This window comes from Bradyrhizobium arachidis (genome assembly GCF_024758505.1).
Lineage (GTDB): Bacteria > Pseudomonadota > Alphaproteobacteria > Rhizobiales > Xanthobacteraceae > Bradyrhizobium > Bradyrhizobium manausense_C.
Map to the genome: position 1 here is coordinate 7952833 of NZ_CP077970.1, position 55858 is coordinate 8008690.

A 55858-nucleotide genomic window follows, 5' to 3' on the forward strand; every position below is an offset into this window, starting at 1 on the left:
CTGCGGATGCTGCGTGACAACAAGGACGAAGCCTTCGACCTGTTGCGATCGGCGCTGACCTCGCCGCATTTCGAAACCGTCGACGTCGAGCGCATCCGCTCGCAGGTGATCGCGGGGCTTCGGCGCGACACCACCAACCCGACCTCGCTTGCGAGCCGCAAATTCCTCGAGGTCGCCTTCGGCGATCATCCCTATGGCCGTCCGACCAACGGCACGCTGGAGAGCGTGCCCACCATCACGGTGCCCGACCTGAAGGAATATGTCCGCCGCGTGCTGGCCAGGGACACGCTGAAGATCGCCGTCGTCGGCGACGTCGATCCGGCGACGCTCGGCAAGCTGCTCGACCAGACCTTTGGCAGCCTTCCCGCCAAGGCCAGCCTCAGTGCGGTGCCCGATGTCGAGTCGGCCAAACCGCCGCAGCGTGCGTTCGTGCCGCTCGACGTGCCGCAGACTGTCATCACCTTCGGCGGCCCCGGCGTGAAGCGCAGCGATCCGAATTTCATGGCGGCCTATGTCGTCAATCACATCCTGGGTGGTGGCGGTTTGTCGTCGCGGCTCTATCGCGAAGTGCGCGAGAAGCGGGGCCTGGCCTATTCGGTGTTCGAGTCGCTGCTCTGGATGGAGCATTCGGCGCTGTTCATCGGCAACACCGGCACCCGTGCCGATCGCGCCGGCGAGACGCTCGATGCGGTGGAGAAGGAAGTTCGCCGCATCGCCGAGGAAGGCCCGACGCAGAAGGAGCTCGACGAGGCCAAGTCCTACCTCAAGGGCTCGCAGATGCTGGCGCTCGACACCTCCTCCAAGCTCGCGCAGGCGCTGCTGCAATATCAGCAGGACAAGCTGCCGATCGACTATATCGAGAAGCGCAACGCCATCGTTGATGCCGTGACGCTCGACGACGCCAAGCAGGCTGCCAAGCGGCTGTGGGGCCAGGGCCTGCTCACCGTCGTGGTCGGCCGCACCCCGCAGGCCGCGGCGCAGCCGGCCGCAGCGCCGGCGCCGAAGTCGAACTGACGTCGTCTCGTCATGGCCGGGCTTGTCCCGGCCATCCACGTCTTCCATGATGCGCGTGGATGCCCGGATTCGACCGAGGCATGATTGATGGTGCCACCATGCTGCGGATCTCCCGCGACCTCGTGATCGACGAAGACGACATCGAGATCGGCTTTGTCCGCGCCTCCGGCCCGGGCGGGCAGAACGTCAACAAGGTCGCAACCTCTGCCCAACTGCGCTTCGACACGCGCAAGCTGACCCTGCCGGAAGACGCTGCCTTGCGGCTTGCACGGCTCGCCGGCCAGCGCATGACCAAGGACAGCGTCATCGTCATCCAGGCACAGCGTTTCCGCACCCAGGAGCGCAATCGCCAGGACGCTATCGACCGTCTGCTCGAAATGCTTCGCGAAGCCATGGTGCGGCCGACGCCGCGCCGTGCGACACGGCCGACCTTCGCCTCCAAGCAGCGCCGGCTCGACGGCAAGAAGCGCCGAAGCGACGTCAAGGCCGGGCGTGGCGGCCGCGGCTTCGACGACTGAAATTGCAGCTTCGTTGGGTTCAGGGTCGTGGAGGAGAACCTCCGGCCGCGGCGCGACCGGAGGGTGCTATCGCGCTTTAGTAGCGCTTGCCGGTCGCGGTGCTGCCCGAAGCGGGTTCGTCCACCGCTCCCTTGCGTGCAGCGCTGCCGGTCGTGCCGACAGCACCCTTCGTGCTCTTGGTCGGCTTCATGCCCGCCTTTTCACCAGCGGCGCCCGGCTGCGCGTTCATCTCTTCGTCGTCGCCTGAGACGCTGCCCGGCAGGCTCTTGCTTTGCACGCCGCCGCGCGACTTGGTGTCGGACGGAACGCCTTGCGCGAGGACAGGTCCCGCGAGCAGGGCCGAGAGGGCGCATGCAACCACTGAGGTCTTCACCAGCTTCATCCATTTCTCCTGGATTTTTTCGCGATGAGCGGTTCGACGTCACCGTTCGCCTGCACAGATCCGACTCATCGCGTAGATTGCGCGAACGGCGCAACCGCGATGCAATCCGCTTCCTGTGGTCATCGTTTAGGGATTTCGCGGCGGTTTAGCGGAATTGTCCATCTCATATGCGGCGGCGGGGAACATGCAGCCAGCATAGATCTAGATTTGGTATGTGGGCAGCTCGGACTTACCCCATGCATTTGCGACCCGGCGCGGTTAAACTGGGAACTCTCATCGAGTGAGCCCATGCCCGTCCGTCAGCTACCTGAGCAAGTCGTCAACCGCATCGCCGCCGGCGAGGTGGTCGAGCGCCCGGCGAGCGTGGTCAAGGAGCTCGTCGAGAACGCGATCGATGCCGGCGCGAGCCGGATCGACGTCTTCACCGACGGCGGCGGCCGGCGGCGAATCGGCATCACCGACGACGGCAGCGGCATGACGGCGAAAGACCTGGCGCTTGCGGTCGAACGCCATGCCACCTCCAAACTCGACGACGAGGATCTCCTGCAAATCCGCACGCTGGGGTTCCGCGGCGAGGCGCTGCCCTCGATCGGATCGGTGGCGCGGCTTGCCATCACCACGCGTCATGCAAGCGAGCCGCATGCCTGGGCGCTCACGGTCGAAGGCGGCCAGAAATCCGAGATCATGCCGGCGGCGCTTGCCCACGGTACGCGCGTCGAGGTCAACGATCTCTTCTACGCGACGCCCGCACGGCTGAAGTTTTTGAAGACCGATCGCACCGAAGCCGAGGCGATCCGCGAAGTGGTGCGGCGGCTCGCGATGGCGCGGCCCGACATCGCCTTCACGCTCGCGGGCGAGGAGCGCGCGCCGGTCACCTGGGCCGCGGCATTGCCGGGCGCGGCCGGACGGCTGACGCGGCTCGGCGACATCCTCGGCGCCGAGTTTCGCAGCCACGCCATCGAGGTGCATTCCGAGCGCGACGGCGTCGTGGTCGCCGGCTATGCCGCAGCCCCCGCGCTGACCAAGGCGAACGCGCTCGGCCAGTATCTGTTCGTCAACGGCCGCCCCGTGCGCGACAAGCTGATTTTGGGAGCGGTGCGAGCGGCCTATTCCGACTATCTGCCGCGCGACCGTCATCCGGTGCTGGCACTGTTCGTCACGCTCGATCCGCGCGAAGTCGACGCCAATGTGCATCCGGCGAAAACCGAGGTGCGCTTCCGCAACGCCGGCCTGGTGCGCGCTTTGATCGTGCACGGGCTGAAGGAGGCGCTGGCGCGCGAGGGACGCCGCACGGCGGCCAACAGCGGCAGCGCTGCGATCTCGTCGTTCCGGCCGGCCTTCACGCCGCGCCCCGGCAATTGGGACTGGCGCAGCTCGCCGGCATTTCCGTCGGCACCGCTGCCGGAATTCGACGGCGCGGCGGCGCCTGACTTCGCGGAGCGGGCGCAGGCGACGTTCGACGTCGGCGCGCCGACCGCGGATGTGCGCTTCGAGGCGCAGCCGGTCGGCGACCTCGTCGATCGTCCGCTCGGTGCGGCACGCACGCAGATCCACGAGACCTATATCGTGTCACAGACCCGCGACGGTCTGATCATCGTCGACCAGCACGCCGCGCATGAGCGCATCGTCTACGAGCGGCTGAAGGCCTCGCTCGCCAGGAACGGCGTGCAGCGGCAGATCTTGCTGATCCCCGAGATCGTCGAGATGGACGAAGCGACCGTCGAGCGGCTGCTGGCGCGAAGCGACGAACTCGCCTCCTTCGGACTTGCGATCGAATCCTTTGGCCCCGGCGCGGTCGCGGTGCGCGAAACACCGTCGCTGCTCGGCAAGACCAACGCCGGCGGCTTGCTCCGCGATCTCGCCGAACACATGGCCGAATGGGACGAGGCGCTGCCGCTGGAGCGTCGCCTGATGCATGTCGCCGCCACCATGGCCTGCCACGGCTCGGTGCGCGCCGGCCGCCGGCTCAAGCCGGAGGAGATGAACGCGCTGCTCCGCGAGATGGAGGAGACGCCGAATTCCGGCCAGTGCAACCACGGCCGGCCGACCTATGTCGAGCTGAAGCTGGCGGATGTCGAGAAGCTGTTCGGGCGGCGTTAGGTCTCGGTGTCGTAGCAACCATTAAATGGCGGCTGTGCTTTACGCCGTTTAGTCGTCGGCGTCTTCATGATGACGCCGTGCTCGCGTCCGTCAAGGCGTGGCCTGGCGGCAGATCGCGTGAAGTTGGGGCAAACGACGGCCATCCTTGACGGACGCTGCGCGCGACGTCGTGAGGGGCCGTAGGTCGGGACGAAGAAACGCGTCCCGGTCGAACTAAGAAACAGAGAATGATCCCGCCGGCGGTTCGCCGCACCATGGCGTGCCGCGAGCTACCACCGTGTTGGCGAAGATGAGCATCTTCCTGGCGCAGGCAACGAGCGCGCGCTTGTGTTCCTTTCCGGCTGCGGTCAGCCTCCGGTAGAGCTGGATGAGCTGCGGATTCCATCGAAACGATGCAGCCAGTGAAGCGGTATAAAGAGCGCGACGCAGCCGCTTTCGTCCGCCCTCGATATGCCGAACACCGACCTGGTCGCCGCTGTCGTCGTCATAGGGCGCAAGGCCGGCGAGAGCGACAGCTTGCTCCCGCGTGATCCGGCCGATCTCAGGCAGACGCACCAGGATGGCAACGGCGGTCGGCAGCCCGATGCCGGCGACGCTGTTGATCAGCGCGAGCCTCCTGGCAAGGTCGGGATGCTTGCAGATCGAGGCGACCAGAGCCTTGAGTGCGGCCTTCTCACGTTGCTCCAGGCGAGCGATATCCTCGTGCCAGAGCTGGTTAATCCTCACATTGCGGCAGCTCTCGATCCTGTTCTTGAGGCGCGCGATATCCTCGCCGATCTGATCGATCATGGTCAGTTGCTCGGCGAACGGCAGCAACCGAGGATCGGGAGCGGCATGGATCTTCCGCACCGCTGCGGTGCAGGCTGCGATAAGAGCGGCATCGATCTTATCGTTCTTGGCCCGCTGCAAGTGGAATTTGGCATAAGCCCGGACCTGGGCCGGCTGGAACACCACAACCACAAACCGCTTGCGCCGCAGTTCGGCGACGACCGGCTGTTCGTAACCGCCGCTCGCCTCGATGCCAATGCGTTTGACGCGATGCTGTCGCAGCCACGCCGACAAAGCCTCGTGACCTTCCGACGTGTTCTCCACCTGCAGCGGCTCGCGGCGGCCTTCGATCGCCACATCAAGCTTCCGTTTGCCGGTATCGATACCGGCACAGATCGTGATATGCTTGACCATCTTCGTCGATCCCTCCCTTGTTATGCGAACCTAAAGTTCGTTCAACCATTCGGGTCCCGATGAAGTGCCGGTCGCGATCTCGCTACGTCAGACAGCCCTCAAGGCTTCGATGGGTACCGATCCGATCGAACGGCGGCCCAGCTCGGGCGGCCACCCGGGCTGGGCCATTCCTCACGGAACGGCTCAATATAAGCGATCGGGCTAATACAAGGGTGGGTTAGCCGAAGGCGTAACCCACCGCTTCTGTCTCTGCGGAGAGTAAAGAGGTGGGTTACGCCGCGCGGACTGCGCTTCGCGCAGCCGCGGGGCTAACCCACCCTACGAAAGCTTCAAGAACACAAACTCCGTGTCGTCATAAGCGCGCCGCTCCAGCTCCTCGAAGCCATCAGGCGCCGCGAACTGCGCGGCCTTGGCCTCCTCGACCACGAGCAACGCGCCCGGCGTGAGCCAGCCGCCGTCGCGCAAAGAGACCAGCGCCTTCTCCGCAAAACCCTTGCCATAGGGCGGATCGAGGAACACCAGCGAGAACGGCTCGACGGGATGCGCGGGGCCGAGATCGGTGGCGTCGCGGCGGTACACCTTGGTCACGCCGCCGAGGCCGAGCGACTCGACATTGTTGCGCAAGAGAGCGCGGGCCTCCGCACCGTTGTCGACGAACAACGTGAACTTCGCGCCGCGCGACGACGCCTCGATGCCGAGCGCGCCGGTGCCGGCGAAGAGATCGAGCACGCGCGCGTCGGTGATCGGATCGTCGTAGGCATGCGCCAGGATGTTGAACACGGACTCGCGCAGGCGATCCGCCGTAGGGCGGATGTCGCGCGAGGACGGCGAGGCCAGATTGCGCCCCTTCAATCGGCCGCCGACGACGCGCATGCTACTCGTCGTCCCGCGGCGTGATATCGCGCTTGCCGTGATAGCCGCGCTTGGGGCGGCGCGGCGGACCGTAGCCATTGGCCTCGAGCTCGTTGCGCTCGCGCGCCTCGTCGCTGCCGGTGCGCTGCACCAGCACGCGGCGACCCTTGCGATCGGCGATCACGGCGCGCTTGGACTTACTCTCGCGCGGTGCGTCGGCATCGCTTGATTTCGAGGGGACGTCGAACTGCGCGCCCGACTTCTCGATCACCTTGTCGCCGAGCTGATCGCGCAGCACGCGCGACTTGATCTCCTCGACCTGGCCTTCCGGCACCTCGCCGAGCTGGAACGGGCCGTAGGACACGCGGATCAGCCGGTTCACCTCGAGCCCGAGATGGGCGCAGACGTTGCGCACCTCGCGGTTCTTGCCTTCGCGGATCGCGAACACCAGCCAGACGTTGGCGCCCTGGTCGCGCTCCAGCGTCGCCTCGATCGGACCGTACTTCACGCCCTCGACCTCGATGCCGTTCTTCAGCTCGTCGAGCTGCGCCTGCGTGACGTCGCCATGGGCGCGGACGCGGTAGCGGCGCAGCCAGCCGGTGTCGGGCAGTTCGAGCGTACGCGCCAGGCCGCCGTCGTTGGTGAGCAGCAACAGGCCTTCGGTGTTGAAGTCGAGCCGGCCGACCGAGATCAGCCGCGGCAGGCCTTCGGGCAGATTGTCGAACACGGTCGGACGCCCCTCGGGGTCGTCATGCGTCGTCATCAGGCCGCGCGGCTTGTGATAGAGGAACAGCCGCGTGCGCTCGCGCTCCGGCAACGGCTTGCCGTCAACCAGAACGACGTCGTTCTTGGTGATGTCGAGCGCCGGCGAGTTGATGACGCGGCCGTTGACGGTGACACGGCCCTCCGTGACCATCGCCTCGGCATCGCGCCGCGAGGCCAGGCCTGCACGCGCCAGCACCTTTGCGATACGCTCGCCCGCTTTCTTCGGCTTCGGCGTTTCGTCGCGGCGGGGCCGTCCGTCGAAATCGCGGTCGCGCTCGCGATAGGCGCCGCGGCCGCCAAAGGCCGGGCGCTTCTCGAAGATCCTGCTGTCGTCCTCATTGTCGCGGCGCGGACGATCGGCGAAGCGGCCTTCGCTGCGCGGATGCTCGTGCCAGTCGCTGCGGCCTTCGGAGCGCCGCGGCCGATCGAATTTTTGACGGTCACCGCCGCGCCCGCCACGTTCACCATCATTGTCGCGACGCGGCCGGTCGAATTTGGGCCGATCGCGGAACGGACGATCGCCGGATGCGCGATCGTCGCGCGAGCGAGAAAAGCGCGGACGGTCCTCGCCGCCGCGATCATCGCGGGGCCGCGCGTCGCGCCGTTGCCAGGGCTTCTCGTCGCCGCGGTCCCTGCCCTCGAACTCACGCCTCGGCTTGCGATCGCCAAAGTCGCGGCGCGGACCGCGATCGTCGCGATCGCGCGAGAATTTGCGGTCGTCGCCGAACTTCCGGTCGGAGCGTTCACCGCGCGGCGTATAGGGCCGCTTCTCGCCATCCCGCGAGGGCCGCTTGTCGCCGAACTTCTTGTCGCCGAAGCGGCTGGCGGGACGCGACTCGTCGCGATCCCTGCGCGGCGGACGATCATCACGTCCATAGGACGGGCGATCGCCGCGCGGCTTGAAGGAGCGCTTCTCGCCGTCACGTGACGAACGATCGGCAAAGGACCGCTCCGCACGCGGCCTGTCGTCGCGATTGAAATTCGGACGGTCGCCGCGCGGCTTGAACGGCCGGTCGCCGCGATCCTCGCGCGGGCGGTCGTCCCGCTTGAACCGCGGCCGGTCGCCAGCGTCGCGCTTGCGATCGCTGAAGTCGCGGCGCGGCGCGTCGCCGTCCTCGCGGCGGCGGAACGGACGGCTGTCGCGGTCGCCGCGCGGCGAGCGCGCGTCACCCTCACCCTTGCCCACAAAGCCGCGCTTGGCGAATTTCTTCTCCGGGCCACGCGCTTTGCCAGACCGTCCCTTGGATGCCCCCTTGGGCGGGCCGCGCCGGCCGCGCGAGGAATCGTTGTCTTTGTCGTTGTCGCGGGGCATTAGAAAATCTCACTTCGGGCCGGCCAAAAGGGCATTGTGCGCGCTCGTTTCGAGCCGCATGCTCAGGCAAAACCGGTATCTACTCTTGCTGAAGGCGCAGCTACTAGCAGGTTTCTGGGGATGATACGAGGCAAGACTGCCCCCTCTTTCATGGATTTGGCGCTCAAAACGGCCGAAAACGCCGGAAAATCGGGCGAAGTTCCCATCGGATGCGTGGTTGTCCGGGATTACGAGGTCATCGCCACGGCCGCCAACCGGACCCTGACCGACCACGACCCGACCGCCCATGCCGAGGTCCTCGCGCTCCGCGAGGCCGCCAAAAAGATCGGCAGCGAGCGCCTGGTGGACTGCGACCTCTACGTGACCCTTGAGCCCTGCACCATGTGCGCGGGCGCGATCTCCTTTGCAAGGGTGCGGCGCCTCTATTACGGCGCGGCCGACCCCAAAGGCGGCGCAGTGGAATCCGGCGTGCGCTTCTTTGCCTCCCCAACCTGCCATCACGCGCCGGAGGTTTATTCCGCGGTCGGCGAGAGCGAGGCGGCAAGGCTGCTGCGGGAGTTTTTCCGGGAGCGACGGTAGGGGCGTGTCGTCAAGGGCCCCGGGGGACAGGCCGCTCTTGCGGGCGCATCGATTCGATTACAGTGGCTTCGGAGTGAACTGGTTGGAGGCTTCCTCAGTTCGCAGGGAAGGCCGGGAGACGGCAACATCCTTCGGGAGCTTGTCCTGCTTCTTCGACCAGGAGACATAACGCGCCACGGCGGTCATGATTGCGATTCCTGCCGCGCTTACGATGATCTGGATCAGCAAGGCATCCCTGCTCAGGATCAGCACGATATAGCCGATGAAAGACAGGAAGATGCCGACGCAAAACACCGCCAGCGATTGCTGTCCGCACTTGATCGCCGGAGAAAATACCCGCGACTGCAGGCCGGGCCAGTCCTTCGGTATGAACCGGACCACGAGGTAGACGATCACGAGAAAATGCAGGAAACGATACGGCGCGAGATTGGACTTGTCGTTCGGATTGAACGCGTCGAACAGCCATCTCGGAAACAGATCTCCGAACTCGGAGAACCGGCCGGCCATGGTCATCAAGAGAGCAAACAACAGGTAAGCGATAGCGACGTAGAGCACTACGGGCGATCCGATGATTGCAGACCGGGGGCCCCTGATTCCGCCGAGGGCACACCATGCGCCAAACGCAAACAGAGCTTGCCAGGCGAACGGGTTAAAATACCAGACCCCCGCAGGATAAGCCGGCAGATTCCATCCGAATTGACGAGCCGCGACGTAGAGCACGAGAGACGCAATCATCGTCAGGTCCGGCTTGCGCAACATCATCCACAAGACCGGCGGGAACAGCGCCATCAGCACGATATAGAGCGGCAACACGTCGAGGTTCAGCGGCTTGAACCTCAGCAATAAACCCTGCCACAGTAGCTGGAACGGATTTTCGATGAGACCCGCGACATTAAACTGGTGGATGATCGTGGTGCTGTCGAATCGGTCAGCAACAAATCCGATCGTGGCCAGGTAGACGACGAACAGCACGATGTGGGCCACGTAGAGCTGCCAAACCCGCTTGAACAGCCGCGTGGCACCGACGACGAAACCGTGGTTCACCATCCATTTCGCGTAGACGAACGCAGCGGTATAGCCGGAAATGAAAACGAACAGATCAGCTCCATCGCTGAAGCCGTAATTCCTGGTCGTGATCCAGCTCACGACATTGCCCGGCATGTGGTTCAGGAAAATCATCCAGTTCGCCAGTCCGCGAAGCAGATCGAGACGGAGGTCTCGACCTTTGCCGGGAAGGGTTGCCTGAATTTCCATGGGGTCCGTTGCGTGTCTGGTCTACAGCCGCGTCGCGGCGCGTTCTGGAACGGCCAGAAGCAATCATCCGTGGAATCTCGCCGGTCGAGCCGGACGGGTGAGTTGATCTATCTCAAACTCCCACTCTTTTTCCGGGCGTGAGTATGATCGTCACTCATCGGGAGGCAGGGACATGCGTGACTTTCGCAGTGTGATTGCGGCTGCGGTTTTGGCGCTCGCGGCGTGGATGGCGCTGGTCAATCCGTCGCAAGCGGACACTGGCACCGTGCGTGTTGTGTTCGGCACGGCGGGCCTTGTCGTGGGCATCGGTGGCGGTAAGGGCACGCTCACACTCCACGGAAAGACGTATCCATTCGTGGTCTCGGGCGCGAGTTTCGGCGCGACGCTGACGCAAACGATCAGCGAGTTGAATGGACAAGCCAGGAACTTGCGCAGTCCCGATGATCTGGCTGGCGACTATGTTGCGATCGGAGCCGGCGGTGCCCTCGTGGGAGGGGCTGGCGTCGCTCGGTTGCGAAACGCGAAGGGCGTTGTCCTGGTGGTTCGCGGCCCCAAGTTGGGTGCGGGGCTCTCGGTCAACGTAGCTCGCGTCACCATTACCATGATGTGACTGCGTCTGGGCGGCCGGGGTCAAGCCGAGAAAAACTCGCGCAGCGCCTTCGCGGTCACCTCCGGATTCTCCTCCGTCAGGAAATGCCCCGAGTCCACCGCCATGCCCCCAACGTTGGTGGCCCATTGCTTCCAGGTATCAAGCGGCGTGGCTGCGGCTTGCGCCACGCCTGCCCCGCCCCACAGCGCCAGCATTGGAATCGTGATCTTCTTCCCGGCTTCGAAATCCGCCTTGTCGAGCTCGTAGTCGACATAAGCCCCGGCGCGATAGTCCTCGCACATTGCATGGATGCGCGCGGGATCGCGGAACGGGGCGATGTAGTGTTCGAGCGCGCGCTTGTCGATGGCATCCAGCGTCTTCGACTTGGTCTGGCTCGCCATCTTGAAGCGCAGGAAGAACTCGCCATTGCTCGCGATCAGCGTCTCCGGCAGCGGATGGGACTGCGCCAAAAACGTCCAGTGATAGATCTTCAGAGCATAGGCCCGGTTCATCCGCTCCCAGTAATCATAGGTCGGCAAAATATCGAGCACCGCGAGGCGTGACAGCCGGCCGGGATGATCGAGCGCCAGGCGATAGGACACGCGCCCGCCGCGGTCGTGCCCCGCGAGCGCGAAATGGACATGGCCGAGTTGCTCCATGGCTTCCACCATGGCCTTGGCCATCGCGCGCTTGCTGTAGGGCAGATGCTGCGCGTCGCTCTCGGGCATGTCGGACCAGCCATAGCCCGGCAGGTCGGCGATGATCAGCGTGAACTTGTCCGCAAGCTGCGGTGCCACGCGATGCCACATCACATGTGTCTCGGAGAAGCCGTGTAGCAGGAGAAGCGGCGGGCCCTTGCCGCCGACGCGCGCAAAAATGCGGCCGGAGGAGGTGTTGATCCATTCAGAGGCGAAGCCCGGGTAGAGGTCGACGAGATCGGACATGACACCCATCCTCTCAACTGTCATTCCGGGGCGCGCGTTAGCGCGAACCCGGAATCTCGATGTAGGGAAACGCCAGCGCCAGACAACCTCGAGGTTCCGGATCGGCGCTTTGCGCCGTCCGGAACGACAATCAGCGTCCGGCCTTCTCCGCCTCCACCGCCTGCCAGCCGATGTCGCGGCGGCAGAAACCGTCGGGCCAGTTGATGCGATCGACGGCCTGATAGGCGCGCGACTGGGCTTCGGTCACGGTCTTCCCGAGCGCACAGACATTGAGCACGCGGCCACCATTGGCGAGGATCGTACCTTCCCTGGCGATGGTGCCGGCATGGAAGATCTCGGCGCCCTCGACCTTGGCCGCTTCATCGAGCCCCTCGATGAGGGTGCCCCGCTCGTAGTCACCGGGATAGCCCTTGGCCGCCATGACGACGGTGAGCGCGGACTCCGGATACCAGCGCAGGTCAAAATGCTGCAACTCCCCGTCGCAGGCGGCGAGCAGCGCCGGTACGATGTCCGACATCATACGCATCATCAGCACCTGGCACTCGGGATCGCCGAAGCGGACGTTGAATTCGAACAGCTTTGGGCCCTGCGTCGTCAGCATGATGCCGGCATAGAGAATGCCGCGGAACGGCGTGCCGCGCTGCTTCATGCCGGCGACCGTCGGCAGGATGATCTTTGCCATGATCGCGTCGTGGATCGCCGGCGTCACCAGCGGCGTTGGCGAATAGGCCCCCATGCCGCCGGTGTTCGGGCCGACGTCATGGTCGAACACGCGCTTGTGGTCCTGCGCGGAGGCGAGCGGGATAGCAGTCTCGCCGTCGCAAAGCGCGAAGAAGCTGATCTCGCGTCCCGGCAAGAATTCCTCGATCACGACCTCGGCGCCGGCTTCGCCAAAGGCGCCGTCGAACATCATGGCGATGGCGTCCTCCGCCTCGCGCATGGTCTTTGCAACCACCACGCCCTTGCCGGCGGCAAGGCCATCGGCCTTGACCACGATCGGCGCGCCCTGGGTGTGGATATAGGCAAGCGCGTCCTTGGCATTGGTGAAGCGCTTGTAGGCGCCCGTCGGAATGCCGAACTCGGTGCACACCGCTTTGGTAAAGCCCTTGGAGCTTTCGAGCCGGGCCGCCGCCTTGTTCGGGCCGAACGCCTTGATGCCGGCGGCTGAGAGATCGTCGACGATCCCGGCGGCGAGCGGCGTCTCGGGGCCGACCACCACGAGCTCGACCGCATTCTTTTTGCAGAAGTCGATCACGGCAGCATGGTCGGCGATGTCGAGCGCCACGCATTCGGCCTCGCGCGCCATGCCGGCATTGCCGGGCGCGCACCAGAATTTGGTCACCAGAGGGGACGCCCCGATCTTCCACGCGAGAGCATGTTCGCGGCCGCCGGAACCGAGCAGGAGAATGTGCATAAGAGGCTCGAAATGAGGAGGTGTTGGACGCGTCGGTCGCACGAATCCGGGCGCGTCTCAAGGGGGGGCTGATCCCCAATCCTCGGTCATTCCGGACGGCGCGCCCTCGCGCCGATCCGGAATCTCGACATTGTTTGACTCGCGGCTCGAGATTCCGGGTTCTCGGCTTCGCCGAGCCCCGGAATGACGGGAAAACTACGTCTGCTTCCCCGCAATGATCTCCTGCAACGTCGCGACATGCCTTGCAAAGGCGCCGCGGCCGGTCGCGGTGGCGGTCACCGTGGTCTGCGGCTTCTTGCCGACAAAAGCCTTCTCCACCGAGACGTAGCCGGCCTTCGCCAACGTCTCGATATGGGCGCCCAAATTACCGTCGGTGGCGCCGGTCAGTTTCTTCAGCCTTGAAAACTCCAGCCCGGCGGCCACGGGCAGCGCGTTCAGCGCCGCCATGATCTTGAGCCGCAGCGGCTGGTGGATGATGTCGTCGAGCTCGGCCATCGCGCTAGATCCGCCGCATCCAGAGGCCGCCGAGGATCAGGCCGCCGCCATTGACGAAGGCCATCCAGAGCGGAAAGGCCTCGCCGATATAGAAGAAGCCGATCAGTGTCAGCGCGGAGATGCCGAGCCCGATCGCGACGAAGGCATAGCCGAACCAGAGCCCCGCCATCGTGTAGAACAGCATGAAATAGATCGGCCAGAACGTGCCCAACTGACGCGGACCGAAATGGGCGATGACATCGGTGCAGAGGTAGCCGAAGGCAAAGAACAGCACGAACATCAGGATCATCCTGATGCCGATGCCGGCACCCTTGGGGTGACTCGGCGGATTGAAGACGCGGAGCGCAACCAGACCGCCGACGCCCAGGATATCTACGGCGGGCCAGGCGTAGACGGCATAGATCGGCCAGAGCCAGGTCACGAGATTGGCGGCGAACACCAGGACGCCCCACCAGACGGCGCCGATGCTCGCGAGCTCATAGAGCTGCGATTGCTTTACGCGCCGGACGATATCGTCGATATCGGCCAGCGCCTCGGTGGCCTGCTTGCTGTCGATCATGACTGCCCTGCCCCGCGCGTTGCCACGTCCTCGGCGATCACGGAGATCGCCTTCGGGTTGGTGACGATGCCCATGTGGTTGATGCCGTCGATCAGCTTGACGTCAACAGACGGTTTGATGGCCTGCACGGCCTCGGCATATTTGGCGGATATCATCATCTCGTCCTCGGCGGCGCCGAAGATCGTGATCGGACGCGTCGCGTTGGGGAAGTCGAGGCGATAGCCGCGCGTCGCAAAGTTGCGCATCAGGCGATCGGAATAGGTGGGGACGAGGATCTTTGCCGAATTCGGCGGCACCGCGAGCGCCAGCACCGGAAGCTGCGCGCAGCAGTCGATGCCGAGCTTGCGCAGCGCCGCGAGGCCCAGCAGGCGCGGGATGTCGGCATTGGCCCAGCCGCCGGAATGCAGCTGGTTGGTCGGCGCGTCATAGCCGAGATAAGGCGCGAGCAGCACCGTGCGCACGAACATATCCTGCATGATCGGGGTTGCGGCGACGCGCAGCGAGAAGCCGGCGCCGGCGGAATGGCCGATCAAAGTCAGCGGCAGATCCGGCGCGGTCCTGCGCAGGAAGGCGACGAAATCGACGAGGTCGTCCTCGAGCTGGCCGACATAGCCGATGTCGCCGCGCGTGCCGGAAGCACCGTGGCCCCGCATGTCGAGCGCCCAGGTCTCTACGCCGCGTGCGGCAATCGCATAAGTCAGTGCGTGGTTGACGGTGGCGCTGGAGCCGGACGAGCCGTGGATGAAGACCGCGCCGCGACCGGTCGCCGGCCCGTTCGGGGCATAGTGGCGGAAACCGATCCAGGTGCCGTCGCGGGCCTGGAAGCGTTCGAGCGCCGGCATGGTCGAGAAGTCGACCGCCCTCACGGAGTCGGAAACCGATTTCAGCTCAGGCGGCCGCTGCAACGGCGTTGCGATCATCGCGGCCAGGATCAGCGCCACGCCGCCGACCGCAACCAGGGCCCATTTCAGGCCGTTCAACACGCCTCGCAGCAACCGGATCGCCATGGCTCACTCTCCCTCATCCTGGAGTTTCTAGAGAACTCTATAATACAGAGTACTCTTCCAATCAACCCCCCGGATTGGCGCTTGGGAGCGAAAATCCTTAACGTCGCTCCCGACCCCAAAAAGCCGAATCGGTTGCCGATGCCTTCAGCGGAACCCCTGCTCAATACGCCCGAATTCACCGTCTCCGAGCTGTCGCTGTCCCTGAAGCGGACGGTGGAGGACACCTATGGGCATGTGCGGGTCCGCGGCGAGATCTCCGGCTTTCGCGGCGCGCACTCGTCCGGCCATTGCTACTTCGCGCTGAAGGATGAGAGCGCCAAGATCGAGGCGGTGATCTGGAAGGGCGTGCACGGCCGCATGCGCTTCAAGCCGCAGGAAGGTCTTGAGGTCATCGCCACCGGCAAGCTCACCACCTATCCCGGCTCCTCAAAATACCAGATCGTGATCGAGGCGCTGGAGCCGGCCGGCATCGGCGCGCTGATGGCGCTGATGGAGGAGCGCAAGAAGAAGCTCGCCGCCGAAGGCCTGTTCGACGAAGCGCGAAAACAGCTGCTGCCCTGGTTGCCCGAGGTGATCGGCGTGGTGACCTCGCCGACGGGTGCTGTGATCCGCGACATCCTGCATCGGCTGGAGGACCGCTTCCCCCGGCGCGTGCTGGTGTGGCCGGTCAAGGTGCAGGGCGAAGGCTCGGCCGAACAGATCGCCGGCGCCATCCGCGGCTTCAACGCGTTGCCCGAGGGCGGCAAGATTCCGCGGCCGGACGTGCTGATCGTGGCCCGCGGCGGCGGCTCGCTGGAGGACCTGTGGTCGTTCAACGAGGAGATCGTGGTCCGCGCCGCGGCCGAGAGCATGATCCCGCTGATCTCGGCGGTCGGCCACGAGACCGACATCACGCTGATCGACTTTGCCGCCGACAAGCGCGCGCCGACGCCGACGGCCGCGGCCGAGATGGCCGTGCCGGTGCGCAGCGAATTGTTCGTCGAGGTCGCCGATCTTGCGCGGCGCACGCGCGCCTATTGGCAGCGTGCCCAAGAGAGCCGCCGCAGTGAGCTGCGCGCCGCCGCGCGCGCGCTGCCGGCGGCGTCCGATCTTTTGGCGATCCCACGGCAACGGCTGGACTCCGCAGGCGCGTCGCTGCCCCGCAGCCTCAAGGCCAACACGCATGCGCATTTCCGCAGGTTTACCGCGGCCAGTGCAAAGCTGACATTGCGCGTGCTGCACGGCCAGATCGCGCAGGCCGATCATCGGCTGACGGTGTGCGGCGAGCGGCTCGGCCTGTCCGCGCGCGCGCTGCTGCATCGGCGACGCGACCGCTTTGCCGGGCTCGAAGTGCGCCTGCGCGCCTCAAAACTTTCCAATGCGCAGGCGCAGCGCAACGCGATCGCCCGCCAGCGCGAGCGCACGCACCGGCTGGCCGAGCGCGCCAACCGCGCATTGCTGACGCTGCTGCGACGGCTGGAGGCGCGCGTCGAGAACAGCGGCAAGCTGCTCTCCGCCCTGTCTTATCGCGGCGTGCTGGCACGCGGCTTTGCGCTGGTGCGCGACGAGGCCGGCCATCCCCTGCATTCGGCCGATAACGTCGGTCCCGCGGCACGGCTGGAGATCGAGTTCGCCGACGGACGCGTGGCGGCGACGACGGATGCCGATCGGCCGGAGCCGCGCCCGGCGACGCAGCCGAAGCCGGCAGCCTCGCGCGAGGCAAAGCCCGCGCCGAAGCGCGTGGCGAAGCCGGTGGATCAGGGGACGTTGTTCTAGCGAACAAACTTTGCCGATCTATCCCGTCATCCTGAGGTGCGAGCCATGCGGCGCGAAGGCGGCGCATGGGGAGCCTCGAAGGATGAACGCCCGGGCTGCAGCCGGGCCGTCGCCCTTCGAGGGCCGCTGAAGAAGCGGCTGCCTCCAGCGACAATGGCTTCGCCATTGCGCGGGGGTGACGGTGATAGAAATGCGCGCTCGCCTACCGGCAGGACAATCCCGCGTCGATCGTGGTCCAGAAGCCGCAATGTTCCACGGGAACTCCGGCGTGCGCTTCGTAGAGCAGAAGCGCGACGGTGAAGAGGATGAGCGCGGACGACAGCAGCATGAGGCGGTTTCGCATCAGACGCCGTTTAACTGATATCATGGTCGAACTATGACAGGCGGATGCTGAAACTGGCGGATCGCCCGCGCCGTAACTCGAGGCGTCGGCCATGACGACCTGTGCAGGGCGGTGGCGATGCGGGGCTGTCCGCTCAGACGTTGTTCCTCGGGCGGCCCCGCTTCGCGCGCGACTACACCGGAACCGCCCTCACCGCGCCAGCCACTCCGCGACCTGCTTTTGCGCATCCGCACGCGCCTCTGCGTCGGAGCCGAGATGGCCGCGGTCGGGCGCAGCAGTGTCGTTGCTGCTTGCGGACGCATGCAGCGGCAGGTTGGCGCGATCGAAATCATGATAGGCGCCGGGATAGACGACGATGCGCGCGAGCGCGCTGCGGCCCTGCGCGCCGTCGACCATCTGCCGGCACGCCGGCGGCGAGGAGACGTCGTCCTTGGCGCCGATCAGGACCAGCGTCGGCACCCGCGTGCTCCAGCCGAGCCCGGCCGAGATGCGGCAGTCCGGATAGAAGGCGACAGCGGCACGGAAGTCCGGCTGTGCGTCACGCGCCAGATTTTGCGGCCGCACGGCCCAGAGCACCGCGCTCGCGCCATTGGCCCAGCCGATGAGGCTGATGCGGTTGCGCGCCACCCAGGTCTGCTGCAACAGCCAGCTGCGCACCGCGACGATGTCGGCGACGCGTTCGCGCCGCGCCTTCACCCGCACCTCCTTGACGCGGCATTGCGGACCGAACTCCCGCGAGCCGTAACTGTCCGGCCAGAGCACGGCGTTGCCCGCCTTGAGCAGTTCCTCAGTCCAGTCGCGATAACGCGGCAGCACCGTCTCGGAGCGGCCGCCGAGGCCGCCGCACGCATGCAGCGCGATCACGGTCGGAAACGGGCCGTCGCCGGCGGGTTTGTAGAGTTGCGCATGCAGCGTGGTGGAGCCTGCGATAATCTCGACCGCCTGCGGCGCGGCCGGCGAAGCCGCATGCGCCGACGACATCAGCAGCGAGAGGACGAGAAGGGTTGACGGAACACGCATCGAATAGACCGGATCAGGAACGGACCGGGAGCAGCGATCCCTCGGCGCGCAGCCCTATCACGCACGAACGCCCGCAAAACATCACAAATCGGTGGGTTTAACGGGCGGACAAGCCACCCTATCTATGCTAGATCGGCAGCAACACATCAGGCCCGTGGACCGGGCGCAGCGGAGACTTCTGACCGTGCTGAACAAGTTCGGCCCCTCGGGCCATGGCGAAGCGCAGGTGCAATATCTCGACGGGGACTTCCGCGTGATCTCGCCCGGGACCTTCGTTCGCTGCGCGGTGACCGACACGCGGATTCCGCTCGACGAGCTGAAATACTGGAGCGTGGATTTGCAGGAAGCCTACGCCCATCCCGGCGCCGTGCTGCAACGGCATTTTCCCGGCGCGCCGAAACCGCAGGGCTGATCAGCGCGCGCTGAACCTTTTCTCCCGCGCCTTGTACAGGCGATCGGCGACGAAGTCGCGGAGCTTTGCGGCATCGTCGAATTCGAGCGTCACCTTGAACGGCACGACTCCTTGCACGTAGGGTAGCATCCCGTCGCCGCCATGGATTCGAGCAAGGTCCTTCTCCGTCGTCACCAGCGTTAGCCCATCGCGGCTGGCGTCTACTGACAGATCCTGGATTTCGCGCTCCGAATACGGGTGATGGTCAGCGAAAGCGCGGCTCCCGACAATCTCGACCCCGCTCGCCCGCAATGTCCTGAAGAATCGCTCGGGATCACCGATGCCGGCGAAGGCGAGGACGCGCTTGCCCGACAGTTTTTCGAGCGACTCGGCATCCGGCTTCAGGCGCGCGCGCAACACCGGCCTGTCGCGCGAAGCGATCTCACTGGCGATGCCGTCCGCGGCATGACCGTCGCCGATCACGACCAGCGCGTCGGTGCGAGAGAGCTGCCCCCTGAGCGGCGCGCGCAGGGGGCCTGCCGGAAACACCTTGCCGTTGCCAAGGCCACGCTCGCTGTCGATCACGATCAGCGAGGCATCCTTCATGACACCCGGATTCTGAAAGCCGTCGTCCATCAGGATCACGGTGGCGCCTTGCGATTTGGCGAGCGCCACGCCGTCGACGCGGTCGCGCGCGACCGCGACCGGCACGTTGCGCACCATCATCAGCGGTTCGTCGCCGACATCATCAGCGGTGTGCCGTTCGGCATCGACCATCACCGGGCCGCGTAATTTTCCGCCATAGCCGCGGCTGAGCACGACCGGCGTCTCGCCGAGCTCGCGCAGCAGATTGGTCAGCGCCAGCACGGTCGGCGTCTTGCCGGCGCCGCCGACGTGATAATTGCCGACGCAGAGCACGGGGATGCCGGCGTCGATGCCCTCGCGCAGCATGCGGCGTTCGGCGATCGCGCCATAGAGCGCGCCGAGGGGCCGTAGGAAATGCGACTTGAGCGAACGTGGCCGGTGCCAGAAGGCCGGCTCACGCATTGGCGGCTCCCATCTCGATGCGGAGCTGCAGCAGATAGGGTTCGAGCGCGGTCATGGTGCGGTCCAGCGCGCCGCCGAGCCGGTCGACCACGCCGGTCCCAGCGCGATGCATGGTCTCGCGCACGGCGGGATCGGCCAGCAACTGGCCGAGCTGCTTCACCAGCGCCTCCTGCGTCTCGGCCTGACGCGCGCCGCCGCTGCCGTCGAGCGCCTCGTAGACGTCGGTGAAATTGAAGACGTGCGGGCCGTGGATGATGGAGGCTCCGAGCTTGATCGCCTCGATCGGATTCTGGCCGCCATGCGGGATCAGCGATCCCCCCATGAAAACGATCGGCGACAGCCGGTAGAACAGGCCGAGCTCGCCCATGGTGTCGGCGACGTAGACGTCGGTGGCCACGGTCGGCAATTCATCGCGCGAGCGCAGGCCGGGCTTGAGGCCCGAGGCGGTAATCAGGCCCGCGATCGACGAGCCGCGATCGGGATGCCGCGGCACGATCACGGTGAGCAGCGACGGGAAGAAGCCGGCGAGGCTGCGATGGGCTGCGACCAGCATCTCCTCCTCGCCCGGATGGGTCGAGGCCGCAACCACGATCGGACGTCCCCGTGTCATCGCCATGAGACGCTCGAGCTTGACGGGATCGGCCGGCGGGGCGGCGACGTCGAGCTTGAGATTACCCGTGGTGACGACGTTGCGGCTGCCGAGGGCGGAAAAGCGCTCGGCGTCGGTGCGCGACTGTGCCAGGCAGATGTCGAACCGCGACAGCAGCGCCGAGATCGTGCCCTGGACCCGGCGCCAGCGCGGGAAGGAGCGCGGCGACATCCGCCCGTTGATCAGCACCATCGGCAGCCGCCGCGCGCTACCTGCGAGGATCAGGTTCGGCCACAGGTCGGATTCGATGAACAGCGCCAGCGACGGCTTCCAGTGATCGAGAAAGCGCGCGACGTAGCGCGGGGAATCGTAGGGCACGTATTGATGGATGACGTCGGGCGGAAAGCGTTTTGCGACCACCGCGGCCGAGGTCACCGTGCCCGAGGTGAGCAGGATGCGCAGATTGAGCTCGCGCAGCCGCTCGATCAGCGCGGCCGCCGCCAGCACCTCGCCGACGCTCGCGCCGTGAATCCACACCAGGGGCCCGTGCGGCCGCACGTCCTGCGAGAGGCCACGTCGCTCGCCGACCCGCGCCGGGTCTTCCTTGCCCTGCTTCAACCGCCGCTTGATCAGCGCAGGCGCCAGCGGCACGAGGCCGGAGGCCAAGTGCTGATAGACCCGCAGCGTCATCGGCAGCGAATTAGGCATAATCCGGTTCCGGGCGGCCGAGTTGGGCATAGGCGCGGCGGGTCGCTTCGTTCAGCGTCTCTTCCAGCTCCAGGCGCAGGGCCTCCATGGTGGCGGCATCCGCGTCCGGCGGGACGTTGATTTCCTTGATTCCCACCAATGCGCCTCGCCCAAATGGCAAATTGATGGTGGTGCGATCCCAGTTCTTCAGCCGGATGTAGCGACTGGTCGCCATCGCGAAAGGCATGATCGGCCGCCCCGATTCCCTTGCCAGCATGATGATGCCGAGACCCGCAACCCGCGAACGCTTCGGCACGTCGGCGGTCAGGGCGACATTATAGTCGTCCGCGAGCGCCTGCACCATTTCCCTGAAGGCCCCGACCCCGCCCTTGCGGTGGAAAGCCCCGCCGTGGTCGCCGGAGCCGCGGATGGTGCCGATGCCGAGCCGCTCCACGGCGATCGCGTTGAACTCGCCGTCGCGATGCCTGGAGATCAGGACCTTGGCCCGGTACGACTCCTTGTTCTTGATGAACGGCGTCAAAAAATGCTGGCCATGCCAGAAGGCGAAGATCGCTGGTATCCGCGGCTCGACGCGGCCGTAGATGTCGGGCGGATCGAACGTGAACTTGTTGGTCCGCCAGACCAGACGCAGCCATTCGGCCGCCAGGAAACCGACGGCACGCTGAACGAAGCTGCTTCGCAGCGTATTGCGAAGCAGTCGCTTCAACGCGCCGGCTTCGGTTCGTTGGTGGATTCTTGGCCCGGGTCGAGCAGCCGGTGAAGGTGGACGATGAAATAGCGCATCTGGGCGTTGTCGACGGTCATCTGCGCCTTGGCCTTCCAGGCCGTGTAGGCCGTGGCATAGTTCGGATACAGGCCCACGACCTCGACGTCGTCAAGGTTCTTGAACGTGTTGTGCTCGAGATCGACGAGCTCGCCGCCGATGACGAGATGGAGCAATTGTTGCTGCGGGGCACTATCTGGCATGCGTGTTTCTTTCCTAACGGGCTGCCCGGCAAGCAGGTTCGATAAGCACGATGGTTGCGGTCAGGGCAAGGGGCGCTGTCGAAAATGCGCGACAATGCTTGCATGACGATCGCGGCCAGCGGCCACCAGCACCCCGTGCGCCACTTCCCGGCGATTGTAGAGGATGGGATCTCCGGAGAGTTCGCTCATTCTACCATCCGCTTCCTGCACGATCAAATCGGCCGCCGCAAGGTCCCAGTCATGGCTGTTGCCGCCCGCAAAAGCCGCATCGAGCGCGCCGTGGGCGACCCGGCAGAGTCGCAGCGCGAGCGAACCGATTCGCGGATGCAGCTTGATGTCGCCAAGTGATGGCTCAAGTGACGGCTTTAGTCGTTCGACCAGCGGCTTCGGACCGGCAACGCGGGCGAAGTCAAGCGCGGATCCCGGCGCCGTCCGCACCGGCTTGTCGTTGAGCACCGTGCCCTGTCCGCGGGCTGCGAAAAAGAACTCACCGCTCGTCGGCGCAAACACCGCGGCGAGGACCGGCGAGGCATCTTCGACCAGCGCGACACTGACGCACCAGTCGTCATGGCCATTGAGATAGTTGCGTGTCCCGTCAATGGGATCGACCACCCATGTCAGCCGCCGCGACAGCCGCGCCGCGTGGTCGGCGCTCTCCTCCGACAGCCAGCCATAGTCCGGCGTCGCACCGCGCAGGCGCGTCTCCAGGAGGTCGTTGACGGCGATGTCGGCTTCCGAGACCGGCGAGGACGCGCCCTTGGTCCACTTCTTCAGCTCGGTGCGAAACATCGACAGCGCGAGGCTGCCGGCCTCGCGCACCGCCGCCTTCAACAAGGCGGCGTCGCGCGTCAAGATTTTCTCGTCCAAGGAGTTCGCGTCAGCGGCCGCCAAGCGTCAGCCCCTCGATGCGCACCGTCGGCGCATTGACGCCGTAGCGGAATTCGAGATCGTTGGCCGGCTGCATCGATTTGAAGATCTCGAACAGATGGCCCGCGATCGTGACCTCGCTCACGGGATAGGTCAGCTTGCCGTTCTCGATCCAGAAACCGGAAGCGCCGCGGCTGTAGTCGCCGGTGACCCCGTTGACGCCCGAGCCGATCAAATCGGTGACGTAAAAGCCCTGCTTGATGTCGGACATCAACTCCGCCGGGCTGGCGCTGCCGGCCTCGAGGTGCAGATTGTACGGCCCGGGCGAGGGCGAGGACGACACGCCGCGATGGGCGTGGCCGGTGGTCTGAAGCCCGAGCTCGCGCGCGGTCGCGCAATCCAGCAGCCACGTCGTCAGCACGCCTTCATCGATCAGCGCGACCTTCTTCACCGCGACGCCTTCGGCATCGAAGCTCTGCGAGCGCAAGCCGCGACGGCGCAAGGGATCGTCGATGATGCGGATGTTCTTGGCGAATAATTGCTGGCCGAGCTTGTCCTTCAAAAAGCTGGTCTTGCGTGCGATCGAGGCGCCGTTGATGGCGCCGACGAGATGGCCGACCAGCGAGCCCGCAACCCGCGGATCGAACAGGACGGGCACCTTGCAGGTCTCGACCTTGCGCGGATTGGAACGCGCCACCGTGCGCTCGCCGGCGGAACGGCCGACGGTCTCGGGCGACAACAGATCGGAGCCGTGCGGCGCGGAGGTGAAATCATAGTCGCGCTCCATGCCGGTGCCTTCACCGGAGATCGCGGTCGCGGAGATGCCCTGGCTCGAGCGCAGGTAGGTTCCGTGAAAACCGGTGCTCGTCACCAGCACCATGCCGCCGATGCCGGCCGAGGCCGACGCGCCACCGGACTTGGTCACGCCTTTCACGGCGAGTGCCGCAGCTTCAGCCTCGAGCGCACGGCGCTCGAGTTCCGCAGTCGCGGGAATGTTCGGGTCGAGCAGATCGAGATCGGGAAAATCGCGCGCGAGCAGCGCGGGATCGGCAAGGCCGACAAACTTGTCGTCGGGCGCGACGCGCGCCATCGCGACCGCGCGCTCCGCGAGATTCGTCACGGCATCGCCGCTGACGTCATTGGTGGACACCACCGCCTGGCGCTGGCCGACCAGCACGCGCAGGCCGACATCGTCGCCCTCGGACCGCTCGGATTCCTCGACGCGGCCGTCGCGCACCTCGACGCCTTGCGAGATGCCGCGCACCGCGACCGCATCGGCCGCATCGGCGCCGGCACGCTTGGCGGCATCGACCAGCCGCTGCGCGAGATCGGAGAGCGCGGACTGATCGAACAAATCGGCATTGGCTTTGGCGGCAAGCGCCGATGCGGGCGATGGTGAAGAGTTCACGAACGAAATCCTGTTGGGAAGGGGCGGGTTCGGGGCGACGGGGCCGGAACTACCAGATGTGCCCTATTTCCGCGGACTTCAAGCATTTTCCCTGCGTCAAAAGCTCAGATTCTCAGGGTTGGCGCAACGTCTCGTCAATCATGCGAGCCAAGGTCTTGTCAATCATGCGCGACGGTCATTGCGGGTTAACCAGCCTTTTTAAGCCAATTCCGAAGGGGGCGCGCTAGTCTCGTGCGTATCGACCGGGAACATAATCCCGGCGGGGAGACAAAGCCGTGAGGCGTCAAACAGTCAACAGCGGGATCAATCCCGCCGGGTCGAGCCGCGCACTGCGGCTCGACCCTCTTTCTCTGCCGGTCCGCTTCGACGCGCACGATCCGCGCGCCGACGGATGCACGAGGCAGATCGAGCTTCATCGCGAACGCGTCGTGCTGCGTCGTGCCGTGCGCGGCATGCAGATGGCGGTCAACGTCCGCGTCAGCGACTTCATCGGCATCGCACTGCGCGGCATCGACGAGACCCAGACGCTGGTGCTGGTGCATCGCGACCCGTCGCTCTCGGTACCGCTCGGCGTCAGCGCCGACCGCGAGGAGATCGTCAACGCCTGGGCAATGTGGAGCGAGATCTTCGCGCTGCCCCAGCTCGACGAAGCCAGGCGCGATCCCGCACCGCGCCGTCGCCGCCGCAACGCGATCCGCGACCGCCGTCCAAAATTCCTGGTGCGCCGCCGCGCCGGTGTCGCGCGCGACCTCTCCGTTCACCGCGGCGAGCGCGAGATCATCGCACGGACCTGAGGCGTGACCGGCTCGAATTGCCGCGCCGGACACAGAGCATCGAAACAACCCCATGCACAGTAGCCGGCAGCCACAGGCGCGATGCGCGGTGGATTCGCCGAACCATCTGAGACGTCGGGCAAATCGGCGACGATGACGCGATTGGCGGACTGTAGGGTGGGGCTGCCGCCGCAAGCGAAAAGGGCCGCCCCTCGGGACGGCCCTCGAGACGCGATCGCGCAGCCGCTTTATTGTCCGAACTTGTAGCTGACCCTGAGGCGCGCGACATCGGTCGTCAGATGATTGCGGACCACGCAATTGCTTGCCGGGTTGGAGGTACAAAGATTCGCGCCATTGGCGAGGGTGATGTTAGCGTCACGATCCTGATACATCGTGTGCAGGAATTCGCCGCCAACGATCCAGTTCGGGCTCAGGGCGTACTCCACACCCGCGCCGATCACGCCGCCCCAGAGTACGCCGCTGCGGTTGGCCGTAACTCCGGTGGGCGTGCCAAAGGCTGGCGACGCAAGATTGTTGAATTCGACCCCGGTTTGCTGGACGTCTGCCCAGGCAGCGCCGCCGGTCACGTAGGCCAACGCATTGTTGACGACCAGGCCGGCGCGGGCCCGGATCGTTCCGCTGACATCTGCCTTGGCTGCAACATTCATGGCGAAAATGTCATCGCCACCGAGGACGGACTCTTTGAACCCGCTGTTACCATTCACATCAGCTTCAATACCGACCAGACCTCTGCCGAACTGATAATTGTAGCCGACCTGAGCGCCGCCGGTGAAGAAGCCGCGCGTGGGCGTCGCGGTGGAGCAATAATAGCAGGGATCGTCGAAGTGCGACGCCGCCATTCCACCGCCGGCGTTGCCGCCGATGTAGAAGCCCGTCCAATTGTAGGCCGCAGCCACCGGCGCCATCGCCGGAGAAGTCGGTGCCGGGTCACCGAACTTGTAGCTGAGCCTGGCGCGAGCGACGTCGGTCGTCAGCTGGTTGCGAATGACGCAATTGGTCGCGGGGCGGCCGCCACAAGCATTGGTGCCGTTGGCAAGGACGATGTTCGCGTCACGATCTTCATAGACGGTGTGAAGGTATTCGGCGCCAATGATCCAGTTCGAGTTCAGGGCGAACTCAACACCTGCTCCGATCACGCCACCCCAGAGCGTGCCGCTGCGGTTGGCGGTGACGCCGGTCGGAGCACCGAAGGTCGCACCGAGAGGATTGTTGAAAAATTCAACCCCGGTCTGCTGGACGTTTGCCCAGGCAGCGCCGCCGGTCACGTAGACCAAGGCATTGTCGATAACGACACCGCTGCGCGCCCGGATCGTTCCGCTGACGTCCGCCTTGGTGGTGACAGTCATTGCTCTGGTCTCACCGCCTCCGAGAACGGACCCCTTGAAGTCGCCGTTGCCGTTCACGTCGGCTTCGATGCCGACCAGGCCGCTCCCGAACTGGTAATTGTAGCCGATCTGCCCACCGCCGGTGAAAAAGCCGCCCGTGGGCATTGCGGACGAGCAATAGAAGCAGGGATCATCGAAGCGGGACGAGGCCATGCCTCCGCCGGCATTGCCGCCGATGTAGAAGCCCGTCCAGCTATAGACCGAAGCCACCGCCGGAGCCTTTGCATAGCGCGGGCCGGCGCTGCCATAGGCGTCGGTCGAGACCGGGACGGGATCGCCAAATTTGTAGCTGAGCCTGACACGTGCGACGTCGGTCGTCAGTTGGTCGCGGATGACGCAATTGGCCGCGGGGCGGGATGCACCACATCCATTGGCGCCAGCAGCAGTTACAATGTTGGCGTCACGGTCCTGGTACATTGTGTGAAGATATTCGGCGCCAACAATCCAGTTGTTGGCCAAGGCGAACTCGACACCCGCTCCGATCACGCCGCCCCAGAGCACGCCACTGCGGTTGGCGGTAACTCCTGTCGGAGCACCGAAGGTCGGGCTGGCAGCCACATTATTGAATTCGATCCCGGTTTGCTTGACATCGGCCCAAGCGGCGCCGCCAGTCGCGTAAACCAAAGCGTTGTCGATAACGAGACCGGCGCGGGCCCGGATCGTTCCGCTGACATCGGCCTTGCTGGTGACAGTCATGGCTCTGCTGTCGTCGCCTCCGAGGACGGAGCCCTTGAAGTCGCTGTTGCCGTTTACGTCGGCTTCGATGCCGACCAGGCCTCTCCCGAACTGGTAGTTGTAGCCGATCTGCGCGCCGCCGGTGAAAAAGCCGCGCGTCGGTGTCGCGGATGAACAGTAGATGCAGGGATCGTCGAAGTGCGACGAAGCCATGCCGCCGCCGAGATTGCCGCCGATGTAGAAGCCCGTCCAACTGTAGATTGCCGCCGGAGCTTTTGTGTAGACCGGAGCGAGATCCGCCGCAGAGCCTGCCACCGTGGTGGCGAAAAGAGCAGCCGCGGCTGCGAGGGTGGTTCTCATGGCAAACACTTCCAATGGACGAAGCAAAATCACTTCAACGTTGGGAACGTTGATAGGGAGCTTTCGCCGCATCGACTATTGCTGCTCAGACACACTCGCCGGGATGCCAGCGGATCACAGTGCCACCTGCCGGTTTCGGACGACAGCAAGCGCCCCTACAGCAAAGAGGGGCCGACGGGTACGCATTGTTTAAGGATTGGCTAACGATAAGCAGTCGAGCGGGAGAGGAAGCGCGCACCGCGTGCGTGGCTACATCGAGCTTAATTCCATCGCGCCGCTAGAGCGTTTTCCAGCGAAGTGGACACCGGTTCGCGTTCAAGAAAACGCGTCAAAACAAGAATCTAGAGCTTCCGTTCCGATTCCATCGGAACGGAAAAGGCTCTAGCCCGCCCGCAGCACCGCGTCGGCAAGCAATCCCGCAAACAGCAGCAACCCGGCATGCTTGTTCGACTTGAACAGCCGCAGGCAGAGCGCGGGATCGTCGATCCGCAGGCGCTTGATCTGCCAGGCCAGATGCAATGCAAACGCCGCGAGCCCGAGCCAGGCCGGCCAGCGCGCATCGCTTGATGCCAGCGCCACGCCGATCAGCATCACCGCAAGCCCATAGAACATGATCAGCGCCTGATGCGTGTGCGCGCCGAACAGGCGCGCCGTGGACTTGACGCCGATCAGCGCGTCGTCCTCGGCGTCCTGATGCGCATAGATCGTGTCGTAGCCGATCACCCAGGCGATGGCGCCGGCATAGAGCACGAGCGCGGTGATATCGATCCGGCCGAAGGTGACGGCAAATCCCATCAAGGCGCCCCAGGAGAAGGCGAGCCCGAGGAAGGCCTGCGGCCACCAGGTGACGCGCTTCATGAAGGGATAGATCGCAACGATCACCAGCGAGGCGATGCCGGTCGCCACCGCGAAGCGGTTGAATTGCAGCAGCACGATCAGGCCGATCAGCGCCTGCACGACCAGAAAGGCCAGCGCCTGCTTCACGCTCACCTGCCCTGCAGGCAGCGGCCGCGAGCGCGTACGCTCGACCCTGGCGTCGAGCTCGCGATCGGTGATGTCGTTCCAGGCGCAGCCGGCGCCGCGCATGACGAAGGCGCCGATCAGGAACAGCACGATGGTGAGCGGCAGCCGGCTGACGTCATGCGCCATGCCGGCGGCGAGCGCCGCCGACCACCAGCACGGCATCAGCAAAAGCCAGGAGCCGATTGGACGATCGTAGCGTGAGATGCGCAAGTAAGGCCGCGACCATTCCGGCGCGCGGGTATCGACCCAGTTGCCGGTAGAATCGGCAACGCGGGCGCTACCAACACTCATCGGGTCAGGACGTTGCCGTTGAGCGTATCGAAGGTGCTGCCGCCCTTCTTGCCGGTATTGGCTTCAGGGGCCGACCCCGATCCGATGACCTCGCTCAGCGACGGGCCGGCAGGCCGCGCCTGCTTCATCTGCTGCGCCACGTTGCAGACCTTGGCCATCATGCCTTCGGTATTCTTGTGTCCGGCCTTGAGCTGCTCGGCGACCTGCGGCGGGATTCCGCATTTGGCGGAATTGGCCTCGACGAATTTGAGCATCTTGGTCTCAGCCTGCGAGAAATTGCCGATCAGCTTGCAGGCCTCGTCCGGCGGCGCGTGCCGGTCGCTCGCCGCCTTGATCGCCTTGCCGCGCTTCTCGGCTTCCTCGCGCAACGGCAGAAAGCCCTTCATGCACTGCTCGCCAGGGCCGGACTGGCTCGGCGGGGCCGCGCTGAAAGCACCGGCGCCGCCGATCGGAGCTGCGCCGCTGCTCGGAAAGGCAGATTGCGGCGCGCCGACCGAAGCAGATGGCGCGGCACCGTTGATCGGCGGGAACGGAGAACTGCTGGCGGGTGCTGCGGCCTGTCCGGGCAGCGGCGCGGGAAACGCGCTCTGGCCATAGGCCGCAGCAGCGCCCATGGTCACCATGGCGACAGTGATCGGAACCATCAAACGACGGATCATCAAGGCTGTTTCTCCGGCAGGGCCAACGGGCTCGGCATCTTCCCAATTGAAGCGCGACCGACCATTTCGTGTTTTTACGATTCCTGCCGGCCCTTAACAACCCGTCGAATTGGGCAAGAGCGCGGCGCTCGGACGCACGCTGGGGGCAACATTTACCCCAAAACAGCTACTTTCGGTTAAGAACGACGCAGATCAAGGATTTCAGCCGCAAGATCAACCCGGCGCAGGATCCGGGGCGGCTGGAGCCGGGTCCGGGGCGACTGGCGCCGGCAACCGCCGCGGACCGTCGCGGTCACGCTGCTGCATCTGTTGCGCCACGTTGCAGACCCTCGTTCGCATGGCCGCGGTGCTCTCGTAGAGGGCCTTCAACTGCTTGCCGACGTCCGCCGGGATTCCACATTGGGCGGTGTTGGTCTCGACATATTCGACCATGTTGAGCTGGGCCTGACCGAAACTGCGTATCAAGTCGCATGCCTCATCGGGCGGGGCGTGGCGATCACCCGCCGCCTTGATCAAGTTGCCGCGCCTTTCCGCCTCTTCGCGCAGAGTTTCAAAACTCTTCATGCACTGTTCGGCGGGCCCCGATTGGATCGGCCGGGTGGCCGAGGTCGAACCGTTGCCCAGTGGGATGGGCGAACTGACGGGCGGAGCGGAGGACTGGCCGGGCAGCGGCGCGGGAAACGCACCTTGCGCATTGGCAGCACAAGCAGCCAAGGCCATGATAGCAGCAGCGATCGGAATCATCGGGCTACGGATCATCAAGGCTGTATCTCCGGCAGGATGCACGGACTGGGCGTCTCCGCCAGCCTGTCGCGCCCTAACGCTTCATTCCGATCCTCACCAAACGATGGAATTTGGCAGGAGCGCGGCGCCGGAACATGTCATGGAACCAATTTTTACCCCGGAAAGACCCGCTTTCGGCTAAGAACGCCGCGAATTGGACTCCTCCTCCATGCCTTCCCACGATTTTCGTGCCCCCCGCCTGTTCGTCGATGCCGCGCTTGCGCCCGAGGCGCGGGTGGCGCTCGACCGCGACCAGAGCAACTATCTCGGCAACGTGCTGAGGCTCGGCGCGGGTGACCCTATCCTCGCCTTCAACGGCCGCGACGGCGAATGGCAGGCTGCGATCGACGGCCGCAAGCGACCCGACAGTCTCGTGATCCTGAAGCAGACCCGCCCGCAGGACGGCCTGATCGACCTCGCCTATGTCTTCGCACCGCTCAAGCACGCCAGGCTCGATTACATGGTCCAGAAGGCCGTGGAGATGGGCGCCTCGGTGCTGCAGCCGGTGCTGACGCGTTACACGCAGGCGAGCCGCGTCAATAGCGAGCGCATGCGCGCCAACGTGATCGAGGCGGCCGAGCAATGCGGCATTTTGAGCCTTGCGGAGGTCGCCGAGCCCCTGGCCCTGGAGCGCTACCTCGGCCAGCGCGCCGCAAGCCGCCTGCTGGTGTTCTGCGACGAAGCGGCGGACACCGACAATCCCATCGCGGCCCTGCAAGGCGCGCGCGAGGCGGCGCGCGGTATCGACGTGCTGATCGGCCCGGAGGGCGGCTTTGCCGAGGAGGAACGCGCGCTGCTGCTTCGCCAGCCGCACATCCTGCGCCTCGCGCTGGGACCGCGGATTTTGCGGGCCGACACCGCCGCCGTGGCCGCGCTGGCGCTGGTGCAGGCGGCGCTCGGCGATTGGGGCGGCCAAAACGCGTTGGCCCATCGTTAAGCCATTGGCCCAATGGAGGTCGAAACCTCCCACGGGCCATGCTAAGGGCAGCGCCAACAAGCCCTTCCCTTCCCCCGGTTCCACCGGGAAACCGGACCTCGCTATGACCGCGACTGCCACCTCAAATGCTGCCGGCTCCGCCGCCTGGGCGGATACGCTGCTGTTGTCGTTCGCGCAGGCCGGTTACGTCAGGGCCGAGCCCGCGATCCTGCAGCCGGCCGAGCCGTTCCTCGACCTCTCCGGCGAGGACATCCGCAAGAGCCTCTACCTCACGACGGACCTGACCGGCGAAGAGCTCTGCCTGCGCCCGGACCTGACCATTCCCGTCGCACGCGACTACCTCGCCTCCGGCCACGCCGGCCAGCCGGCAGGGTTCAGCTATCTCGGCCCGGTGTTTCGCTACCGCGGCGGCCGCCCGAGCGAGTTCCTTCAGGCCGGCATCGAATCCTTCGGCCGGCAGGACCGTGCCGCCGCTGACGCCGAGATGCTGGCGCTGGCGCTGGAAGCGACCTCCGCGTTCGGCGTGCGCGACGTCGAGATCCGCACCGGCGACGTGGCGCTCTTCAACGCCCTGATCGACGCGCTGGATCTCTTTCCCGTGTGGCGGCGCCGGCTGACCAAGGATTTCAACCGCAAGATCAGCCTGGAGCAGGATCTGGAGCGGCTCTCGGTCGCGACCGCCGGTACCCGCAACGAATATGAAGGCGTGCTGGCCGCGCTCGCCGGCTCCGACCGCAAGGCTGCGCTGGCGCTCGTCACCGACCTGATGTCGATCGCCGGCACCACCAATGTCGGCGGCCGCACCACCGCCGAAATCGCCGATCGCTTCCTCGAGCAATCGACGCTGAAGGGCGGCGCGCTGCCGCGCGAGGCACTCACAGTGCTGAAGCGCTTCCTCGCGATCTCAGGCAATCCGGACGATGCGGTCGCCGAGCTGCGCACGCTTGCCGCAGAGACGAAGCTCGACATCTCCGCAGCGATCGACCAGTTCGAAAGCCGCGTCGGCTTCATGGCCGCGCGCGGCATCGACGTGAAGGAGACGCGCTTCTCCACCTCGTTCGGCCGCGGGCTCGACTACTACACCGGCTTCGAATTCGAGGTGCATCACCGGGGCAATGGCGTCGAGCCGCTGGTGGCCGGCGGCCGCTATGACGGGCTGATGACGCAACTCGGCGCAGCGGCGCCGATCCCCGCGGTCGGCTTTTCGGTCTGGGTCGATGTGCTGAGGCGGATCGGCCGCAAGGTGGGAGCGTAAAGTCATGAGCGCGCCATTCGTTCTGGCCGTTCCCTCCAAGGGCCGCCTGCAGGAAAACGCCGAAGCCTTTTTCGCGCGCGCGGGCCTGACGCTGTCGAAGTCCGGCGGCGCCCGCGACTATCGCGGCACCATCGCAGGCATGGACAATGTCGAGGTCGCCTATCTCTCGGCGAGCGAGATCGCAGCGCAGCTCGCCCGCGGCATGGTGCATTTCGGCGTCACCGGCGAAGATCTGGTGCGCGAGAACATTCAGAACGCCGACAAGCGCGTCACCCTGATCGACGGGCTCGGCTTCGGCCACGCCAACGTCGTCGTCGCGGTGCCGCAGGCCTGGATCGACGTCCGCACCATGGCGGACCTCGACGACGTCACGACAGGTTTTCGCGAGCAGCATCACCGGCGGATGCGCGTTGCGACCAAGTACATCAACCTGACCCGCTCGTTCTTCTCGAGCCACGGCATCGTCGACTACCGCATCGTCGAGAGCGCCGGCGCGACCGAAGGCGCGCCTGCCGTCGGCACCGCCGAGCTGATCGTCGACATCACCACGACGGGCGCGACGCTCGCGGCCAACGGGCTGAAGGTATTGGACGACGGCGTGATGCTGCGCAGCCAGGCCAATCTGGTCGCCTCCAAGGACGCCGACTGGTCGGAGGGGCCGCGGGAAGCCGCGCGCGTCATCCTGGATCACATCGCGGCGCGGGCACGGGCCAACAAATACCGCGAGGTCCGGACCCGCTTCCGGGAATGCGATGCCGCCCTGCTCACCGAGGCCCACAGCCGGTTCGGCGTGGTCGCCCCGTTCGGGGGGCCGACCTCGTCAGGCATGCTGACGCTGCACTGCCCGCCGTCAAAGCTCTATGCGCTCGGCAGCTTCCTGCGCGATCATGGCGCCGAAACGGTCTCGGTGGTTTCGCTCGATTACGTGTTCGACCGCGAGAACCCGCTGTTCGCGAGGCTCGAGGCGTTCCTGCGGCGGTAAGCCGTAAGAATCCCTTAAAGATTCCTTGGGGCCGTTCAGCATAGCGACAGGTACGAGCAGCTACCGTATGCTGTTCAATGGATGATCTGGACCTTGAACTATGAATTTGGGCACTGACGTTTCCAGCCTGACCACGACAGCGGCGAGCGCCGCGGCGAAGGGGCTGTCGATTGTCGTTCCCGTCTACAACGAGGCGGCGGGGCTGGCCTCGCTGCACCAGCGGCTGTGCGAGCTCGCAAAGACCTTGCGGCAGCGCTACCGCCTGCCTTGCGAGGTCGTCTATGTCGACGACGGCAGCGCGGACACGACGCTTGCGATCGCCCGCGCCCTGCCCGCCGACACGATCGATGTGCAGATCGTGTCGCTGTCGCGCAATTTCGGCAAGGAGGCCGCGCTGATGGCGGGCCTCGACCACGCCAGGCGCGGTGCCGTCATGTTCATGGACGGCGACGGACAGCATCCGCCCGCCCTCGTCGAGCAGCTCGTCAAGCACTGGATCGAGGACGGCTATGACGTCGTCTATACCGCCAAGGCGCATCGCGACAACGAGTCGTTCCTGCGGCGCCAGGCCGTGCACGGCTTCTATGCCCTGATCAACTGGGGCGCACGGCAGAAGATTCCGGAGGACGCCGGCGACTTCCGCCTGCTGTCGCCGCGTGCGGTCGCCGCGCTCCGGCAGCTGCCCGAGCGCAACCGCTTTTTCAAGGGGCTGGCAAGCTGGATCGGCTTCCGCCAGATCCGCGTCGATTATGAGCCGGCCCCGCGCGCCCATGGCGTGACCACCTTCAACGCCACGCGGCTGCTCGGCCTGTCGATCGAAGGCCTGACCTCGTTCTCGGTGGCGCCGTTGCGATTCGCCAGCCTGCTCGGCGTGATCCTCGCCGGCGTCGCCTTCCTGTTCGGCCTCTCCATCCTCTGGGAGGTCTTCACGACCGGCAAGCAGGTGCCCGGCTATCCCTCGCTCGTGGTCGGTCTGATGACGATCGGCGGCGTGCAACTCATCATGATCGGTATCGTCGGCGAATATATCGGCAAGATCCTGTCCGAGCTGAAGGCGCGTCCGATCTACTTCGTCGCCGAGCACAGCGAGAAGCAGTTCGAGACCGACAAGGCCGACGACGCCTCCAGCCGGACGGCGGCCGAATGAACGCGGCGGCGGCGCCGCGGCGGATCTGGCTCTGCGCCGACGACTACGGCATCAGCCCCGGCGTCAACCGCGGCATCCGCGACCTCATCGAGCGCGGCCGCCTCAACGCCACCTCTGTCATGATGCTTGGCGCGGCGATCGACCGCGGCGAGATCGAAGCGCTCCAGGCGGCAGCGAAGCAAAGCCCGCGCTGCGCGATCGGCCTGCACGTCACGCTGACCGCGCCGTTCCGCCCCGTGACCATGCATTTCCGCCCACTCGACGGCGACATGTTCCTGAGCTTTCCAAAGCTGTTGCGCGCGTCCCTTGCACGCCGGCTCGACAACGAGATCTTTCGCGCCGAGATCGCCACCCAGCTTGCGGCCTTCGCGCGGGCATTCGGGCGCGCGCCCGATTTCGTCGACGGCCATCAGCATGCGCAGCTCTATCCGCAGGTTCGCGACGGTTTCATCGATGCCGTGCGCGAAGCCGCACCGAAGGCCTGGGTGCGCCAGGGCGGCCGCAACCTGCCCTTGGCCAGCCGGCTGGCGTCGCCGAAAGCGCTGCTGCTGGATGTCCTGAGCGCGCAGTTCCGCAAGCGCGCGGGCGCGGCCGGGCTTGCCGTCAATCCGGCCTTCGCCGGCGCCTATGACTTCACCCGCAAGGCGGATTTCGGCGAGCTGATGCGCACGTTCATCGCGGGGCTGCCGGAAGGCGGTCTCGTCATGTGCCATCCCGGCTTCGTCGACGACGTCTTGCGCGGCCTCGACCCCATGACCGACGTCCGCGAGCGCGAGCACGCCTTCCTCGCGGGCGAGGCGTTCGCGCGCCTGCTCGCGGAAAGCAACGTCACCTTGGGATGAAAAGGGTGCCGCGCAACTTGTCGCATACCGAAATTTAATCCGCGCCCCTCTGTTGACGCCACATTGGAACCTTACATCTTCGGCGCGCTTGGTTCGCGCGATGGAGAGACAAGATGACGCCGCAGGAACGCCAGCTCGTTGACGAGCTTTTCGACCGGCTTTCGAAACTGGAGAATGCACCGCGCGATCCCGACGCAGTCGCCGCCATGTCCGACGGCCTGCGCAAGGCCCCGGGCGCCGTCTACGCGCTGGTGCAGACCGTGCTGCTGCAGGACGAAGCGCTCAAGCGCGCCGATGCCCGCATCCAGGAGTTGGAGGCGGCGCATGGGCCCGGGCAAGCCCAGTCCGGCGGGTTCCTGGATTCGATGCGCGACACGCTGTTTGGTGGCGGGTCCTCGCGTGGCTCGGTCCCGAACGTGCCGCCGCGCGACAGCCGCCCGGTCTGGAACTCGGGCCAGGCGATGCAGCAGATGCAGCCGCCCGGCCAGCCCTATGGTCAGGGTTATGGCGCCCCGCCGGTCGGCGGTGGCGGCGGCTCGTTCCTGGGCACGGCGGCGGCAGCCGCGGCCGGCGTGGTCGGCGGCTCGCTGTTGCTCTCTAGTATCCGAAACATGATGGGCGGGTCGCACCAGCAGGCCTTCGGCGACACCAACGCCTTGAGCGACCGCAGCGCCAGCCCGTGGAGCGGTGACCAGTCCGGCGGTTCGCTGGCCCGCGATGCCGGCCTCAACGACGTCGGCTCCAGCCGTCGCGACGAGCCGCAACAAGACTCGCGTCAGGGCTATTTCGACCAGGCGTCGAACGATGACCAGAACGACGACGATGATGGCTTCGACAATGACGACAGCGATTTCGACGGCGGGGACGACGGCGGCAGCGACTACGCGTGACCAATTCGTCCAGTAGATGCGAAACGGCCGCCTCTTCGGCGGCCGTTTCATTTTACGTCAATAGCTCAAACGCCTTCACTGCCGCTGCACATCGCCCGCGGAACCTTTCGAGTATAGTATGACTAATGTGATCGTTGGATCGTCCAGCGCAGACGGGTCTGAGTTCATCATGAAGAGCGAAATCGCGCTTCGATACACGTGGCCGTAGACTCCCGGATTTCTAAATTCGGACATGGGTGTTCAACTGGAAGAACACGTTGCTCTTGCTACACACCCATGTGGTTGCCTCTCTAGGCTATAGTCGAGGTCTTGAAAATGAGTCCACTTCAGCAGCGCATTGCAACCTTCACCGACGTGACGACGCATCTCATCACCGAGTTGCACGAGTTGGAGGGACTTCATGAACGCGTCAGGGAGGCTGAGCTATCTGCGCGGCGATTGAAGCGCTCCGCTCGCGCACTGCATTCTCATTCATCACGCGGGCATCGCTGCTCCGTCGCCCCTCGTCTCGGCACCGTCGGCCAGCGTAGATCGTAGTGGCCGCGGTCCGCCGCAAACCGGCGGCACGCGACAAGTTCGATGCCTCACATCGCGAGCCGCTCAGCGCGCAAAGTTGACGGTTCGCATCGCGTGCTTGACGCCTCACACCCCTACGGCCGAGGTACCGTCATTGACGCGGCCGTAGAGGTCTATGACGTCCTCGTTGCGCACGCGGATGCAGCCGAAGGAGAAGTTCCGGGGGCGTCGTCCAGGCCGCCCAATGGGCGGCCGTTTTTGTATCGAGAGACCTTGCTGCGGTCAGCCGCCCCAGTTCTGGTAGGGATTGCTGTACCCGGTCGGCGCCGAGTACGGGACCGGGCGAGGAACATAGGCATAACCTTCAGCCGCACGCGGCGTGAGCTGGGGAGCGAAGTTCTGGGCGGCAGGGGCGACGTGCCGCCGATGTTGCACCGTCCCCGCACTGGCCGAGGCGGTTAGGGCAACGAGAATACCCAAAGCCAAGATCGTACGCATTCGCATTGCTCCAAGTTGAGTTGCCATGCGTAGCTAGGCCTCGGCCCTCACCACACCAATCTACCGCTCCTTCACGATTGCTCACATCCGCGGCATCACCGACGCCCGCGGGTCCTCACATCACCACGACCCTGGTGCCGACATTGACGCGGCCGTAGAGGTCGATGACGTCCTCATTGCGCATGCGGATGCAGCCGGAGGAGACGTTGGTGCCGATGGTCCAGGGCTCGTTGGAGCCGTGGATGCGGTAGAGCGATGAGCCCAGATACATCGCGCGCGCGCCGAGCGGATTTTCCGGCCCGCCTTCCATGTGCCGCGGCAGATCGGGACGGCGCGCCAGCATTTCGGGGGGCGGCGTCCAGGCCGGCCATTCGCGTTTGGCGGAGATCGTCTTCACGCCGGACCAGGTGAAGCCGGGACGCCCGACGCCGATGCCGTAACGCATCGCCTTGCCGCCTCCCTGCACCAGATAGAGGAACTTGTTCGGCGTATCGACGACGACGGTGCCGCTGCCTTCGTTGCCGTGATAGTCGACGAGCTGCTTCTCGAACTTCGGATCGAACGGGCGCTGGCGCGGATCGAGCGCCTCTTCCTGCGGCACGCCCTGCATCTGCGGCTGGCCCATCGGCGGCAGATGCCGCTGGTCGTAATAGGCCGGCTGCTGCTGATACATCGGCTGCTGCTGCGGATAATAGGCCTGACCCTGCGGCCGGTCGCCGAACAGGAACTCGATGAAGCCGCCGCCCATGCCCGCGCGCTCGTTGGAGGCAACGCGCACCGGCTGGGCTTGCGGCTCGCGCACGTAGATTGCGGTCAGCTCGGAGGGGCTAGCGGTGTCGATCGCGGAAGCCGGATCGACGCCGGCAACGAGGGTGCACGCGCCGCCAAGCAGCGCGACGGACATTTTCTTGAACATCGACGTACTCTGTACTGTTTCGTCTGTGTCGTTCGTCGCGACCGGCGCTTCACCGATCCGCCCTCGCGACCAGGCCACTTAAAATCAAAAGCCGCTTCGTTTGGTAAACGTATCAGGCGTTTTGATTCACCACGTCGTCAACGGACGCGGGATTTGGCGACTAGCGTTTATTTTCGGTGAACGGCGCTCCCGCATGGTTAACCGCAGGTTTTCGCGCAATCGGAAGCAGTTGCGCGACAGTTCCTCGCGTGAACTTCGTGTTAAATCGCTTCTGTCTACAAAGGCGCGTGAGTGAGGTGGGGGGAGTACAGAATGGCTGTTCACCGCAAACGTTTTCGCGTCGAGGAAGGTATCGTCGGCGAGATGCAAATTCCCGAAATGACCGACGAGTCTGCTCCGATGCATAGTGAAATCATGGCCGAGTTGCGCGCGATCCGCGCCCAGATGGCGAGGAACGGTCACAGCGCTGGCGCGCACGCTTCGCCGGCCTCGACCGAAGCCGTCGTGGCGCAGGAAGTCGCCGACACGCGCGCGATGCTGGAAACCTACCGCGCCCAGATCGAACAATGCGAGAAGCTCAAGGTCGAGCTCGACCTCATTCACGACGCCATCAACCGCACCAAGCGCGAGATCGCGACGCTGCACGGCAAGAGCTTTGACGGCGGCGAGATGGCCAAGGTCAATGGCGAGCTCGGCGCCGTCGTCGGCGGCACCGAACAGGCCACCCAGCAGATCCTCGAAGCGGCCGAGTCGATCGACCAGTCGGCGAGCGCCCTCTCCAAGGTGGATTCGGTCGACCAGCAGAAGCGCCTTGCCGACGACATCCAGGAACGTGTGATCTCGATCTTCGAGGCCTGCAACTTCCAGGACCTGACCGGCCAGCGCATCAGCAAGGTGATGAACACGATGAAGTTCATCGAGCAGCACATCAATGCGATGATGGAAATCTGGGGCGGCGTCGACGCGATCAAGGCGCATGCCACGCCGATCGTCGACACCCGCGACGAGGACTCCAAGCTGCTCAACGGCCCCAAGCTCGCCGGCGACGTCGGCCACGCCTCGCAGGACGACATCGACGCGCTGTTCGACTGAGCGGCCGCGACAGAGGGATCAAGCAAAACGCTGGCGCGAGCCGGCGTTTTTTTGTTTTTGGGGCTAGTTGTTGATGTCATTCCGGGGCGGTCCGCAGGACCGAACCCGGAATCTCGAGATTCCGGGTCTGGTCCTTCGGACCAGCCCGGAATGACGAAGGTGAGAGATCACGCCCTTGGCGCGCAGCGGACGTAGACCATGTTGCCGTAGCGGGTGGCGGCGTCCTTGTCGATGAAGCGGGTGATCAGGACGCGGCCGTCAAAGGAGACGATCTCGCGATCCTGCTCGCTGGGGGTCGGACCGGCGGGCCCGATATAGTTCTTGCCGCTCGGCGAGCCCTTGAGCCGCAGTTCCTGCGGGGTGGCCTGGTCGGCGAGATGCATGATCACGCCGCCGGACGAGCCGGCGCTGATCACGTAGGGGTTTTTGCACTGCGCACGCGCAGCCGCCTCGGTGCGGGCCCGGTCGGCGGGGTTTTGGAACGAGGCGAGACCCCAACGGCCGACGATCTCGTCGGCCCGGATTGTCGCAGGCATTTCCGGGGCCACGCCCGGTTCGGCGTCGGGCGGCGGCGCGGACGAGAACGACGGCAGGCTCATGCCGCCTCCGCAGGCGCCCAGCAGCAGCGCCAGGGCCGAGGCGGCGGCCAGATTGGCAACCGTCCGCGCGTGAGCTGAACTGATCATGGCATTCCCCCGAACTAAACCCGTCTCAACACAGAACTGGCCGCACTCCTCCCGGCAGCCAAGCGCAAAACCGCTGTCGGAGCAATGACGTCGTATATTACGTCGGCGGCCCCGAATGAGTTTCTCCCACACCATCCTATATCCGCATCACCAATCGCTTAACCACCTTTGCTTGACAGGATCGAAGCCAAGCCATATTCCCGGGCCCCTATTAGCACTCCGAAAGGCAGATTGCTAAGCGTGCCGTTCGATCCCGAGAGGTCGGACGAGGGCGCGGCCCCCACCCACTTCCGCTGATTCCGAAGCGAGCCTTCCAAAGGGAAACGTCATGGCTAAATCCAAATTTCGTCCGCTGCATGACCGTGTCGTGGTCAAACGTATCGATGCCGAGGAAAAGTCCAAGGGCGGCATCATCATTCCGGACACCGCCAAGGAAAAGCCGTCCCAGGGTGAAGTCGTCGCCGTCGGCCCCGGTGGCCGTGACGAGGCCGGCAAGCTGATCCCGATCGACCTCAAGGTCGGCGACCGCGTGCTGTTCGGCAAGTGGTCCGGCACCGAGGTCAAGATCGACAATGAAGAGCTCCTGATCATGAAGGAGTCGGACATCATGGGTGTGCTGGCCTAAGGCCATCAGCCAACCGCCGTCGCAAGCCGGTTGTCGGAGCACTCCTCTTCTTCCCTTCTCCCCTTGTGGGAGAAGGTGGCGCGCAAAGCGCGCCGGATGAGGGGTCTCCATCCGCGGAGACAGACCCCTCACCCGTCCGCGATGCTTCGCATCGCGTCCACCCTCTCCCACAAGGGGAGAGGGGAAGGAGAGCCGGCGGTGACGGCAACCAACCGTATCCAATCATTCCAGGAGTTTTCATAATGGCTGCCAAAGAGGTCAAGTTTTCCGGAGACGCGCGCGATCGCATGCTGCGCGGCGTCGACATTCTCGCCAACGCCGTCAAGGTGACGCTCGGCCCGAAAGGCCGCAACGTCGTCATCGAAAAGAGCTTCGGCGCGCCCCGCATCACCAAGGACGGCGTCACCGTCGCCAAGGAGATCGAGCTCGAGGACAAGTTCGAGAACATGGGCGCCCAGATGGTGCGTGAGGTCGCCTCCAAGACCAACGACCTCGCCGGCGACGGCACCACCACCGCGACCGTGCTGGCCCAGGCCATCGTGCGCGAAGGCGCCAAGGCGGTTGCCGCCGGCATGAACCCGATGGACCTCAAGCGCGGCATCGACTCCGCGGTCGCGGCCGTGGTCAAGGACATCGAGAAGCGCGCCAAGCCCGTTGCCGCCTCCTCCGAGGTTGCCCAGGTCGGCACCATCTCGGCCAACGGCGACACCGCCATCGGCAAGATGATCGCCCAGGCGATGCAGAAGGTCGGCAACGAGGGCGTCATCACCGTCGAAGAGAACAAGTCGCTCGACACCGAAGTGGACATCGTCGAGGGCATGAAGTTCGACCGCGGCTATCTGTCGCCCTACTTCGTGACCAACGCCGAGAAGATGACCGCCGAGCTCGAGGACGCCTACATCCTCCTGCACGAGAAGAAGCTCTCCGGCCTGCAGGCCATGCTGCCGGTGCTGGAAGCCGTGGTGCAGTCGGGCAAGCCGCTCGTCATCATCGCCGAGGACGTCGAGGGCGAGGCCCTGGCGACGCTGGTCGTCAACCGCCTCCGCGGCGGCCTCAAGGTTGCCGCCGTCAAGGCGCCGGGCTTCGGCGACCGCCGCAAGGCGATGCTCGAGGACATCGCGATCCTCACCGGCGGCCAGCTCATCTCGGAAGAACTCGGCATCAAGCTCGAGAACGTCACCGTGAAGATGCTCGGCCGGGCCAAGAAGGTGGTGATCGACAAGGAGAACACCACGATCGTCAACGGCGCCGGCAAGAAGCCCGACATCGAGGCCCGCGTCGGCCAGATCAAGGCGCAGATCGAGGAGACCACCTCGGACTACGACCGTGAGAAGCTCCAGGAGCGCCTCGCCAAGCTCGCAGGCGGCGTCGCGGTGATCCGCGTCGGCGGCGCGACCGAGATCGAGGTCAAGGAGAAGAAGGACCGTGTCGAGGACGCGCTCAACGCCACCCGCGCCGCGGTGCAGGAAGGCATCGTCCCCGGCGGCGGCGTTGCGCTGCTGCGCGCCAAGAAGGCGGTGGGCCGCATCACGAACACCAATGCCGACGTCCAGGCCGGCATCAACATCGTGCTGAAGGCGCTGGAAGCCCCGGTTCGCCAGATCTCCGAGAACGCGGGCCTCGAAGGCTCCGTCGTGGTCGGCAAGATCCTGGAGAACAAGTCCGAGACCTTTGGTTTCGACGCCCAGACCGAACAGTATGTCGACATGGTTGAGAAGGGGATCATCGACCCCGCCAAGGTGGTGCGCACCGCGCTGCAGGACGCCTCCTCAGTGGCCGGCCTGCTGGTGACCACCGAAGCCATGGTTGCCGAGCTGCCGAAGAAGGACGCGGCCCCCGCGATGCCGGCCGGCGGCGGAATGGGCGGCTTCTGAGCCCTCCCCTGTTGAGGAGATACGAAGGCCGCCTCCGGGCGGCCTTCTTTTTCGCCGAGAATTGGCGCGCTTTCCAATTCAACCCCCGGCGAAAACCCACTACGGTGGCGCCCGATTCTGATCTCGTCTGAGGATTTCATCGATGCGCGCGCTTCTGGTTTGCTCGACAGCTCTGTTGGTCGCCGTGCTCGCGGCATCGCCCGACGTCGCCTCCGCCCAGATGAAGCTGTCGCCGAAAGCCGCGGGACCCGGCGGGCCCGAGACGCGCTATTTCACCTCGATCGACGGGCTGATGGACGGCAATGCTGACGTGGTCCTCAAGGAAACCCGGCAGGGCAAGACGGTGACATCAGCCGTGCTCGACGTCTGCTACCCGATCGCGAAGAATTCCGATCGCAAGGACCGCTTCGTTGCCAACCTCCAGGTGAACGGCCAGACGCTGACGGGCACGACGCAAAGTTTTGGCGAGAAATCGCCGGTCACCATAAAACTGGCGCGCAAGCAGAGCGGCGACACTTTTGAGTTCCGCGGCCAGATCTCGATCGGCGGTGTCGTGACCGAGGTGACTTCGCCCGACAATTCCGACCTCAGCGAGAAGGAATTTTTGGACAACCAGACCACCGATGACGGCATCACCGCGCAGCCGAAGGATTTTACCGAGGTCTCGCCGGAGGCGATCGCAGTCAAGGTCAAGCTCGATGCGGCGACCGACTTCCTCAAAAGCCTGAAGGGCCAGGACGTCGAGGTGACGCTCGCAAGCCTCTCGGTCGGCTGCGATGCGCTGCGCGCCGGCGAGCAGACCATCAACATGTCGGTCGATCCCGAGCGGGCCGGGGCGCTGCTCGCAAAGTTCAAGGCGACGCCGGGCGTGACCGCTGCGGGGTGGACCGCCGGCATGGTCGAGATGGACCGCACCATCCGCTTTGCCGCCGCCGACTGGCGCGAGGGCGACAAGATCGCCAGGGACAAGCTCGCCGCCGCCGTCTCCAACGTTCTCAGCAAGACGCTCGCCGCAAAGCCGGTGTCATCGAGCTTCAACGCCGCAACCGGCAAGCTCAAGCTCACCTTCAAGCGGCCGAACAAGGATTTCCCGGCGCTGGAGCTCACCGACACGATCGAGGTCGCGGGCCTCGTCTCATCAGACAAGCCCGGCGCCTCCGACAGGCTGATGCTGTGGATCGGCAGTCCACAGGTCACGACCGCCGACGAGAGCAACGGCGCAAAACTCAATCTGTCGGACGAGACCAGCGCCGACGAAGAGGGCGAACAGCCCGACGACAACGGCTCGATCGAAGCGCTCGCCAGGGAATTGAAGGGCCAGCGCTGGGATGCCGACAAATCGGTGTGGAAGTAGGCCAAAGCCAAGGCACAGCCTGAACTGGCCATAGCTGCGATGATGTCGTGTTTGCTGCACCCGGCATCGCCGACATCATTTGCCACAGTTCGGCCGCCAATTCTTAAGGGCTGATTCAGCTCATGGGAACATCATCGCTTGGTCCGAACCCTTGGCGATACCCTTGGCGATGCCATGCACACAAGCGAGCCGAAGATTCCCGGAAGTATCTGGCCAGGTGACATGGCCAGCGCCTCTTCGCCCACGCCAGCGACGGAGTTTTGGGACCTCTCGAGCGCCAATCACGATGCCGTCGCCTTGTTGCGGGAACCCGCGCGCGACCGCCTGCGCACGTCCGCGCTGGCCGCAGCCGCGCTGGCGACGACCTTCGCGCTGGGATGGGCCGGCGCGCTGATCTGGCACGACGTCGCTGGTCCGCCCGCGCCGAGCCAGATTGCCCGGAAGGAGACGCCTGCGCCGCGCACCACCAACGTCCGGCCAAGCAGCGTTGCAAGGCGGACAGTGGCCTCGGATCCTGTGGTGACCGGCAGCATTCCCAAATCTGCCACCGCCGCCCCGCGTCTGCCTGCACTGGCAACGACCACCACCATCAACGCACCCAGTGTCGCGCTGGCGATGCAGCAGCCCCTGCTGCCGGCCCCGGAAACGCGGCCGAGCACCATTCCGGGATGGTCGGTCGTCGAGGTCCGCGACGGCACCGCCGTTCTCGATGGTCCCGATGGCGTGCGGATGGCCGCCCGCGGCGATGTCATTCCCGGGATCGGACGCGTCGATTCCATCGTGCGCTGGGGCGACCTCTGGATCGTCGCCACCGCGAACGGACTGATCGCGACGCGCTGACGGCGACTTAAAACCGGCCGCTGCCGCCGCTCCCGCAGCCTAATTCCCGTTGATGCGGAAACGCAGTTGCTTGGCGCCGATGAAGGTGACGATCTCGCCCTGGCGCTTCCAGGTGGCGGCCTCGGCCAGCACTGCGACGAGCTCGTCATCGGCCTGCGCCTTGGCGGGCGGGCAGGAGCGGTCCTGCACCTGGCCGGGGACGAAGATCACGGTGTTGCCGGCGATCGAGAACTGGCCCTTGGCGGCCTTGCACCAGAGCTCCAGGACCACCTCGCCATTGTCGCCGATCTCGATGTTCGGCACGCGCTTGGAGCCCGGCTGCGGCAAGGCCTCCAGCGTCATCTCGGTCCCGAAGGGAAAGCCGTCGGCGGCCTGCGCAATGCCTGACATCAGCACCACCGTCGCAACCGCACAAATGATCCGCTGAACCGAAACCATGAAATCCCTCGACCGTCCTGATCCGCCGCACCTTCTATAAGACGACGACGGGCTTGAGAAGGTTCGCCGGCGCCTCCGCGGGGTGCAGACCCCGCGGAGATGTCGCTGCAACTGATACGTCCGGCTATTTCAGAACCATTGCCGTGAACGGCCAGACATAGGCTTGCAGCGTCACCAGCACACCGACCAAGCAGGCTAGCACGATCGAGTGCCAGAACACGAAGCGCAGAATCGTGCCCTCGTGGCCGTACCAGTTGGTCGCGGTGGAGGCGACGACGATCGACTGCGCGTCGATCATCTTGCCCATCACGCCGCCGGAGGAGTTGGCCGCCGCCATCAGCACCGGCGACAGGCCGAGCTGTTCCGAGGTGATCCTCTGGAGGTTGCCGAACAGCACGTTGGAGGCGGTGTCCGATCCCGTCAGCGCCACGCCCAACCAGCCGAGCAGCGTGCCGAAGAAGGGATAGAGCACGCCGGTGGCCGCAAACGCGAGACCGAGCGTCGCGTCGACGCCGGACAGGCGCGTGAGCGTGCCGATCGCAAGCATCGCCGAGATCGTGATCAGCGAGATCGCGCACAGCCGGATGGTGCGGCCATATTGCACGAGCAGCTTGCCGGGTCCGACCCCCATCAGGAAGCCTGAGATGATCGCGGCGATCAGCATGCCCGTGCCGGTGAAGGACAGATAGGTGAAGCCGAACACCGCAGCCTCCGGCGTCGGCTTCGCCGCGACCGGCGGCATTTTGTTGATCATCTGGTGCAGTTCGGGAACGGGATAGTTCCAGACGAAGATCGCGTTCGCCCAGCTCTTGAACCAGCCACTGCCCCAGACCAGCATCACGATGCAGACGATGATCCACGGCAGGAGCGCGCTCAACAGCTCGCCCTGCGTGAGCGGCGTCTTGTCGAGCGGCTTTGCCGCCGCCATCGTCGCCGCGGATTCGTCGCGGCCGCGCAACGCCGGCGACAGCCAGAGCTGCCTCGGCTGCCACACTTTCAGGAACAGGATCAGCGCGCCCATCGAGATCAGCGAGGCGCCGATGTCGACGATCCAGGGGTTGATGAAGTTGGAGATCACAAATTGCGGGATCGCGAACGACACGCCGGTGACCAGGATCGCCGGCCAGACGTCCTTCATGCCCCTCCAGCCCGCGAACGCCCAGACCACCCAGAACGGCACGATCAGCGAGAAGAACGGCAATTGCCGTCCGACCATCGCGCCGAGAATGTAGGGATCCAGCCCGGTGACCTGTGCAAGGCCCTGGATCGGCGTGCCGAGCGCGCCATAGGCGACCGGCGCCGTGTTGGCGATGAGGGACAGACCGGAGGCTGCGAGCGGCGAGAAGCCGAGCCCGATCAGCACCGCGCCGGTGATCGCAACCGGCGTGCCAAAACCCGAGGCGCCTTCGAAGAACGCGCCGAACGAAAACGCGATCAGGAGCAGTTGCAGGCGCCGGTCCTCGGTGACGCCGCCGACCGCGCGCTTCAACAATTCGAAGCGCCCCGTCGTCACCGTCACCTGGTAGAGGAAGATGACGTTGAGGACGATCCAGCCGATCGGGAAGAAGCCGGTGACGATGCCGAGCACGGAGGCGCGGATCGACATGTTCGCCGGCATGGTGAAAACGAAGATCGTGATGAGGTTGGTGACGATGACGGCGATGACGGCGGCGATGTGCGCCTGGACGCGGCCGCTCGCGATCAGGACCAGGAGCGTGACGACGGGGACCGCCGCCGCGATGGTCGACAAAACAGCGCTGTTGAGCGGGTCGTAGATTTGATTCCACATAGTCATCTCCCCCACGCCGCTTTTGCGACATGCCGGCCAGCGTGGACGGTCCGGCATGATTGACACGGAGCGAAGGCGCCTTAAGACGTCGAGCCGCTTGGCATCCCCGGGAGCATGCCCTGCTCACAAGCTCGCGAAGTCCCTGACGGTCCCCACCCCGCGACATTTTGTCCATGCTAGGGTTGCCAGCAGGGACGTGCCAACGCAAATCGTGAGATTTGCAACTTTAGTCTAGGCGCGCTTATTTCTGCCGTTAGCTCAGGCATTTGCGCCCATCCCGCAGGAGATCCAAGTCTGTGAACAACATCCGCGCGACGCTCGCGACCGTTGGGCGTATCGCCGCCCCCTATTTCCGATCCGAGGACAAATGGGCCGGCCGCGGCCTGCTGGCCGCTGTCATCCTCATCGAACTGTCGCTGGTCGCGATCGATGTCCTGGTGAACCAGTGGTACAGCCGCTTCTACAATTACCTTCAGGATCGCAACTGGGACGGCTTCGTCTGGGAGGTCGGTGTCTTCATCGTGCTCGCGAGCGCGAGCGTGGCGCTGTCGGTCTACCAGCTCTACCTCAATCAATGGCTCCAGATCCGCTGGCGCAACTGGCTCACCCGCCACTATCTCGGCGAATGGCTCGATAGTGCCACCCACTACCGGATGCAGTTGAAGGGCGACGCTGCCGACAACCCGGACCAGCGCATCACCGAGGACGTCAAGACCTTCGTCGAGCAGACGCTGACCCTCGGGATCGGCCTGCTCTCGGCGATCGTGACGCTGTTCTCCTTCGTGATCATCCTGTGGGGGCTGTCCAATGCGGCACCGCTGCACATCTCCGGCGTCGATCTGGCGATTCCCGGCTACCTGGTCTGGGGCGCGCTGGTCTACGCGATCTTCGGCACCGCGCTGACGCACTGGATCGGTTCGCCGCTGGTCAACCTCAACTTCGAGCAGCAGCGCTACGAGGCGGACTTCCGCTTCAACCTGGTTCGTGTCCGCGAAAACTCCGAGCAGATCGCGCTTCTGGACGGCGAGCGGGCCGAGCGCGAGCGGCTGCTGCACCGCTTCGGCTTCGTCGTCGGCAACTGGTACGCCATCATGAGCCGCACCAAGCGCCTCACCGCCTTCACCACCAGCTACGCCCAGGCCGCCGTGATCTTTCCCTTCATCCTGACGGCGCCGGCCTATTTCGCCGGCAAGATCCAGCTCGGCGGGATGGTGCAGACGGCGTCCGCCTTCGGCAGCGTGCAGAAGGCGCTGTCCTTCTTCGTCTCGGCCTACCGATCGCTTGCGGAATGGCGCGCCGTGGTCGCGCGCCTCGACGGTTTTGAGATGTCGATCGCCTCGGCCACGCAGCGTCCGACACAAGGGGAAGCGATCGCGATTGCGCCCGCCGCGGGCTCCCGCGAGATCGGGCTCGACCAGTTGCTGGTCAAGCTGCCGAACGGCATGCCGCTGGTCACCGCCGTCGACTTCACCATCGGCGCGTCCGAGCGCGTGCTGGTGACGGGCCCGTCAGGCTCGGGCAAGTCGACGCTGTTCCGCGCCATTGCCGGCATCTGGCCGTTCGGCAACGGGACCATTGCGATCCCCGGACAAGCGCGGCTGATGATGCTACCGCAGCGGCCGTACTTCCCGGTCGGCCCGCTGCGCGATGCCATCGTCTATCCGGCCGGGCGTGACGTGTTCAAGCCGGGGCAGATCCGCGATGCGCTGGTCGCGGTCGGATTGCCCAAGCTTGCTGTGCGGCTGGAGGAGGATGGCCATTGGAACCGGATGCTCTCGCTCGGCGAGCAACAGCGGCTGGGTCTGGCACGGGCGCTGCTGCATAAGCCGGACTATCTGTTTCTCGACGAGGCGACCGCCTCGCTCGACGAACCTTCCGAAGCGCAGCTCTACCGGCTGCTCAGGGAGGAGTTGCCGTCGACCACGATCGTCTCGATCGGTCACCGCTCCACCCTCGAGGCCTTCCACACCCGCAACGTCGCGCTGGTTCGGGACGGCGATCTGCATGTGCTGAAGGGCGTCAGCGAGCCGGCCAGCTCAGAGGCGCGCTGAGGGGCGCGCCGGCAACTGCACCGAGACCAGTTCGTCCTACCGGGGTTACCCGTTGGCGTTTCCAGGATCGTCATGGCCGGGCTTGTCCCGGCCATCCACGACCTTTCCCGCCGCATGAAGAACGTGGATGCCCGGGACAAGCCCGGGCATGACGGAGTTGGTGGCGCAGCGATCGTCCACAAACAAAAAGGGCGGCAGATCAATCTGCCGCCCTTTTCAGTCGTCTCAGGGAGAAACCTTACTTCAGGTTGGTCATCGCCGTCAGGTCGAACGAGAGCTTGGCAACGCCGGCGGCGGAGCACCAGTTCGAGCCGACACCCGACGGATTGATCGGGGTCACGAAGGTACCGGTCGAGGCGGTGATGTTGCCGCGCGCCGAGAAGTCGCTGGTGAAGGCGTTACAGTTACCCTTCGAGAGGTCGGTGTCGTAGTAGCGCAGGTCCAGCGTGAACACCTTGTAGGTGAAGGCGACGCCGAGGTTCCAGGTGTTGTAGTCGGCGTATTTGATGCCGTTCGGGAACGCGGCGGTGCCGTAGAAGCTGTCGGAGGTTCCGAGCCACTGACGGCCGAACTCACCCGAGATGAACATGCCGACGCCGCTCGAACCGAACAGGGTGCTGGGCGCGGTGTACTTGCCGGTGATCGAGGTGTAGTTGCCCCAGGCGCCCGAGTTCAAATAGCTCGGAGTGTAGTACTCGTTCACACCGAACGCCCAGTTGTCGTTCACGGTGTAGGTCACCTTGCCGTAGACTTCGAAGAAGTTGAGGTTCTTCTTGATCACGTTGGTGTTGAGCAGGGCCTTCTCGGCGCAGTCGGCGCCCTGGAAGTTGCCGGCGAAGTCAATGCCGGGAGCGCCGAAGTAGCAGGTGCCACCCGGATACAGGTAACCCCAGACACCGATGTCGAAGGCGAAGGCGCCGAAGGTCGGGCGGATACCGCCGTAGATGTCGACCTCGGCCGCGGCGCGGTTCGGGAAGGAGATGCTTTCAGCGGACGCGCCGATATAGAGCTGGAGGTCCTTGGTGACGTTGTAGCGCGGCTCGAAATAGGCCGTGACCGACGGCTTGTGGTTCGACTGGGTGATACCGCGGAAGATGTAATCGCTCATGATACCGCCGCCGAAGGCGATATCCCAGGGATCGAAAGCCGGCGGCGGCGGCGCTTTCACGGCCTTCACCGGCATGTCCGCCGCAAGAGCCGAACCCGAAACCATTGCCAGCGCCGTTGCCAACAAAGCCAACTTTTTCATAACGATCCCCATCACCGAGTTTTAAGGCCAGTCCGATCCCGGCGCCCCCCGGGGCATGCGACCTGACTGCGAAATTTCTTACAACCGCAATCTGGTCTGGGGGCCTGTGACAGTGAAGCAAAAAACGCAAGCAACTGCCGACTTTTTAGGCGTTCTGACGTTTCCGGCAAAGGTTGTCGGCATGTGTTGCATCCCGACCACATTGTTTGCATTCCAAGGCGCGCTCTGAGCCCGTGTTGCTACGGGGCGGCCGCTTGTGTGGGGAGGACGCCATCGCGAATCAGAGGAACCGGTTCGATGACCGCCCGGCGATGCAAAAAGGCCGCAGCGTTACCGCTGCGGCCCTTCTGCTGGCAGGTCCCAGGATAGATGTGGAGCGGCGGCTAGCCCTGCCCTTCAGCGGGCGGGGACGCAGCATCGGCGGTCGTTGACGGGGTCGCCCAGCTCGTCTCCGGTACGGGCTCGGGAGCTGCGGGAGCTGCTACCGGGGCTGCGGGCTTCGGAGCCGGGGCAGCCTTCTTTGCTGCGCGCTTCTTGGGAGCGGCTTTCTTTGCAGCCTTCTTGGGAGCCGCCGCCTTCGCAGCCTTCTTCGGTGCGGCCTTCTTGGCCGACTTCTTCGCGGATTTCTTTGCAGACTTCTTGGCTGCTTTCTTCGCGGCCTTCTTGGTCCTCTTCTTGGCGGTCTTCTTCGCCGCTACAGCCTTCTTGGCTTTTTTGGCCTTCTTGCTTTTCTTCTTCTTCGCTTTCGCCATCGTGATCCTCCTGTTGCCGCCGAACAATGATCGATCGGGCGTCTTCAGTCGTCCACCTCCGGGCGCGGCACCAGCCGATCAGTTCAAGGTCGGCCGCGAACCGCCCGTCGCCCAATCGAGAAGCTCAATCGTGTGCACGACCGGAACTGACGTGCCGCCGGCAATCTGCACCATGCAGCCGATATTGCCCGCAGCGATCATGTCCGGCTTGACGCTCGCGATGTTGGCGACCTTGCGATCACGCAACCTGCCCGCAAGGTCGGGCTGGAGAATGTTGTAAGTCCCCGCCGAACCGCAACACAAATGGCTCTCCGGGACATCTTTCACCACGAATCCATTCTTGGAAAGCAATTCTTTCGGAAGCTCTCTGATTTTCTGTCCGTGCTGCAGTGAACAAGCCGAGTGATACGCAACGACGACGTTGTCCTGCCAGTCGTCTCGCCGCGTCGTTGTCTGAAGCGGCAGGCCAGCGACATATTCGGTGATGTCCTTTGCAAGCTGCGAGACATGCGCGGCATCAGCCGCGAAGTCGCGGTCCTCGCGCAAGAGATAGCCGTAGTCCTTGACCACCGTGCCGCAGCCGGACGTCGTCACCAGGATGGCGTCGAGCCCTTCCTTTGCGGCTTCGGCGCGCCACGCCGCGACGTTCGCCCGTGCCCGCGCCAGCGCGTCGCCGTCGCGGCCGAGGTGATGGGTCAGCGCGCCGCAGCATTGCTCGTCCTTGACCAGCACGACCTCGACGCCGTGGCGGGTCAGGAGGTTGATCGCCGCCTGGTTGATGCGCGGCGCCAGCACCTGCTGGGCGCAACCTTGCAACAGCGCAACCCGGCCGCGCTTCTTGCCGAGCGGCGCAAAGACACTGCCGGCGGCAGGCCCGGGCTTCGGCAAACGGCCGGGTGCGAGCGCGAGCATCGCCTTGAGCCGCGAGGTCAGGCCGGGCGTGGCCGATGGCGGCGGTGACGGCAAGAGCACAGCGAACGGCCGGGCGAGCCGCGCCAGCCACATGCCGGCGCGGAAGCGCCCCGGATCCGGCAGGACGAAGGCGAGCACGGCGCGCAACAGCCGTTCCGCAACCGGCCTCTGATAGCGCTCCTCGATCCTGACCCGGGCCTGGTCGACGAGGTGCATGTAGTTCACCCCTGAGGGGCAGGTGGTCACGCAGGCAAGGCACGACAGGCAGCGGTCGATATGCTTGACCACGTCGGCCGTGGGCGCCTGGTCCTTCTCCAGCATCTCCTTGATCAGGTAGATGCGGCCGCGCGGGCTATCGAGCTCGTCGCCGAGCAGCACATAGGTCGGACAGGTCGCGGTGCAGAAGCCGCAATGCACGCAGGCGCGCAGGATCTTGTCGGCTTCCGCGATATCGGGATCGGCGAGCTGTGCCAGTGAGAATTCGGTCTTCATGCCGCCGCCGCGCCGCGCGTCAAGCGCCCCCGGTTGAGGATGGTCTTCGGATCAAAACTCGCCCGCACCCGTTCGCTCAGGGCGGCGATGCCTGACGGCTGCGGATGGAACACCGCGACGCTGCGCCTGACGTCCTCGCTGGCGCGAACCAGCATGGCGTGACCGCCGACGGCGTCCGCGCGGCGGCGCACCGCGGCCGCATGCGCATCGGCGTTCGGCGGCAGCGCCGCCCAGACCAGCCCGCCGCCCCAATCGTAGAGCACGTCGCCGCCGGTCTCGCGCGCCAATTGCTGGCCGAGCGTTCCGCCCGAGGCCGGCGGACAGACGATCCGCCACACCGGCCAGGCGCCGAGCGCGCCGTTGGCGGCGAACGGCAGCACGTCGCGGATCGCGGCCCAGAGCGTCGCCGAGACGTCGTCCTCGACCACCACCGCGGTTCCAAACGGCGCCAGCAATTCGCGCAGCGATGCGGCACGGTGGGCGGCGGAGGCTGTGATGCCCTCGAGCCGCAGCACCGTCAACGCCTCGCCCTGCGAGGCGATCGCGCCCAACCCCTCGGTCTTGGCCCGGAACGCCGACTTCGGCAGGTGGGCGGCACCGGAGACGTCGAACGGCGACCCCAGTGCAGACGTCATCGCCTTGTTGGCGGCGGCATCGTCCAGGCCGCGCAAGAGCAACGTCCGCTCGGCCTCGGGTTTTGGCATGACCTTCAGCGTCACCTCGGTCATGACCGACAGCGTGCCCCACGACCCCGCCAGCAATTTGCAGAGATCGTAGCCGGTGACGTTCTTCACCACCCTGCCGCCGGTCTTGAAGCTATCGCCAAAACCGGAAACCGCGTGCGCGCCGAGGAGATGATCGCGCGCCCCGCCCGCCCGGATGCGCCGCGGCCCGGCAAGGCCGACGCCGATCATGCCGCCGATCGTGCCGTGGCCGGGCGCGCCCAGGAGCGGCGCCGTATTCATCGGCTCGAAGGCAAATTGCTGGTTCTTGGAATCGATCAGTGACGTCACGTCGGCCAGCGGCGCGCCGGCCTGGACCGTGATGATCAGCTCGTTGGGCTCATATGAGCTCACGGCGTTGAGCGCGGAGACGTCGAGCACGGCGTTGGTGGCCATGGCATGGCCGATTCCGCGCTTGCTGCCATGGCCGATGATCTCGAGCGGCTGCTCGTTGGCAATCGCCGCGCGCACCACCTCTTCGACGTCTTTGGCGTCTCGTACCCTGAGCGTATCCACGGGAAAAGGCGGTAGCGAAATTCGCGGCGGAAATCAATTCGCGCGCGACTGGGGAGAGCCCTTGATGCGGCGCGGAAGGAAGCGCGATCGACACCCCTTCAGCCGACCGCGCCGCATCTCGCCAACCCGCCCGGCGCGACATCCTCAGTTCGATCATGATCGAAACATCTCCGTCCAAATTTCGTCTTTGATCGAACTGTTCCTGGACACCAAGAGGAGTTCAATCATGAACCAGCACGCAATGGACCAGCGCACCATCGGAGAAGCGACCACAGGCGGCGGCCTTCTGGTCGTGGCGCAGTGGGAAGCCAAGGAAGGACAGGCCGACAACGTCGCCAAAATCCTGCGCGACTTCCTCCCGCAGGCGCAGAGCGAGCCCGGCGCGAAGCTGTTCCTGATCAGCCGCGCCAACGACAACCCGGCGCAGTTCCTGTTCTACGAGCTGTTCCGCGACGAAACCGCCTTCAGGGCGCATCAGGAGAGCGCGCATTTCAAGACCTACATCGCCGGCCAGGCGCTGCAGCTGCTGGCAAAACGCGAGCGCACGCAATACGCGCTGATGTAGTAACGGGCTCGCACGCCGCGGTTCGGACCGGACCGCGGCGTCGCGCGACTAGATGATCGCGCGCAGCGGCGATTTGCGCAGGAGCAACGCCGAGACGGCCAGGCTCCCGATCGCGGCCAGCATCGTCAGCAGCAGCGCCTTCGTGAGTGCGAACAGCGGCAGCGCATGCAGGAGCAGAGCGAAGCCGATCAGGATCGGCGGATGGATCAGGTAGACGCCGAAGGCGTTGTCCGAGAGCCATTTGGCGACCGGGCCCTGCGCATCAAAACGACGACGGTAGACGGCCAGCATCACGAGACCCATACCGACGCAGACCAGCGCTTCCCACAGGCATTTTCCGGCGCTGACGAGGTTGACCCCACCCGCATAGAGCGCCGTGTCGCCGTGCAGGCCGCCGCCGAACAGCACGAGCGCCGCGAACAGCGGCGCAGAGAGCGACAGCGCGAGCAGTCCCCACCGGATGCAGGAGCGTTCGGCGACGCCAAGCATCCAATTGCCGCGATAGCCGAGGCTGCCAGCTGCGAACATGAGAACATATTGCGGGATGTCGCCGGGGTGAACGTTGAACACGGAGGCATCGGCGTGGACCGCAATGCGGACGGCAAACGCGCTGGCCGCCATTGCCGCACTGAACAGGACGATTCCCCAGCCGCGCAGCGCGAGTTGCGGTTCGCACCATCCGGTGCGGCGGATCAGGCCATACAGCAGCGAGACCAGCAGCAACACTGCGCAGAACCACATCGGCCCCGTCTCGGAGAGCCACTCGCCATCCTCCAGATGGGTCAGCCACTGATGGCCGAAGCCGCCCTTCCCCCAGGTTTGCGACAGGAAATACTGCGTGAGCGGCCCTATCACGAACATGAAGAGCAGCGTCGGCAGACCAAGCCGGACCAACCGATCGCGGACGAAGGTCGCAAGGCCCTTTCGATCGAAGGACGCAGCGGCGAAATAACCGGCGATGAAAAACAGCGCCGCCATGAAGAAGGCCTGAAGGAAGCTCTGGTAGACGCCAAAGAAAAGCGCCGTAGCAAACCCCGTCGCCTGCCGGTCCACATAGTACCAATTACCGAACGGGCTGTAGGTGTCGGATGCATGCATGCTCAGCACGAGCAGAATCATGCTCCAACGAATGTTGTCGATGAACAGGAGCCGCGACGCAGGGCGCGACTCCATCGCGGCGCCTATCGGATCGTCCGCCATGCCGACTCCAGGACCGACATAAGGGCCGACATGCCGACCGCCTCAGAACCTTGGAATATCCGGGAACGCCAGCTTACCCGCGTGGACATGCATGCGGCCGAGCTCGGCGCAGCGGTGCAGCGTCGGAAACACCTTTCCCGGATTGAGCAGGCCCTGCGCGTCGAAGGCGCATTTCAGCCGCTGCTGCTGGTTCAGGTCTACTTCCGAAAACATCTCCGGCATCAGGTCGCGCTTCTCGATGCCGACGCCGTGCTCGCCGGTGAGCACGCCGCCAAACTCGACGCAGGCCCGCAGGATGTCGGCGCCAAAGGCCTCGGCGCGTTCGATCTCGCCGGGCTTGTTGGCATCGTAGAGAATGAGCGGATGCAGATTGCCGTCGCCGGCATGGAACACGTTTGCGCAGCCGAGCTGGTACTTTTCGGAGAGTTCGCGGATCCGCGCCAGCGCCTTGGGCAGCGCACCGCGCGGGATGGTGCCGTCCATGCAGAGATAATCGGGCGAGATGCGACCCACGGCCGGGAAAGCCGCCTTGCGGCCGGCCCAGAACAGATTGCGCTCGGCTTCCGAGGTCGAGATCTGGCAGGTGGTCGAGCCGCAGGCTTGCGCGATCGCCTCCACGCGCTTGATCAGTTCGTCGACCTCGATCGCGGGACCGTCGAGCTCGATGATGAGGAGCGCTTCCACATCG

53 protein-coding genes and 1 pseudogene (2 of these 54 running past the window's edge) are annotated in these 55858 nt (G+C 65.2%); 21 read left to right on the plus strand and 33 right to left on the minus strand.

The features are described from left to right. Positions 1–1014 carry the 3' portion of a M16 family metallopeptidase gene (locus tag KUF59_RS36880; protein ID WP_212462342.1) on the plus strand. The gene continues 351 nt to the left of window position 1, outside the view, so the window shows 1014 of its 1365 coding nt (coding positions 352–1365); its start codon lies beyond the left edge, outside the window; the stop codon is at positions 1012–1014. Between the two features lie 98 nt (positions 1015–1112). Next, positions 1113–1532, plus strand: coding sequence for an alternative ribosome rescue aminoacyl-tRNA hydrolase ArfB (gene arfB, locus KUF59_RS36885; RefSeq protein WP_212462353.1), 420 nt, complete (start codon positions 1113–1115; stop codon positions 1530–1532). Between the two features lie 76 nt (positions 1533–1608). Here the strand turns inward: arfB and KUF59_RS36890 are convergent, their stop codons facing one another. Then, on the minus strand, positions 1609–1914 hold the full coding sequence (locus KUF59_RS36890) for a hypothetical protein (RefSeq protein WP_212462343.1): 306 nt from the start codon (positions 1912–1914) through the stop codon (positions 1609–1611). Positions 1915–2202: 288 nt separating this feature from the next. Here KUF59_RS36890 and mutL point away from each other — a divergent pair, with 288 nt between their 5' ends. Beyond that, positions 2203–4014, plus strand: a complete 1812-nt coding sequence (gene mutL, locus KUF59_RS36895) for a DNA mismatch repair endonuclease MutL (protein ID WP_212462344.1) — start codon at positions 2203–2205, stop codon at positions 4012–4014. A 213-nt stretch (positions 4015–4227) separates the two neighbouring features. Here the strand turns inward: mutL and KUF59_RS36900 are convergent, their stop codons facing one another. The 3 genes from KUF59_RS36900 to KUF59_RS36910 all read right to left on the minus strand — a co-directional run bounded on the left by KUF59_RS36900 (position 4228) and on the right by KUF59_RS36910 (position 8125). Next, the gene (locus KUF59_RS36900) at positions 4228–5196 is read right to left on the minus strand and encodes an IS110 family RNA-guided transposase (RefSeq protein ID WP_212457421.1); all 969 of its coding nucleotides are present in this window, start codon (positions 5194–5196) and stop codon (positions 4228–4230) included. A gap of 318 nt (positions 5197–5514) precedes the next feature. After that, positions 5515–6069: a 16S rRNA (guanine(966)-N(2))-methyltransferase RsmD gene (gene rsmD / locus KUF59_RS36905; protein WP_212460506.1), complete on the minus strand. Its 555-nt coding sequence runs from the start codon at positions 6067–6069 to the stop codon at positions 5515–5517. A 1-nt stretch (position 6070) separates the two neighbouring features. Beyond that, positions 6071–8125 (minus strand): pseudouridine synthase, encoded by a 2055-nt coding sequence (locus KUF59_RS36910; protein WP_212460505.1) that lies wholly within the window; start codon positions 8123–8125, stop codon positions 6071–6073. 120 nt (positions 8126–8245) lie between these two features. On the opposite strand from KUF59_RS36910, the gene KUF59_RS36915 reads away from it, so the two are divergent. Then, positions 8246–8704 carry a nucleoside deaminase gene (locus KUF59_RS36915; RefSeq protein WP_212460504.1) on the plus strand — a complete coding sequence of 153 codons (459 nt, stop codon included), beginning with the start codon at positions 8246–8248 and terminating at the stop codon, positions 8702–8704. A gap of 57 nt (positions 8705–8761) precedes the next feature. Here KUF59_RS36915 and KUF59_RS36920 read toward each other — a convergent pair whose 3' ends face one another. Beyond that, positions 8762–9958, minus strand: coding sequence for an OpgC domain-containing protein (locus tag KUF59_RS36920; protein WP_212460503.1), 1197 nt, complete (start codon positions 9956–9958; stop codon positions 8762–8764). Between the two features lie 172 nt (positions 9959–10130). On the opposite strand from KUF59_RS36920, the gene KUF59_RS36925 reads away from it, so the two are divergent. Beyond that, positions 10131–10568, plus strand: coding sequence for a hypothetical protein (locus KUF59_RS36925; protein WP_249140549.1), 438 nt, complete (start codon positions 10131–10133; stop codon positions 10566–10568). A gap of 20 nt (positions 10569–10588) precedes the next feature. Here the strand turns inward: KUF59_RS36925 and KUF59_RS36930 are convergent, their stop codons facing one another. From KUF59_RS36930 to KUF59_RS36950, 5 genes are all read right to left on the minus strand, one after another. Next, positions 10589–11491, minus strand: coding sequence for an alpha/beta fold hydrolase (locus KUF59_RS36930; RefSeq protein WP_212460502.1), 903 nt, complete (start codon positions 11489–11491; stop codon positions 10589–10591). 130 nt (positions 11492–11621) lie between these two features. After that, the gene (gene purD / locus KUF59_RS36935; protein ID WP_212460501.1) at positions 11622–12905 is read right to left on the minus strand and encodes a phosphoribosylamine--glycine ligase; all 1284 of its coding nucleotides are present in this window, start codon (positions 12903–12905) and stop codon (positions 11622–11624) included. Between the two features lie 195 nt (positions 12906–13100). After that, positions 13101–13400: a winged helix-turn-helix domain-containing protein gene (locus tag KUF59_RS36940; RefSeq protein ID WP_212460500.1), complete on the minus strand. Its 300-nt coding sequence runs from the start codon at positions 13398–13400 to the stop codon at positions 13101–13103. 4 nt (positions 13401–13404) lie between these two features. After that, on the minus strand, positions 13405–13959 hold the full coding sequence (locus KUF59_RS36945; protein ID WP_212460499.1) for a hypothetical protein: 555 nt from the start codon (positions 13957–13959) through the stop codon (positions 13405–13407). After that, positions 13956–14966, minus strand: a complete 1011-nt coding sequence (locus KUF59_RS36950; RefSeq protein ID WP_212460498.1) for an alpha/beta hydrolase — start codon at positions 14964–14966, stop codon at positions 13956–13958. Before KUF59_RS36950 ends, KUF59_RS36945 begins: the two co-directional genes overlap by 4 nt. Before the next feature lie 138 nt (positions 14967–15104). On the opposite strand from KUF59_RS36950, the gene xseA reads away from it, so the two are divergent. Continuing rightward, positions 15105–16721, plus strand: coding sequence for an exodeoxyribonuclease VII large subunit (gene xseA / locus KUF59_RS36955; protein WP_212460497.1), 1617 nt, complete (start codon positions 15105–15107; stop codon positions 16719–16721). Between the two features lie 202 nt (positions 16722–16923). On the opposite strand, the gene KUF59_RS36960 is transcribed toward xseA, so the two are convergent. Next, positions 16924–17049, minus strand: coding sequence for a hypothetical protein (locus KUF59_RS36960; protein ID WP_258767855.1), 126 nt, complete (start codon positions 17047–17049; stop codon positions 16924–16926). Between the two features lie 204 nt (positions 17050–17253). Further along, entirely contained in the window at positions 17254–18084 is an 831-nt protein-coding gene (locus KUF59_RS36965) for a dienelactone hydrolase family protein (RefSeq protein WP_212460496.1), read from the minus strand. 184 nt (positions 18085–18268) lie between these two features. Between KUF59_RS36965 and KUF59_RS36970 the strand changes: the two genes are divergently transcribed. Next, positions 18269–18496: a DUF2093 domain-containing protein gene (locus KUF59_RS36970; RefSeq protein WP_212400405.1), complete on the plus strand. Its 228-nt coding sequence runs from the start codon at positions 18269–18271 to the stop codon at positions 18494–18496. Here KUF59_RS36970 and lpxK read toward each other — a convergent pair whose 3' ends face one another. From lpxK to KUF59_RS37000, 6 genes are read right to left on the minus strand one after another with little or no spacing between them, the layout of a single operon-like run. Further along, positions 18497–19522 (minus strand): tetraacyldisaccharide 4'-kinase, encoded by a 1026-nt coding sequence (lpxK, locus tag KUF59_RS36975; RefSeq protein ID WP_212460495.1) that lies wholly within the window; start codon positions 19520–19522, stop codon positions 18497–18499. It abuts the gene before it with no gap. After that, on the minus strand, positions 19515–20849 hold the full coding sequence (locus tag KUF59_RS36980) for a 3-deoxy-D-manno-octulosonic acid transferase (RefSeq protein WP_212460494.1): 1335 nt from the start codon (positions 20847–20849) through the stop codon (positions 19515–19517). The genes lpxK and KUF59_RS36980 overlap by 8 nt, the downstream gene beginning before the upstream one ends. Next, positions 20812–21525 (minus strand): lysophospholipid acyltransferase family protein, encoded by a 714-nt coding sequence (locus tag KUF59_RS36985; protein WP_212460493.1) that lies wholly within the window; start codon positions 21523–21525, stop codon positions 20812–20814. Before KUF59_RS36985 ends, KUF59_RS36980 begins: the two co-directional genes overlap by 38 nt. Further along, entirely contained in the window at positions 21522–21785 is a 264-nt protein-coding gene (locus KUF59_RS36990) for a DUF4170 domain-containing protein (RefSeq protein ID WP_212460492.1), read from the minus strand. Before KUF59_RS36990 ends, KUF59_RS36985 begins: the two co-directional genes overlap by 4 nt. A gap of 60 nt (positions 21786–21845) precedes the next feature. Continuing rightward, entirely contained in the window at positions 21846–22676 is an 831-nt protein-coding gene (locus tag KUF59_RS36995) for a 3'(2'),5'-bisphosphate nucleotidase CysQ (RefSeq protein ID WP_212460491.1), read from the minus strand. Further along, positions 22663–24060: a TldD/PmbA family protein gene (locus KUF59_RS37000; RefSeq protein ID WP_258767856.1), complete on the minus strand. Its 1398-nt coding sequence runs from the start codon at positions 24058–24060 to the stop codon at positions 22663–22665. The genes KUF59_RS36995 and KUF59_RS37000 overlap by 14 nt, the downstream gene beginning before the upstream one ends. Before the next feature lie 275 nt (positions 24061–24335). Between KUF59_RS37000 and KUF59_RS37005 the strand changes: the two genes are divergently transcribed. After that, positions 24336–24854 carry a DUF6101 family protein gene (locus tag KUF59_RS37005; RefSeq protein WP_212460489.1) on the plus strand — a complete coding sequence of 173 codons (519 nt, stop codon included), beginning with the start codon at positions 24336–24338 and terminating at the stop codon, positions 24852–24854. A 227-nt stretch (positions 24855–25081) separates the two neighbouring features. On the opposite strand, the gene KUF59_RS37010 is transcribed toward KUF59_RS37005, so the two are convergent. The 4 genes from KUF59_RS37010 to KUF59_RS37025 all read right to left on the minus strand — a co-directional run bounded on the left by KUF59_RS37010 (position 25082) and on the right by KUF59_RS37025 (position 30006). Then, positions 25082–27274 (minus strand): outer membrane protein, encoded by a 2193-nt coding sequence (locus KUF59_RS37010; protein WP_258767857.1) that lies wholly within the window; start codon positions 27272–27274, stop codon positions 25082–25084. A gap of 381 nt (positions 27275–27655) precedes the next feature. Further along, positions 27656–28588, minus strand: coding sequence for a 4-hydroxybenzoate octaprenyltransferase (gene ubiA, locus KUF59_RS37015; protein ID WP_212460487.1), 933 nt, complete (start codon positions 28586–28588; stop codon positions 27656–27658). Continuing rightward, positions 28585–29247, minus strand: a complete 663-nt coding sequence (locus tag KUF59_RS37020; RefSeq protein ID WP_212460519.1) for a hypothetical protein — start codon at positions 29245–29247, stop codon at positions 28585–28587. Before KUF59_RS37020 ends, ubiA begins: the two co-directional genes overlap by 4 nt. Before the next feature lie 213 nt (positions 29248–29460). Then, positions 29461–30006: a hypothetical protein gene (locus KUF59_RS37025; protein ID WP_249140567.1), complete on the minus strand. Its 546-nt coding sequence runs from the start codon at positions 30004–30006 to the stop codon at positions 29461–29463. Between the two features lie 193 nt (positions 30007–30199). Here KUF59_RS37025 and KUF59_RS37030 point away from each other — a divergent pair, with 193 nt between their 5' ends. From KUF59_RS37030 to KUF59_RS37055, 6 genes are all read left to right on the plus strand, one after another. Beyond that, positions 30200–30967 (plus strand): 16S rRNA (uracil(1498)-N(3))-methyltransferase, encoded by a 768-nt coding sequence (locus KUF59_RS37030; protein ID WP_212460485.1) that lies wholly within the window; start codon positions 30200–30202, stop codon positions 30965–30967. A 103-nt stretch (positions 30968–31070) separates the two neighbouring features. Then, complete coding sequence (locus tag KUF59_RS37035) at positions 31071–32222, plus strand: ATP phosphoribosyltransferase regulatory subunit (protein WP_212460484.1); 1152 nt, start codon at positions 31071–31073, stop codon at positions 32220–32222. Between the two features lie 4 nt (positions 32223–32226). After that, positions 32227–33204: an ATP phosphoribosyltransferase gene (gene hisG / locus KUF59_RS37040; RefSeq protein ID WP_212460483.1), complete on the plus strand. Its 978-nt coding sequence runs from the start codon at positions 32227–32229 to the stop codon at positions 33202–33204. Between the two features lie 100 nt (positions 33205–33304). Next, the gene (locus KUF59_RS37045) at positions 33305–34351 is read left to right on the plus strand and encodes a glycosyltransferase family 2 protein (RefSeq protein WP_212460482.1); all 1047 of its coding nucleotides are present in this window, start codon (positions 33305–33307) and stop codon (positions 34349–34351) included. Further along, positions 34348–35193 (plus strand): ChbG/HpnK family deacetylase, encoded by an 846-nt coding sequence (locus KUF59_RS37050; RefSeq protein WP_212460481.1) that lies wholly within the window; start codon positions 34348–34350, stop codon positions 35191–35193. Before KUF59_RS37045 ends, KUF59_RS37050 begins: the two co-directional genes overlap by 4 nt. A gap of 113 nt (positions 35194–35306) precedes the next feature. Then, positions 35307–36083 carry a DUF2076 domain-containing protein gene (locus tag KUF59_RS37055; protein ID WP_212460480.1) on the plus strand — a complete coding sequence of 259 codons (777 nt, stop codon included), beginning with the start codon at positions 35307–35309 and terminating at the stop codon, positions 36081–36083. A 642-nt stretch (positions 36084–36725) separates the two neighbouring features. Here the strand turns inward: KUF59_RS37055 and KUF59_RS37060 are convergent. Both KUF59_RS37060 and KUF59_RS37065 read right to left on the minus strand, forming a co-directional pair. Continuing rightward, positions 36726–36818 (minus strand): annotated as a pseudogene (locus KUF59_RS37060) (L,D-transpeptidase family protein); the annotation flags it as partial. 394 nt (positions 36819–37212) lie between these two features. Continuing rightward, entirely contained in the window at positions 37213–38013 is an 801-nt protein-coding gene (locus tag KUF59_RS37065) for a L,D-transpeptidase (protein ID WP_212460479.1), read from the minus strand. 312 nt (positions 38014–38325) lie between these two features. On the opposite strand from KUF59_RS37065, the gene KUF59_RS37070 reads away from it, so the two are divergent. Further along, positions 38326–39105: a protein phosphatase CheZ gene (locus KUF59_RS37070; protein WP_212460478.1), complete on the plus strand. Its 780-nt coding sequence runs from the start codon at positions 38326–38328 to the stop codon at positions 39103–39105. Between the two features lie 167 nt (positions 39106–39272). Here KUF59_RS37070 and KUF59_RS37075 read toward each other — a convergent pair whose 3' ends face one another. Next, the gene (locus KUF59_RS37075) at positions 39273–39791 is read right to left on the minus strand and encodes a hypothetical protein (RefSeq protein WP_212460477.1); all 519 of its coding nucleotides are present in this window, start codon (positions 39789–39791) and stop codon (positions 39273–39275) included. Positions 39792–40119: 328 nt separating this feature from the next. On the opposite strand from KUF59_RS37075, the gene KUF59_RS37080 reads away from it, so the two are divergent. From KUF59_RS37080 to KUF59_RS37095, 4 genes are all read left to right on the plus strand, one after another. Then, complete coding sequence (locus KUF59_RS37080; protein ID WP_212400446.1) at positions 40120–40416, plus strand: co-chaperone GroES; 297 nt, start codon at positions 40120–40122, stop codon at positions 40414–40416. A gap of 242 nt (positions 40417–40658) precedes the next feature. Next, positions 40659–42290, plus strand: a complete 1632-nt coding sequence (groL, locus tag KUF59_RS37085; RefSeq protein ID WP_212460476.1) for a chaperonin GroEL — start codon at positions 40659–40661, stop codon at positions 42288–42290. A gap of 142 nt (positions 42291–42432) precedes the next feature. Beyond that, on the plus strand, positions 42433–43644 hold the full coding sequence (locus KUF59_RS37090) for a hypothetical protein (protein ID WP_212460475.1): 1212 nt from the start codon (positions 42433–42435) through the stop codon (positions 43642–43644). 222 nt (positions 43645–43866) lie between these two features. Next, positions 43867–44484, plus strand: a complete 618-nt coding sequence (locus tag KUF59_RS37095; protein WP_212460474.1) for a hypothetical protein — start codon at positions 43867–43869, stop codon at positions 44482–44484. Positions 44485–44523: 39 nt separating this feature from the next. Here KUF59_RS37095 and KUF59_RS37100 read toward each other — a convergent pair whose 3' ends face one another. Both KUF59_RS37100 and KUF59_RS37105 read right to left on the minus strand, forming a co-directional pair. Further along, complete coding sequence (locus tag KUF59_RS37100) at positions 44524–44922, minus strand: META domain-containing protein (protein WP_212460473.1); 399 nt, start codon at positions 44920–44922, stop codon at positions 44524–44526. 124 nt (positions 44923–45046) lie between these two features. Continuing rightward, positions 45047–46711 carry an L-lactate permease gene (locus KUF59_RS37105; RefSeq protein ID WP_212460472.1) on the minus strand — a complete coding sequence of 555 codons (1665 nt, stop codon included), beginning with the start codon at positions 46709–46711 and terminating at the stop codon, positions 45047–45049. Positions 46712–47007: 296 nt separating this feature from the next. Here KUF59_RS37105 and KUF59_RS37110 point away from each other — a divergent pair, with 296 nt between their 5' ends. Then, entirely contained in the window at positions 47008–48762 is a 1755-nt protein-coding gene (locus tag KUF59_RS37110) for an ABC transporter ATP-binding protein/permease (protein ID WP_258767858.1), read from the plus strand. A 238-nt stretch (positions 48763–49000) separates the two neighbouring features. On the opposite strand, the gene KUF59_RS37115 is transcribed toward KUF59_RS37110, so the two are convergent. From KUF59_RS37115 to KUF59_RS37130, 4 genes are all read right to left on the minus strand, one after another. Next, a complete protein-coding gene (locus KUF59_RS37115; RefSeq protein WP_212460470.1) occupies positions 49001–50011 on the minus strand; it encodes a TorF family putative porin in 1011 nt (336 codons plus the stop codon). A 383-nt stretch (positions 50012–50394) separates the two neighbouring features. Beyond that, on the minus strand, positions 50395–50763 hold the full coding sequence (locus KUF59_RS37120; RefSeq protein WP_212460469.1) for a histone: 369 nt from the start codon (positions 50761–50763) through the stop codon (positions 50395–50397). 78 nt (positions 50764–50841) lie between these two features. Then, the gene (gene glcF, locus KUF59_RS37125) at positions 50842–52167 is read right to left on the minus strand and encodes a glycolate oxidase subunit GlcF (protein WP_212460468.1); all 1326 of its coding nucleotides are present in this window, start codon (positions 52165–52167) and stop codon (positions 50842–50844) included. Continuing rightward, positions 52164–53405 carry an FAD-binding protein gene (locus KUF59_RS37130; protein ID WP_212460467.1) on the minus strand — a complete coding sequence of 414 codons (1242 nt, stop codon included), beginning with the start codon at positions 53403–53405 and terminating at the stop codon, positions 52164–52166. Before KUF59_RS37130 ends, glcF begins: the two co-directional genes overlap by 4 nt. Positions 53406–53631: 226 nt before the next feature. Here KUF59_RS37130 and KUF59_RS37135 point away from each other — a divergent pair, with 226 nt between their 5' ends. Beyond that, positions 53632–53970 carry a putative quinol monooxygenase gene (locus KUF59_RS37135; protein ID WP_212460466.1) on the plus strand — a complete coding sequence of 113 codons (339 nt, stop codon included), beginning with the start codon at positions 53632–53634 and terminating at the stop codon, positions 53968–53970. A 48-nt stretch (positions 53971–54018) separates the two neighbouring features. On the opposite strand, the gene KUF59_RS37140 is transcribed toward KUF59_RS37135, so the two are convergent. Continuing rightward, a complete protein-coding gene (locus KUF59_RS37140; RefSeq protein ID WP_212460465.1) occupies positions 54019–55170 on the minus strand; it encodes an acyltransferase family protein in 1152 nt (383 codons plus the stop codon). 42 nt (positions 55171–55212) lie between these two features. After that, positions 55213–55858 carry the end of an FAD-linked oxidase C-terminal domain-containing protein gene (locus KUF59_RS37145; RefSeq protein WP_212460464.1) on the minus strand. It continues 848 nt past the right edge of the window, so 646 of the gene's 1494 nt are visible here — the last part of the coding sequence; its start codon lies beyond the right edge, outside the window; it ends in the stop codon at positions 55213–55215.

What these genes read in the sequence shown, in the direction of transcription:
- arfB (WP_212462353.1), top strand. Translation starts at nt 1,113, where the DNA reads ATGCTGCGGATCTCCCGCGACCTCGTGATCGACGAAGACGACATCGAG.
- KUF59_RS36890 (WP_212462343.1), bottom strand. Translation starts at nt 1,914, where the DNA reads ATGAAGCTGGTGAAGACCTCAGTGGTTGCATGCGCCCTCTCGGCCCTG.
- mutL (WP_212462344.1), top strand. Translation starts at nt 2,203, where the DNA reads ATGCCCGTCCGTCAGCTACCTGAGCAAGTCGTCAACCGCATCGCCGCC.
- KUF59_RS36900 (WP_212457421.1), bottom strand. Translation starts at nt 5,196, where the DNA reads ATGGTCAAGCATATCACGATCTGTGCCGGTATCGATACCGGCAAACGG.
- rsmD (WP_212460506.1), bottom strand. Translation starts at nt 6,069, where the DNA reads ATGCGCGTCGTCGGCGGCCGATTGAAGGGGCGCAATCTGGCCTCGCCG.
- KUF59_RS36910 (WP_212460505.1), bottom strand. Translation starts at nt 8,125, where the DNA reads ATGCCCCGCGACAACGACAAAGACAACGATTCCTCGCGCGGCCGGCGC.
- KUF59_RS36915 (WP_212460504.1), top strand. Translation starts at nt 8,246, where the DNA reads ATGATACGAGGCAAGACTGCCCCCTCTTTCATGGATTTGGCGCTCAAA.
- KUF59_RS36920 (WP_212460503.1), bottom strand. Translation starts at nt 9,958, where the DNA reads ATGGAAATTCAGGCAACCCTTCCCGGCAAAGGTCGAGACCTCCGTCTC.
- KUF59_RS36925 (WP_249140549.1), top strand. Translation starts at nt 10,131, where the DNA reads ATGCGTGACTTTCGCAGTGTGATTGCGGCTGCGGTTTTGGCGCTCGCG.
- KUF59_RS36930 (WP_212460502.1), bottom strand. Translation starts at nt 11,491, where the DNA reads ATGTCCGATCTCGTCGACCTCTACCCGGGCTTCGCCTCTGAATGGATC.
- purD (WP_212460501.1), bottom strand. Translation starts at nt 12,905, where the DNA reads ATGCACATTCTCCTGCTCGGTTCCGGCGGCCGCGAACATGCTCTCGCG.
- KUF59_RS36940 (WP_212460500.1), bottom strand. Translation starts at nt 13,400, where the DNA reads ATGGCCGAGCTCGACGACATCATCCACCAGCCGCTGCGGCTCAAGATC.
- KUF59_RS36945 (WP_212460499.1), bottom strand. Translation starts at nt 13,959, where the DNA reads ATGATCGACAGCAAGCAGGCCACCGAGGCGCTGGCCGATATCGACGAT.
- KUF59_RS36950 (WP_212460498.1), bottom strand. Translation starts at nt 14,966, where the DNA reads ATGGCGATCCGGTTGCTGCGAGGCGTGTTGAACGGCCTGAAATGGGCC.
- xseA (WP_212460497.1), top strand. Translation starts at nt 15,105, where the DNA reads ATGCCTTCAGCGGAACCCCTGCTCAATACGCCCGAATTCACCGTCTCC.
- KUF59_RS36960 (WP_258767855.1), bottom strand. Translation starts at nt 17,049, where the DNA reads ATGCTGCTGTCGTCCGCGCTCATCCTCTTCACCGTCGCGCTTCTGCTC.
- KUF59_RS36965 (WP_212460496.1), bottom strand. Translation starts at nt 18,084, where the DNA reads ATGCGTGTTCCGTCAACCCTTCTCGTCCTCTCGCTGCTGATGTCGTCG.
- lpxK (WP_212460495.1), bottom strand. Translation starts at nt 19,522, where the DNA reads ATGCGTGAGCCGGCCTTCTGGCACCGGCCACGTTCGCTCAAGTCGCAT.
- KUF59_RS36980 (WP_212460494.1), bottom strand. Translation starts at nt 20,849, where the DNA reads ATGCCCAACTCGGCCGCCCGGAACCGGATTATGCCTAATTCGCTGCCG.
- KUF59_RS36990 (WP_212460492.1), bottom strand. Translation starts at nt 21,785, where the DNA reads ATGCCAGATAGTGCCCCGCAGCAACAATTGCTCCATCTCGTCATCGGC.
- KUF59_RS37010 (WP_258767857.1), bottom strand. Translation starts at nt 27,274, where the DNA reads ATGAGAACCACCCTCGCAGCCGCGGCTGCTCTTTTCGCCACCACGGTG.
- ubiA (WP_212460487.1), bottom strand. Translation starts at nt 28,588, where the DNA reads ATGAGTGTTGGTAGCGCCCGCGTTGCCGATTCTACCGGCAACTGGGTC.
- KUF59_RS37020 (WP_212460519.1), bottom strand. Translation starts at nt 29,247, where the DNA reads ATGATCCGTCGTTTGATGGTTCCGATCACTGTCGCCATGGTGACCATG.
- KUF59_RS37025 (WP_249140567.1), bottom strand. Translation starts at nt 30,006, where the DNA reads ATGATCCGTAGCCCGATGATTCCGATCGCTGCTGCTATCATGGCCTTG.
- KUF59_RS37030 (WP_212460485.1), top strand. Translation starts at nt 30,200, where the DNA reads ATGCCTTCCCACGATTTTCGTGCCCCCCGCCTGTTCGTCGATGCCGCG.
- KUF59_RS37035 (WP_212460484.1), top strand. Translation starts at nt 31,071, where the DNA reads ATGACCGCGACTGCCACCTCAAATGCTGCCGGCTCCGCCGCCTGGGCG.
- hisG (WP_212460483.1), top strand. Translation starts at nt 32,227, where the DNA reads ATGAGCGCGCCATTCGTTCTGGCCGTTCCCTCCAAGGGCCGCCTGCAG.
- KUF59_RS37045 (WP_212460482.1), top strand. Translation starts at nt 33,305, where the DNA reads ATGAATTTGGGCACTGACGTTTCCAGCCTGACCACGACAGCGGCGAGC.
- KUF59_RS37050 (WP_212460481.1), top strand. Translation starts at nt 34,348, where the DNA reads ATGAACGCGGCGGCGGCGCCGCGGCGGATCTGGCTCTGCGCCGACGAC.
- KUF59_RS37055 (WP_212460480.1), top strand. Translation starts at nt 35,307, where the DNA reads ATGACGCCGCAGGAACGCCAGCTCGTTGACGAGCTTTTCGACCGGCTT.
- KUF59_RS37065 (WP_212460479.1), bottom strand. Translation starts at nt 38,013, where the DNA reads ATGTTCAAGAAAATGTCCGTCGCGCTGCTTGGCGGCGCGTGCACCCTC.
- KUF59_RS37070 (WP_212460478.1), top strand. Translation starts at nt 38,326, where the DNA reads ATGGCTGTTCACCGCAAACGTTTTCGCGTCGAGGAAGGTATCGTCGGC.
- KUF59_RS37075 (WP_212460477.1), bottom strand. Translation starts at nt 39,791, where the DNA reads ATGATCAGTTCAGCTCACGCGCGGACGGTTGCCAATCTGGCCGCCGCC.
- KUF59_RS37080 (WP_212400446.1), top strand. Translation starts at nt 40,120, where the DNA reads ATGGCTAAATCCAAATTTCGTCCGCTGCATGACCGTGTCGTGGTCAAA.
- groL (WP_212460476.1), top strand. Translation starts at nt 40,659, where the DNA reads ATGGCTGCCAAAGAGGTCAAGTTTTCCGGAGACGCGCGCGATCGCATG.
- KUF59_RS37090 (WP_212460475.1), top strand. Translation starts at nt 42,433, where the DNA reads ATGCGCGCGCTTCTGGTTTGCTCGACAGCTCTGTTGGTCGCCGTGCTC.
- KUF59_RS37095 (WP_212460474.1), top strand. Translation starts at nt 43,867, where the DNA reads ATGGCCAGCGCCTCTTCGCCCACGCCAGCGACGGAGTTTTGGGACCTC.
- KUF59_RS37100 (WP_212460473.1), bottom strand. Translation starts at nt 44,922, where the DNA reads ATGGTTTCGGTTCAGCGGATCATTTGTGCGGTTGCGACGGTGGTGCTG.
- KUF59_RS37105 (WP_212460472.1), bottom strand. Translation starts at nt 46,711, where the DNA reads ATGTGGAATCAAATCTACGACCCGCTCAACAGCGCTGTTTTGTCGACC.
- KUF59_RS37115 (WP_212460470.1), bottom strand. Translation starts at nt 50,011, where the DNA reads ATGAAAAAGTTGGCTTTGTTGGCAACGGCGCTGGCAATGGTTTCGGGT.
- KUF59_RS37120 (WP_212460469.1), bottom strand. Translation starts at nt 50,763, where the DNA reads ATGGCGAAAGCGAAGAAGAAGAAAAGCAAGAAGGCCAAAAAAGCCAAG.
- glcF (WP_212460468.1), bottom strand. Translation starts at nt 52,167, where the DNA reads ATGAAGACCGAATTCTCACTGGCACAGCTCGCCGATCCCGATATCGCG.
- KUF59_RS37135 (WP_212460466.1), top strand. Translation starts at nt 53,632, where the DNA reads ATGAACCAGCACGCAATGGACCAGCGCACCATCGGAGAAGCGACCACA.
- KUF59_RS37140 (WP_212460465.1), bottom strand. Translation starts at nt 55,170, where the DNA reads ATGGCGGACGATCCGATAGGCGCCGCGATGGAGTCGCGCCCTGCGTCG.